Source organism: Acetobacterium malicum subsp. dehalogenans DSM 11527 (assembly GCF_000472665.1).
GTDB lineage: Bacteria > Bacillota > Clostridia > Eubacteriales > Eubacteriaceae > Acetobacterium > Acetobacterium malicum.
The window spans coordinates 1-57,671 of the sequence record NZ_AXAC01000012.1 but is presented as its reverse complement, the minus strand read 5'-3'; the positions used below and the strand labels follow the sequence as shown (position 1 = coordinate 57,671).

Annotated in this window: 47 protein-coding genes, 1 pseudogene, 1 riboswitch and 1 other annotated feature (1 of these 50 running past the window's edge); of the genes and pseudogenes, 38 read left to right on the top strand and 10 right to left on the bottom strand. The window is 45.5% G+C overall.

Annotated elements, in window-relative coordinates:
- The 5 genes in view from A3KS_RS0105775 to lpdD are tightly spaced (at most 13 nt apart) and all read left to right on the top strand, a layout consistent with a single transcriptional unit that may run on beyond the window.
- On the top strand, window positions 1–102 hold the end of the coding sequence (locus tag A3KS_RS0105775; RefSeq protein WP_026394108.1) for a UbiD family decarboxylase. It extends 1,260 nt beyond the left edge of the window; the window shows 102 of its 1,362 coding nt (coding positions 1,261–1,362); its start codon lies off the left edge, out of view; it ends in the stop codon at window positions 100–102.
- Window positions 103–115: 13 nt separating this feature from the next.
- Complete coding sequence (locus A3KS_RS20240) at window positions 116–2,191, top strand: hydantoinase/oxoprolinase family protein (RefSeq protein ID WP_084504909.1); 2,076 nt, start codon at window positions 116–118, stop codon at window positions 2,189–2,191.
- A complete protein-coding gene (locus A3KS_RS0105765; protein WP_026394107.1) occupies window positions 2,175–3,902 on the top strand; it encodes a hydantoinase B/oxoprolinase family protein in 1,728 nt (575 codons plus the stop codon). The genes A3KS_RS20240 and A3KS_RS0105765 overlap by 17 nt, the downstream gene beginning before the upstream one ends.
- Window positions 3,902–4,471 carry a UbiX family flavin prenyltransferase gene (locus tag A3KS_RS0105760; RefSeq protein ID WP_026394106.1) on the top strand — a complete coding sequence of 190 codons (570 nt, stop codon included), beginning with the start codon at window positions 3,902–3,904 and terminating at the stop codon, window positions 4,469–4,471. The genes A3KS_RS0105765 and A3KS_RS0105760 overlap by 1 nt, the downstream gene beginning before the upstream one ends.
- Window positions 4,464–4,826 (top strand): prenylated flavin chaperone LpdD, encoded by a 363-nt coding sequence (lpdD, locus tag A3KS_RS0105755; protein ID WP_051355686.1) that lies wholly within the window; start codon window positions 4,464–4,466, stop codon window positions 4,824–4,826. Before A3KS_RS0105760 ends, lpdD begins: the two co-directional genes overlap by 8 nt.
- Window positions 4,827–5,229: 403 nt before the next feature.
- Here lpdD and A3KS_RS24260 read toward each other — a convergent pair whose 3' ends face one another.
- Window positions 5,230–5,310 carry an MBL fold metallo-hydrolase gene (locus tag A3KS_RS24260; protein ID WP_084504910.1) on the bottom strand — a complete coding sequence of 27 codons (81 nt, stop codon included), beginning with the start codon at window positions 5,308–5,310 and terminating at the stop codon, window positions 5,230–5,232.
- Between the two features lie 415 nt (window positions 5,311–5,725).
- On the bottom strand, window positions 5,726–7,126 hold the full coding sequence (locus A3KS_RS0105740) for a PucR family transcriptional regulator (protein WP_026394103.1): 1,401 nt from the start codon (window positions 7,124–7,126) through the stop codon (window positions 5,726–5,728).
- Between the two features lie 440 nt (window positions 7,127–7,566).
- Here A3KS_RS0105740 and A3KS_RS0105735 point away from each other — a divergent pair, with 440 nt between their 5' ends.
- From A3KS_RS0105735 to A3KS_RS0105695, 9 genes are all read left to right on the top strand, one after another.
- Window positions 7,567–8,541, top strand: coding sequence for a uroporphyrinogen decarboxylase family protein (locus A3KS_RS0105735; RefSeq protein WP_026394102.1), 975 nt, complete (start codon window positions 7,567–7,569; stop codon window positions 8,539–8,541).
- Entirely contained in the window at window positions 8,538–9,707 is a 1,170-nt protein-coding gene (locus tag A3KS_RS0105730; RefSeq protein WP_026394101.1) for an MFS transporter, read from the top strand. The genes A3KS_RS0105735 and A3KS_RS0105730 overlap by 4 nt, the downstream gene beginning before the upstream one ends.
- Window positions 9,708–9,734: 27 nt before the next feature.
- Window positions 9,735–11,093: a uroporphyrinogen decarboxylase family protein gene (locus tag A3KS_RS0105725; RefSeq protein WP_026394100.1), complete on the top strand. Its 1,359-nt coding sequence runs from the start codon at window positions 9,735–9,737 to the stop codon at window positions 11,091–11,093.
- An 87-nt stretch (window positions 11,094–11,180) separates the two neighbouring features.
- Window positions 11,181–12,533, top strand: coding sequence for an aminomethyltransferase family protein (locus A3KS_RS20235; protein WP_035355419.1), 1,353 nt, complete (start codon window positions 11,181–11,183; stop codon window positions 12,531–12,533).
- A 119-nt stretch (window positions 12,534–12,652) separates the two neighbouring features.
- Window positions 12,653–13,450, top strand: coding sequence for a methyltetrahydrofolate cobalamin methyltransferase (locus A3KS_RS0105715; protein WP_026394099.1), 798 nt, complete (start codon window positions 12,653–12,655; stop codon window positions 13,448–13,450).
- Between the two features lie 64 nt (window positions 13,451–13,514).
- Window positions 13,515–14,141, top strand: a complete 627-nt coding sequence (locus A3KS_RS0105710) for a corrinoid protein (RefSeq protein ID WP_026394098.1) — start codon at window positions 13,515–13,517, stop codon at window positions 14,139–14,141.
- Between the two features lie 380 nt (window positions 14,142–14,521).
- A complete protein-coding gene (locus tag A3KS_RS20230) occupies window positions 14,522–16,534 on the top strand; it encodes a methyl-accepting chemotaxis protein (RefSeq protein ID WP_169727696.1) in 2,013 nt (670 codons plus the stop codon).
- A gap of 88 nt (window positions 16,535–16,622) precedes the next feature.
- On the top strand, window positions 16,623–17,252 hold the full coding sequence (locus A3KS_RS0105700) for a cobalamin B12-binding domain-containing protein (RefSeq protein WP_026394097.1): 630 nt from the start codon (window positions 16,623–16,625) through the stop codon (window positions 17,250–17,252).
- A 9-nt stretch (window positions 17,253–17,261) separates the two neighbouring features.
- Complete coding sequence (locus A3KS_RS0105695; RefSeq protein WP_026394096.1) at window positions 17,262–18,068, top strand: methyltetrahydrofolate cobalamin methyltransferase; 807 nt, start codon at window positions 17,262–17,264, stop codon at window positions 18,066–18,068.
- A gap of 684 nt (window positions 18,069–18,752) precedes the next feature.
- Here the strand turns inward: A3KS_RS0105695 and A3KS_RS20225 are convergent.
- Window positions 18,753–19,334, bottom strand: coding sequence for a TetR/AcrR family transcriptional regulator (locus A3KS_RS20225; RefSeq protein ID WP_035355416.1), 582 nt, complete (start codon window positions 19,332–19,334; stop codon window positions 18,753–18,755).
- Between the two features lie 164 nt (window positions 19,335–19,498).
- On the opposite strand from A3KS_RS20225, the gene A3KS_RS0105680 reads away from it, so the two are divergent.
- The 9 genes from A3KS_RS0105680 to A3KS_RS0105640 all read left to right on the top strand — a co-directional run bounded on the left by A3KS_RS0105680 (window position 19,499) and on the right by A3KS_RS0105640 (window position 26,807).
- Window positions 19,499–20,269: an ATP-binding protein gene (locus A3KS_RS0105680; RefSeq protein WP_026394094.1), complete on the top strand. Its 771-nt coding sequence runs from the start codon at window positions 19,499–19,501 to the stop codon at window positions 20,267–20,269.
- 11 nt (window positions 20,270–20,280) lie between these two features.
- Window positions 20,281–20,481, top strand: a complete 201-nt coding sequence (locus A3KS_RS20220) for a hypothetical protein (RefSeq protein ID WP_035355413.1) — start codon at window positions 20,281–20,283, stop codon at window positions 20,479–20,481.
- Complete coding sequence (locus A3KS_RS0105670) at window positions 20,471–20,710, top strand: hypothetical protein (protein WP_026394093.1); 240 nt, start codon at window positions 20,471–20,473, stop codon at window positions 20,708–20,710. The genes A3KS_RS20220 and A3KS_RS0105670 overlap by 11 nt, the downstream gene beginning before the upstream one ends.
- 1 nt (window position 20,711) lies before the next feature.
- On the top strand, window positions 20,712–21,479 hold the full coding sequence (locus A3KS_RS0105665; protein WP_026394092.1) for an ATP-binding protein: 768 nt from the start codon (window positions 20,712–20,714) through the stop codon (window positions 21,477–21,479).
- Between the two features lie 426 nt (window positions 21,480–21,905).
- A complete protein-coding gene (locus A3KS_RS0105660) occupies window positions 21,906–22,829 on the top strand; it encodes an AAA family ATPase (RefSeq protein WP_026394091.1) in 924 nt (307 codons plus the stop codon).
- 33 nt (window positions 22,830–22,862) lie between these two features.
- Window positions 22,863–24,629: a cobaltochelatase CobT-related protein gene (locus tag A3KS_RS0105655; RefSeq protein WP_026394090.1), complete on the top strand. Its 1,767-nt coding sequence runs from the start codon at window positions 22,863–22,865 to the stop codon at window positions 24,627–24,629.
- A 73-nt stretch (window positions 24,630–24,702) separates the two neighbouring features.
- Window positions 24,703–25,605 carry a helix-turn-helix transcriptional regulator gene (locus tag A3KS_RS0105650; protein WP_026394089.1) on the top strand — a complete coding sequence of 301 codons (903 nt, stop codon included), beginning with the start codon at window positions 24,703–24,705 and terminating at the stop codon, window positions 25,603–25,605.
- Between the two features lie 92 nt (window positions 25,606–25,697).
- On the top strand, window positions 25,698–26,156 hold the full coding sequence (locus A3KS_RS0105645) for a GyrI-like domain-containing protein (RefSeq protein ID WP_026394088.1): 459 nt from the start codon (window positions 25,698–25,700) through the stop codon (window positions 26,154–26,156).
- 27 nt (window positions 26,157–26,183) lie between these two features.
- Window positions 26,184–26,807: a GyrI-like domain-containing protein gene (locus A3KS_RS0105640; protein ID WP_026394087.1), complete on the top strand. Its 624-nt coding sequence runs from the start codon at window positions 26,184–26,186 to the stop codon at window positions 26,805–26,807.
- Window positions 26,808–26,944: 137 nt separating this feature from the next.
- Here A3KS_RS0105640 and A3KS_RS0105635 read toward each other — a convergent pair whose 3' ends face one another.
- Entirely contained in the window at window positions 26,945–31,315 is a 4,371-nt protein-coding gene (locus A3KS_RS0105635; protein WP_026394086.1) for a YDG domain-containing protein, read from the bottom strand.
- A 345-nt stretch (window positions 31,316–31,660) separates the two neighbouring features.
- A riboswitch (glycine riboswitch) is annotated at window positions 31,661–31,764 on the top strand.
- A 177-nt stretch (window positions 31,765–31,941) separates the two neighbouring features.
- Here A3KS_RS0105635 and gcvH point away from each other — a divergent pair.
- The 7 genes from gcvH to A3KS_RS0105595 all read left to right on the top strand — a co-directional run bounded on the left by gcvH (window position 31,942) and on the right by A3KS_RS0105595 (window position 41,724).
- Window positions 31,942–32,319 carry a glycine cleavage system protein GcvH gene (gene gcvH, locus A3KS_RS0105630; RefSeq protein WP_026394085.1) on the top strand — a complete coding sequence of 126 codons (378 nt, stop codon included), beginning with the start codon at window positions 31,942–31,944 and terminating at the stop codon, window positions 32,317–32,319.
- Between the two features lie 23 nt (window positions 32,320–32,342).
- Window positions 32,343–34,985 (top strand): glycine cleavage system aminomethyltransferase GcvT, encoded by a 2,643-nt coding sequence (gene gcvT / locus A3KS_RS0105625; protein WP_026394084.1) that lies wholly within the window; start codon window positions 32,343–32,345, stop codon window positions 34,983–34,985.
- A 13-nt stretch (window positions 34,986–34,998) separates the two neighbouring features.
- A complete protein-coding gene (gene gcvPA / locus A3KS_RS0105620) occupies window positions 34,999–36,345 on the top strand; it encodes an aminomethyl-transferring glycine dehydrogenase subunit GcvPA (RefSeq protein WP_026394083.1) in 1,347 nt (448 codons plus the stop codon).
- Complete coding sequence (gene gcvPB / locus A3KS_RS0105615; protein WP_278247300.1) at window positions 36,338–37,798, top strand: aminomethyl-transferring glycine dehydrogenase subunit GcvPB; 1,461 nt, start codon at window positions 36,338–36,340, stop codon at window positions 37,796–37,798. The genes gcvPA and gcvPB overlap by 8 nt, the downstream gene beginning before the upstream one ends.
- Before the next feature lie 112 nt (window positions 37,799–37,910).
- Window positions 37,911–38,573 (top strand): L-serine ammonia-lyase, iron-sulfur-dependent subunit beta, encoded by a 663-nt coding sequence (gene sdaAB, locus A3KS_RS0105610; RefSeq protein WP_026394081.1) that lies wholly within the window; start codon window positions 37,911–37,913, stop codon window positions 38,571–38,573.
- 8 nt (window positions 38,574–38,581) lie between these two features.
- The gene (gene sdaAA / locus A3KS_RS0105605) at window positions 38,582–39,457 is read left to right on the top strand and encodes an L-serine ammonia-lyase, iron-sulfur-dependent, subunit alpha (RefSeq protein WP_026394080.1); all 876 of its coding nucleotides are present in this window, start codon (window positions 38,582–38,584) and stop codon (window positions 39,455–39,457) included.
- Between the two features lie 322 nt (window positions 39,458–39,779).
- Window positions 39,780–40,146, top strand: a binding site (T-box leader).
- Between the two features lie 57 nt (window positions 40,147–40,203).
- Window positions 40,204–41,724 carry a 2-isopropylmalate synthase gene (locus A3KS_RS0105595; RefSeq protein WP_026394079.1) on the top strand — a complete coding sequence of 507 codons (1,521 nt, stop codon included), beginning with the start codon at window positions 40,204–40,206 and terminating at the stop codon, window positions 41,722–41,724.
- Between the two features lie 101 nt (window positions 41,725–41,825).
- Here the strand turns inward: A3KS_RS0105595 and A3KS_RS0105590 are convergent, their stop codons facing one another.
- The gene (locus tag A3KS_RS0105590) at window positions 41,826–42,266 is read right to left on the bottom strand and encodes a winged helix-turn-helix transcriptional regulator (RefSeq protein ID WP_026394078.1); all 441 of its coding nucleotides are present in this window, start codon (window positions 42,264–42,266) and stop codon (window positions 41,826–41,828) included.
- A 266-nt stretch (window positions 42,267–42,532) separates the two neighbouring features.
- Between A3KS_RS0105590 and A3KS_RS0105585 the strand changes: the two genes are divergently transcribed.
- Window positions 42,533–43,792, top strand: a complete 1,260-nt coding sequence (locus tag A3KS_RS0105585; protein WP_026394077.1) for a Glu/Leu/Phe/Val family dehydrogenase — start codon at window positions 42,533–42,535, stop codon at window positions 43,790–43,792.
- 314 nt (window positions 43,793–44,106) lie between these two features.
- Window positions 44,107–44,736, top strand: a complete 630-nt coding sequence (locus A3KS_RS0105580) for a DUF3786 domain-containing protein (RefSeq protein WP_026394076.1) — start codon at window positions 44,107–44,109, stop codon at window positions 44,734–44,736.
- A 208-nt stretch (window positions 44,737–44,944) separates the two neighbouring features.
- Here the strand turns inward: A3KS_RS0105580 and A3KS_RS0105575 are convergent, their stop codons facing one another.
- The 3 genes and pseudogenes from A3KS_RS0105575 to A3KS_RS22390 all read right to left on the bottom strand — a co-directional run bounded on the left by A3KS_RS0105575 (window position 44,945) and on the right by A3KS_RS22390 (window position 48,635).
- Complete coding sequence (locus tag A3KS_RS0105575) at window positions 44,945–45,337, bottom strand: AraC family ligand binding domain-containing protein (protein ID WP_026394075.1); 393 nt, start codon at window positions 45,335–45,337, stop codon at window positions 44,945–44,947.
- Between the two features lie 104 nt (window positions 45,338–45,441).
- Window positions 45,442–46,182, bottom strand: a complete 741-nt coding sequence (locus A3KS_RS22395; RefSeq protein WP_026394074.1) for a helix-turn-helix domain-containing protein — start codon at window positions 46,180–46,182, stop codon at window positions 45,442–45,444.
- Window positions 46,183–46,325: 143 nt separating this feature from the next.
- A pseudogene (locus A3KS_RS22390) lies at window positions 46,326–48,635 on the bottom strand (methyl-accepting chemotaxis protein).
- 278 nt (window positions 48,636–48,913) lie between these two features.
- On the opposite strand from A3KS_RS22390, the gene A3KS_RS0105560 reads away from it, so the two are divergent.
- Together A3KS_RS0105560 and A3KS_RS0105555 are read left to right on the top strand one after the other, a co-directional pair.
- Window positions 48,914–49,366, top strand: coding sequence for a MarR family winged helix-turn-helix transcriptional regulator (locus tag A3KS_RS0105560; RefSeq protein ID WP_423219237.1), 453 nt, complete (start codon window positions 48,914–48,916; stop codon window positions 49,364–49,366).
- Window positions 49,367–50,830, top strand: coding sequence for an MFS transporter (locus tag A3KS_RS0105555; protein WP_026394072.1), 1,464 nt, complete (start codon window positions 49,367–49,369; stop codon window positions 50,828–50,830).
- An 8-nt stretch (window positions 50,831–50,838) separates the two neighbouring features.
- On the opposite strand, the gene A3KS_RS0105550 is transcribed toward A3KS_RS0105555, so the two are convergent.
- A complete protein-coding gene (locus A3KS_RS0105550; protein ID WP_026394071.1) occupies window positions 50,839–51,450 on the bottom strand; it encodes a LysE/ArgO family amino acid transporter in 612 nt (203 codons plus the stop codon).
- A 132-nt stretch (window positions 51,451–51,582) separates the two neighbouring features.
- Here A3KS_RS0105550 and A3KS_RS0105545 point away from each other — a divergent pair, with 132 nt between their 5' ends.
- The 3 genes from A3KS_RS0105545 (at window position 51,583) to A3KS_RS0105535 (ending at window position 55,248) form a co-directional block, all read left to right on the top strand.
- On the top strand, window positions 51,583–53,028 hold the full coding sequence (locus A3KS_RS0105545; RefSeq protein ID WP_026394070.1) for an aminotransferase-like domain-containing protein: 1,446 nt from the start codon (window positions 51,583–51,585) through the stop codon (window positions 53,026–53,028).
- Between the two features lie 225 nt (window positions 53,029–53,253).
- Window positions 53,254–54,798, top strand: a complete 1,545-nt coding sequence (locus A3KS_RS0105540) for a histidine kinase N-terminal 7TM domain-containing diguanylate cyclase (protein WP_026394069.1) — start codon at window positions 53,254–53,256, stop codon at window positions 54,796–54,798.
- A 78-nt stretch (window positions 54,799–54,876) separates the two neighbouring features.
- A complete protein-coding gene (locus A3KS_RS0105535) occupies window positions 54,877–55,248 on the top strand; it encodes a hypothetical protein (RefSeq protein ID WP_026394068.1) in 372 nt (123 codons plus the stop codon).
- 44 nt (window positions 55,249–55,292) lie between these two features.
- Here A3KS_RS0105535 and mutM read toward each other — a convergent pair whose 3' ends face one another.
- Window positions 55,293–56,105 (bottom strand): DNA-formamidopyrimidine glycosylase, encoded by an 813-nt coding sequence (mutM, locus tag A3KS_RS0105530; RefSeq protein ID WP_026394067.1) that lies wholly within the window; start codon window positions 56,103–56,105, stop codon window positions 55,293–55,295.
- Window positions 56,106–56,366: 261 nt separating this feature from the next.
- Here mutM and A3KS_RS0105525 point away from each other — a divergent pair, with 261 nt between their 5' ends.
- Window positions 56,367–57,353, top strand: coding sequence for an MBL fold metallo-hydrolase (locus tag A3KS_RS0105525; RefSeq protein ID WP_026394066.1), 987 nt, complete (start codon window positions 56,367–56,369; stop codon window positions 57,351–57,353).
- Window positions 57,354–57,671 lie beyond the last annotated feature (318 nt).

The following is a 57,671-nucleotide window of genomic DNA, read 5'->3' as shown; positions in this document are numbered from 1 at the left end:
GGCATTGATGCCACCAAACCCCTTAGCGGTTATTCACCCAAAATTGATATCGACGAAAATGTTATTGAAGATATCAAGCGATTATTTAAATACGTCAAATAGAAGAAGGTCAAAGATGATAAAAATTGCGATTGACACCGGTGGTACCTTTACCGATTACACGTCGGTGGGCTGTATTGGAGATCAGGCCGAACAGCGGATTGCCCTGAAAAACCCCACCAATCATGAACACCCAGCCCAGGGCATTCTGGCAGGACTTAAAGAATTGGCGGTGGTTTGGGGAACCGATCTGGAAAAACTATTGGCTGAGACCGAAAAAATATCCCTGGGAACGACCCTGGCCCTGAATGCGCTGCTGGAGAAAAAAGGCGTTAAAACGGCTCTGTTCACCACGGAGGGATTTCGGGATGCTCTGGAAATTCGCCGGGCGCAACTGGCTAATCAGTGGGATCTGGCCATTGAAAACCCGATGGTGCTGGTGCCCCGACGGCTGCGACTGGGGATTGAACAGCGAATGGACTATCAGGGAGCGGTGATCAAACCCCTTAATGAAGCCGCTGTTCGAGCTGCCTGTCAGAAGTGTCGGGAAGCTGACGTAAAAGCCATTGCTGTTTGTTATCTGTTTTCATTTCTCAATCCGGACCATGAAAAGCGGACGGCTGAGATTATCAGAGCGGAACTGCCTGATGTGTTTGTGTCGCTGTCCTCAGAAGTTTCGCCCCGCATCCGGGAATACGAGCGGACCACGACGACGGTGATCAACGCCTATTGCACCCCGGTGCTGGCCGACTATCTGAAGCAGGTCAAAAAAGAACTGGCCGCTTTTGGCTGGGATAAGCCGGTCCATATTATGAAAAACAGTGGCGGTCTCAGCGATTCGGGGGCCCTGGAAAGCTTTGGGGTACAAACCCTGTTATCCGGGCCGGCTGGCGGTGCTGTGGGGAATGAATCCCTGGGTAAAACCCTGGGCCGTACCCATACGGTATTGGCAGATATGGGCGGAACCAGCTTTGACCTCCATGTGGTCAGTGGCGGTGTCAATCAATTGGTACCCCAAACCGAACTGGACGGCTATCCGCTGAGCATTCCGATGATCGATATCCGCTCCATTGGTGCCGGAGGCGGCAGTATTGCCCATGTGGAAGCCGGCGGACGGGTGCTGATTGGTCCGGATTCCGCCGGTTCGATTCCCGGCCCGGCCTGCTATAACCAGGGTGGCGAGAATCCCACCGTTACCGACGCCCTGCTGGTGCTGGGACTGATCAACGGCGACAATTTCCTCGGCGGCAAGCTGCCGCTGTCGCTGGATCAGGCGGTTAAAGCGATTAAAGAAAAGGTGGCCGACCCCTTAAATCTTTCAGTCACGGATGCCGCCCGAATTATTTACAGCATCACCGCCGAAATGATGGCCGATGCCCTGCGGCTGGTGACGACCCAAAAAGGAAACGACCCGCGGATTTATAGCCTCATCAGTGCCGGCGGCGCCTTTGGTCTGTTTGCGGCCCGGATTATGGAATCCCTGCAAATGCCGGAAGCCCTGATACCGGTGCAAGGGCCAGTCTTCTGTTCCTGGGGGATGCTGGGAGCCGCCTGCCGTTATGACATCAACCAGAGTATTTTAATGGAAAAAAGACAATGGGATGCCAGGCGCTTAAACGCCATGGTTGCGGCTATGAAAGCCGAAGGCGCGGCTCAACTGGAACGGTTGGGGGTAGCGAAAAGTCACCAGCGCTTTGATCTGATGCTGGAAATGCGCTACGTCAGTCAGCACCACGAAATCTCAGTACCTTGGACCCGGGGCGAATTTAGTCCTGAAAGTATTGTTGACGTGGAGCAAGCCTTCTACCACACCCATGAAGCCATTTATGAATATGCCGAAGCCAAGGATTGGGAAATTATCGATCTGCATCTGGCCTGTTCCGAATGCGATCAGGAGAATATGCTATTCCCGACAGAACAAGCAATAACCGGTGTGACAACGAAAATGGTTGCCGGGGAAGTCTTTAACAGTCACGGCGAGATAGCTGTCCCGGTTTACCGGGAGGGCGATTTAACGGGACGGATTAACGGTCCGGCGTTGATCGATTTTGTTTATACGACGCTGATTGTTCCCACCGGCTGTTATTGTATTTTGGAGGACGAAGGCATCTTCGCGCTCAGAAAGGAGGCGACCCATGAATCAGCGAACTGACGATATTATTAACCGGACCGTCATTATGAACCGGCTCGACAGCATCACCAGCGAAATGGGGATCGCCCTGGAGCGTTCGGCCCATTCCCCGATTTTTGCCGAAGCCTGTGATTTTGCCTGCTGTATCTGCGACGCGGCCGGGGAACTGGTCTCCCAACTTAGTGGCATTCCGATTCTAGCCACCGCCGGGTCTTTCAGTGTCAAAGCGGTGCTGCGGAAATTCGGCGGAGCCATCGAAGACGGTGATGTTTTTATCATCAACGATCCCTATGACGGCGGCAATCATCTGCCGGATATCGGCATCATTACCCCGGTATTTTATCAGGACGAGCTGTTGTTCTTCTGTGTCAGCCGGGCTCATCACGGCGACATCGGCGGTTCCACCGCCGGCAGTTATAACCCCAAGGCGACGGAGATCTTTCAGGAAGGGCTGCGGATTCCACCGACCCGGCTGATGAAAAACAACGAAATGATTACCGACGTGCTGGAACTGATTCGCCTGAATACCCGAAATCCGGAGATGCTCACCAGCGACTTTCTGGCCCAGATCGGTTCCAACCGGCTGGCGGCTCGACGGATCAAAGAGATGTTAAGCACCTATTCGGTGGCCACCGTTAAGAAAGCGGTGACAGAGTCATTGATTCAGACCGAAACGCTGACCCGTCAGCGGATTGCTGCCACGCCGGACGGCACCTATACCGCCGTCGATTATATAGATGATGACGGTTTTCAAACCGAACCGGTCAAAATCGCCGTGGCGGTGACCATCACCGGTGACCGGATGCTGGTCGATTTTTCCGGCACCGACGCCCAGGTCAAAGGCTTTATCAACACCTCGGTGGTGACGGCTACCTGCGCTTCTGGTATCGCGGCCTTATGGTTTCTGGGCAAAGACATACCCCGGAACAGCGGTGCTTTTCGCTGCATTGAGGTCAATCTGCCCGAGGGTTCGCTGGTCAATCCCAGGCTCCCGGCGCCAATGACGCTGTGTACCCTGACCCCGGCCAGCGAAATCATCGGAACGATTTTTAAAGCCCTGGATCAGGCCCAGTCAGGCCGGGTATCGGCCGGCTACCATCGTTATCTGGGACCATCTTTTTATGGGGTGGATCCCCGGAATGACCGTTACTATGTCGGCTTTTCCTTCTGTTCGCTGGGTAGCGGCGGGGCCATGGCCGGCCATGACGGTAAACCCTATATGGCGACCTTATCGAATTTTGGCGGGGTCAAGGCCCCGAATATTGAGTCTAACGAAGTGCAGTACCCCCATATTACCCTGCATCATGAGATGGATAATGACACCGCCGGCGCCGGCGAATATCGGGGTGGCTGCGGCATGAAATATGCTTTTGAGATCACTGCTGAAAAGGGCGATGTGGTCAATTTTGGCGACGGCATTAAATTTGCCCCCTACGGCCTCCGGGGCGGTCATCCGGGCAGCCTGAACCGCAGCGTTTTTTTTCATGACGGTGAGGAAATCATCATGGAAAGCAAGGAAGCCCCCCGCCATGCAGTGAAAGGTGATCGGATTTATCTGAACACCAGCAGCGGCGGCGGTTGGGGCGAACCCATGAAACGGGCCCCGCAAAAAGTTTATGATGACGTGTTGGATGAGATTATTTCCAAAGAAACCGCCGAAGCAGTTTACGGGGTCATCATCAATGAAACCGGCATCGATTTTGAAAAAACAGAAAAACGGAGAAAATCTTGATGAAAATTGCAGTGGGAATTACCGGGGCATCCGGTGTCGTTTATGGCATCCGGCTGCTCGAAGCCTTAAAGGCGACTGAACACCATGTTTCGCTGATCCTCAGCGAATGGGGCAGCAAAACCATTGGCCTGGAAACCAGTTATACCGAGGATTACGTGTTGTCACTGGCCGACTGTGTCTACGACAGCCGGGATATGGCGGCGGCCGTATCCAGTGGTTCCTATGGCATCGACGCTACCGTGATTGCACCCTGCAGCATGAAAACCCTGGCCGGGATTGCCAACGGCTTCAGCGATAACCTGATCGTCCGGATCGGCGATGTGGCCTTGAAGGAACGCAAACCGCTAATTTTGATGGTCCGGGAAACACCGCTGACCCTGATTCATCTGCGCAATATGACCGCCGTAACCGAGGCCGGTGGCATTATTCTGCCGCCGATGCCGGGCTTTTACCACAAACCCCAATCCATTGATGAAATAATCAACCAGAGTGTCGGCAAAGTCTTCGATATGCTAAAGATTCCCCACAATCTGTTTATCCGCTGGGGTCATGAGGACGGCCATGAGTGAGCGCATCAAACTGATTCAGGGCACCGGAAAAACGGCGCTGACTTATGAGCTTACGCCCGTCGGCAATGATTGGCTGATTCTCTTAACCGGCGGGGACGCCCATATCGGCTGTACCGCCATTGGCGATGATGGCCGGTTGAGCAGCTACACCCCCCAGTCCCATAAAGACGATGCCCTGGCGATTCCGGTGGCAAAAAAAGTGTCGCAAACATTTCATTGTGTCTGCACCGTGGTAGCCGGATTCCATCTGGACGATATTACCCGGGAAGAAATTGCTGAGGTTATTGCTAATGCGGATATAGGGATGGTTCAAGTTTTAAAAATCATTAAAGAAAAGATGAATCAGAAAGAATGATAAAAAACAGGGTCTCGAACCCTGTTTTTTTATTTGGCGGTGCACCCGGCGTGGATCCAATCTAACGGCTAAAAAAAGGGGACTCGATTAGATTCAAAGCCGATATATATATTGAGTCAGATAAACCCTTTCAAGAAAATCTGACAGGCAAACCAATCATCATCAACTACTTTTACCATGAAGAAATCCGACAATCAGTTAAAAAATGACAAAGAGTAACTGATATAATATTTCAATTGCACATACAGGGTAAAAGTAAAGCACTGACCAGACTCATCAGTGCTTTGCTTTTTTGTAAAAAGATTATCGGATGGTTTGATAAATCTAATTAAACATATAGTCTGAACACAGTTGAACTAAAACTGGGGCTTTAAATTCGGGATATTTTCCAAGCATGGACTGACTATAAATTTGTGTTTTGCTGAAAGAATTCATTCCCAAACCAATGATCTGGATGTGAATGGGAGATAATAATTCTTTCAATTCGGTTCTGATCTTGAACGAAAAAATGATCTGTTTATCCATGATTTTCTGGAGCTGCTGAATGTAGAAAGATTACCATCAGATGATAGTACTGAATGAAGGCTTTATCGGTTCTTTTATTCTGAATGGGTATTGGTTGCTTATGAATAGGAAGAATTAAAAACTTATATATGTGCTAGATTTTCATTTCCAGAAGTAGTTAATTTACTAAATATCTTAAGCATAAAAATTGATTAGCAGGAGTGATCGATAGACAATCATTTTATAATTCACGAAAAAAGACAAGCTGATACAATTTGGTTTGACTGAACTCCGACGGATTAATCATCATAAATAGAGTTCTCCTTTGGACGATACATCAAATTCCAGGTCGTTCATTTTTTTATAAATCAAATTTAATAAATGATTGATGGTGATCATTTTGGTTTATTATGTTCTAATATCTCAAACGAAAGCATTAGCTGAATTCGTTGATTCCAGTCATCCAAGTTAATTTTTCCGATTTCCTGAATTTTAACAATACGGTCAATTAGGGTTGTTCGGTGTATATAGAGTTTTTCTGCGGCATGGGTGGAATTGTATTTTTCTGTCATAAAGGTCTTTAAAGTATTGTAATAATCGGTATGCTTTTCTTCATCAAATCGGATCAGGGTCAATAAACCATGATGGCAAAGTGATTCTGAGCTGATCAAATTCACTGAATTGGTAATGATAAAATCAAGAATATAATCATCAAATTGATAATACCAGAACATTTCATTTTTAATGTTTCCGATTTCCAGAGCTGAAACGGCCTGGTGATAGCCAGATTTAAGGTTGAGAATACCATTAAAACAGCGGCTGATACCAGCTTTGAATAGACCATCGCGTAGGAAGACGGCGAGATCTCTAAAGAGTGTGTTTGGCGTTGTTCCTAGAGTCACATTGATGACAACAACTATATTTCCATCCATTTCGTTAGCACAAGAATTTGGCCACATTTGTTCCAGTTGACTGCAAAGATAGGCGGCGTTGGGAAAGTGCTGATTTTGGAAGTAGGGCTTGATATAAATGAACTGATAATCCTGGTCAATTAACCAGTCAACTTTTTCCAGGGATTGTTTAATCACCGACAAATCGAAATGCTGTTCGCCAAGAAGATCGTTAATCACTAAACGGAGATTATTATAAATAGGGACTGGAAGTGAAAAAGTCGACACTTGAGCAAAAATGCGGTTCAGCTTTTTTCCGATATGCTCAAGCAGAAAAAAATGTTCCTGCTGGTAGTCAAAGTTTTCTTTCAATAGCATCAGTCTGGCATAGTATTGCTGATTTTTAAAAATATTGAAACAAAGTGATGTGCCATGATTATAATCGTGATAAATAAAGACCTCAGTTAGGGCTTCGAGTTGCGTCAATTCAGAATCTTCAAGCAAAATTTTGATAATGTTTGGCGGCGCTCGATGGGGTTCTGACGCATCGATATATTCATCGTTGCGAAGAAAATCCTTGGTATATGCGACGATATTAAAAAAGACATCAGCAATCACAAGGGTTCCATTTAAAACGCTGCGACTGGCAATTAAAATATTTTTTATGCCATCATAGTCATAGGAAAGGTCATTCAGCAAGTCATCCCATTCATCATATTCCGTAAAAATATTCTGAACATCATTAAAAAGTGTCCTTAAATCAGTGTTTTCAGGGACACACATTAAATCAATCATTGTTTCATCCAGTTCCAGATCCCCAAGGCAAATAATTGCCAGATTTGCAGGCAGTTTTTTTTGTTTGTTAATATCCGATGCCGTCATCACATAGAGATAATGTTCTTTCAAAAAGCCTCCTGCATATAGCAGCGGGCTTTTTAGGATGGCGTTTTTAAAAGGCCACGACTTTTTAATCGAATAATGATGAGATAATTTATTATAAACTATTTCAGTAATAAGATTCATTTTGCGATTTCACCCCTTTTTTAGAACTGACATATTGATCTATGACAAATTGTAGTACAAATCATGAAAAGAGTCAACTGAGAGTGATAGTTCATTTAGAATAGTTGGACTATTTTAGACTAAAACAGTTTAAAACAATTCGATAACATCACTGTAAACGAATGCAACGACATCATTTTAACTAGAATAAATAAAAATTGATCAGAATTATGACACTACAAATCATCGTGTTTCAAAGAGAAATCACCAACATAATGCGGATTGTAAAGGATCACAGTTAAAGATAGAATAATCGTAAAATAATAAAAAAAAGGAGCGTAATGATGAAACTAACACCCCGTGAAAATTTTCTTAATTTTTACCAAAACAAACCGATGGAACGTTTTCCCGACTTTATGCTGGACATTAATCCGGTCTTTAGCATTACCGGTATGGACGAGCGTTCGCCGAACAATGAAAATGGTAAAGACTGGTACGGATGTGACTGGGTTCTTGACCCGGGAACCCAGGCCTGCGTTTTAGATGTTTCCAAGCCGCCGCTATTTGAGGAAATTGAAGATTGGCGAGAGATCGTCAAATTCCCAGATTTGGATGCCATTGATTGGGCAGCAAATGCTAAAGCCGATGGCGTGGATAACTTTGACCCGGATAAACTGAATTACTTAATGCTGTTGGAGGGTCCTTTTGAACGGCTCCATACCTTAATGGGGTTTGAGAATGCATTATGCGCCATGATTTCCGAGCCCGAAGAAGTGGAAGCGCTGTTTGACAAAATTATGGAAGTAAAGATAAAGTCCATTGAAGTATTGGTCAAGCATTATAAGGTGGAAGTCATTAATTTCCACGATGACTGGGGCACTCAGAAAGACTTATTCTTTTCACCGGATTTGTGGCGACGTTTGTTAAAACCACAGATAAAAAAAGCGGTGGATGCTTGTCATAAAAATGGTATCATTTTCGAACTGCACTGCTGTGGAAAGATTGATTCCATTATCCCGGAGCTGGTGGATATTGGAGTGGATTGTGTTCAATGTATGGGGATTAATCCCATTGCCAAGGTTAAAAAACTAACCGGTGACAAGCTGGCCTACATGGTTTCGCCTCGCTATCAAAGTTATGACACGATTAAAGATTTAACCGAAGAAAAGCTGAGAAAGCTGATTCGTGAAGAAATAACAGAAGAAGCAGTCGGGGGAAGATACATGTCATTCTTCTGGCCTATGGATACCTGGTGGCTGCCAATTGTAATGGACGAAATAAAAAAATGTGGTGAGGAATTATTAGGTGAAAAAAATTGAACGAATCTAAAATGAAATTAACGACAACTCTGGCAGTAATGGCTGTTTTTTCGATAACAATGTGCCTTGGTGCAATCACCCCGGCAATTGCCATACTGATGCAAGTCTATTCCGATGTTCCACCGGCAACGATTACCTTTGTCAGTACGCTACCATCACTTCTGGGGATTCCGGCGTCAATTATTGTTGGGATGCTGGTTGGAAAAAAAATTGGCATCAAAAAAATGGCCATCATTTTAATTATTCTGTTTATTGTAACCGGCTGTGCCCCAACTTTTATCAATGGCTTTCCATTACTACTTGTTTCACGGGCATTATTTGGTCTGGCAATTGGTGGGCTTTCCGTGTTGGGAAACCCGCTGGTAACATCCTTATATGTCGAAGATAAACGAGCCAATATTTTGGGAATTGGAACCTTTATCGCTTTTGGCGGTGCTATGGTAATGCAGTTCGTCGGCGGATTTCTGGCCGATTTACAATGGAACTATGTGTTTTTAACCCACGCATTAGCAATTATTCCTCTGGTTTTGATCCTCTTCTTCTTGCCAGAGCAACCGCTTCAGGTCGATGAACAAACTCAAAAAACCAAGAAACATATTCCCGCTAAAGCCTGGGCAGTATCGCTTTTGTTTGCAGTTATGGGAATCCTGATTATGCCGTTGCTTTTGAACTCCTCGGTAATCAGCGCTACCATGAGTGATAAAGCTACCATCGCAGCAACGGTTGCTGTGGTTTATTCGATAGGATGTATGCTTGGAGGGATTGCTTTTGGTCCCGTGTATAAAATATTCAAACGGTATTGCATGACTTTTTCACTGATTGTCACTGCCATTGGTATGGTAGGCGTATTTTTCTCACCAAATATTACGATTTTATGTGTGAGTATGTTTATCGCTGGGATTGGCTATTGTTCGGCTATGCCAGCAGCCATGATGGCTATTGGGATGGTCACACCACCGGAGTCAGTGGCGTTTGCAACTGCGATTATGATGGCGCTGATGAATGTGGGATCTTTTTTATCTACAGCCTGGCTGTTGGTTATTGGCAACATCACTGGTGATGCTGTATACAGCCCCATTATGATTGGTGCGATTGTCTACGGCGTGATTGGGGTGCTGATTATATTCTTTAACCCCTTTCCGAAACAATCCAACGAAGTTGTTTGAAATTTAAGATAAGAAGGAGAAATAATCATGGTCGATATCAAAAAAATTCAGGCCGAAAGAACGAAACTTTTTGATGATGTGAACGATAGTATTATACCCAAACGGGTTCCGGTTAACATCTTTTTAGGTATTGAGCCAACTGCTCAGTATGCCGGCATTGATCTTGCCGAGGCCCAATGGAATCCCGGTATGCTGGAAGACGCTGGCGATAAAATATGTCAAACCGTGTTCAGCGATTCGATTCCCTTTATGCCCTATATGCGTTCCCCGGCGTTATATACACCGCTTAAAGCGCAATCATTTGTGATGGGGTCCAATGGGTTTATGCAGCATCCGGAAGTTATGGGAATGGAAGCAGATGAGTATGATTATCTGATTGAAAAACCCTATGACTGTCTGATCGAGAAGGTGATTCCCAGACACTATAAAGCCGTTAATTCGCAGGAACCTTTTAATACCATGTTAAGCTTTGCAAAAGGTCTGCTGGGAAAGAATGATTCCCTGATGGCTGGTGCCGGCATTATGATGAAACTGGTAGCTAAATATGGTTATCGTCAGATGGGGTTAAACGGTGGAGGTGCTGAAGCGCCCTTCGATTTTATTGCCGATCAGCTTCGCGGTTTTACAGGAATCAGCATGGACATCCGGCGATGCCCGGAGAAACTCCAGGACGCCTGTGAGGCTGTTTATCCCATCGTTAAAAAAATGGGTACGCCGCTAATCGTTGATGATTATAGCAGTGTTATGTATCCTCTTCATATGCCAACCTTTATGCGCGAAAAGGATTTTGCCAAATACTGGTGGCCTTCATTTTTGAAACTTTGTGAAGATCATGCTTCTGCAGGCATTCGCACATCTGTATTCTGTGAAGACAACTGGATGCGATATCTGGATTATCTGCAGGATTTGCCAAGTAATACGCAATTAACCTTTGAGTATGGAGATCCCAAGATCATTAAAGAAAAGCTGGGGAACAAGCATATCATTTCGGGTCTATATCCCATTTCTTATTTAAAGAATAAGTCCAAACAGGAATGTATCGATCTGGCCAAAGAATATATTGATATTCTGGCACCAGGCGGTAAATATATTTTCGCTTTGGATAAGGTACCCCTGGTACTGGATGATTTCAATATGGAAAATCTCTGCGCCGTCACCGAAACAGTCCGGGATTATGGAGTTTATTCAAACCCTGGCGAGCAGGTCGGAACTGTGTTCAAAAAAGAGGATTATCAGGCCCAGTCATGCAGAAGTATTGACAGCAAATATTACCAGAGTTTTGAACAGCGTCAACTTGAAAACCCAAAAGCATCGGGTACCGAGCTCCAGAAACTACAGCAACTGGAAGAACAGTTATTCGCATTCGTCGCAAATCTGTTGATGTAATTTTGTCTAGTTTAACAGCGGATGATTTTATTAATACATTCGCCGTTAAATCAAAAATTTAAAAATTAAAATATAGAGAGGTTTATTATGAAAGAAATAACAGCATTGCCACTTAATCCCACCGTACCATTTTCGCCATTTGTTAGTGATTATAAAAATTTCGGAGGCGTTGCCGTTGCCACCACCTTTAACGGGTGGGTGCCAGAAACAAATGCCTGGAAAAACAGCTGTTATATCAGCGGCAACCTTTCCGGGCTGATGGCCATGCATACAGTCAAAGGAAAAGATGCAGAAAAACTCATGAATGAGAACTTTGTCAATAATTTTTCCACTATGAAAGTTGGCACCGGCCGACATGGAATTATGGTTACCAAAAATGGGAATATCATTGAGCATGGGATGGTTATCCGTTTGGCAGAAGATGAGTTTGGTACCTATGCATTTCATCCGTTTATCAACTTCATTGCCAATAGTGGAAAATATGACGTTGAGCGGATTGAAGAAAGAGGTTTTATCGATTTTATTTACCAAATAGCCGGTCCTAAAAGTCTGGAAATACTGGAAAATGCTGCCGAAGAAGATTTTCATGATTTGAAATTCATGCGATTTATGACGGCAACCATTGCTGGTCACCCAGTTCGGATCATCCGGATGGGAATGGGCGGAACCATTTCTTATGAAGTTCATGGCATTTTGGATGACAGTCATGATGTCTATAATAAAATCGTTGAAGTGGGCACTGCATATGGTATTGAAAAACTGGGATGGCTGTCATACCAATGTAATCATACCGAAAATGGCTTTCCGCAAATCGGTCAGCATTTTCCATATCCATTTGATGAAGAGCCTGGTTTTGGCGTGTATCAAAAAGAAATCGGCTTTTTGTTTGATCCGTTGTTGTTGCCAACTTTAGGTAGTCTGTCAGATGATATGCATGATTATTACCGTAATCCCATTGAATTGGGTTGGGGCCACATGGTGAAGTTTGATCACGATTTCAACGGTAGAGAAGCACTGGAAAAAATCGCCGCTCGACCTCATCGCCAAGTGGTGACTCTGGTCTGGAACAGCGAAGATATCATTGATTTGTATGCGTCCAACTTTAGAAAGGGCGAGAAGAAATACAAGCAATTCCCACTGCCTTTTGATCAGAATGGCAATGGCTTTGGTAATGCTCAGGACCGCGTCCTTGATCAGGATGGCAAAATGATTGGGGCTTCCATGCAGCCAATCTATACCGCTCATTATCAGGAAGTGATTTCACTCTGTGTTATTGAACCCGAATATGCCCAAATCGGCACTGAAATCACGGTTGTCTGGGGCAATAAAAATGATCCTAAGAAAAATATCCGGGCGATTGTCGGTCGTTATCCATATTTGGATCTGACATCTAATCAGGATTATGACCTGAACAGCATTCCCAGATTTCAGAAGAAATAATTAAAAAAATAAATTGCTATAAAAAGGCCTATTGACAAATCAATGAGTTAAACATCACAAATTTGATTAATGGACCTTTTTAAATGGCTTATTAAAAATAAATAGTATTTGGAGAAGACATGATTATTATTGGAGAAAAAATAAATGGAGCAATTCCATCAACAGGGAAAGCCATAGCGGAAAAAGATAAAGAATTTATTCGAAAACTGGCAATCAAGCAAACTGAAGCGGGCGCAGATTTTATTGATGTCTGTGCATCCGTAGATGATACCATCGAACTGGAAACCATGAAATGGCTCATTGACATCGTTCAAGACGCCACCGATGTACCTATTGCTGTGGATAGTCCTAATATCTATACTTGCATTGAGTCCATGAAGTATTGCAAAAAAGCGGGTTTATTTAACTCCGTATCCTTGGAAGGGGACAAGATTGACCTTGCCTTTAAAGAGATTGCTGACACTAATTGGGAATGCGTCGCCCTATTAAACAGTGACAAGGGCATCCCCAAAACAGCAAAGGATCGGTTGGATGTGTTCACCGATTTAATGGGAAAATGTAAAGAATATAAAATTGATCCATCTCAAATACATATTGATCCCCTGATTGAAATGCTCTGTATCTCTGAAGATGGCATTGCAACGGTCGTCGAAGTGATCCGCGAAATAAAAAAACAATATCCGATCATTCACGTTACCGGTGCCATTAGTAACATCTCGTTCAATCTGCCAGCCCGACGGATCGCTAACCAAGCCTTTGCCGTTTTAGCGATGAGCGCAGGAATGGATAGTTTTATTCTGGATCCCTTAAACAAGGATATGATGGGTATGCTCTTTGCTACTGAAGCTATGATGGGTGAGGATGAATACTGTATAGAATACATTAGCGCGTTTCGTGAAGGGAAGTTCGTAAAATAATGATTACATAATCAGCCCAAATGCCATCAATTACCTACATCAATTAATTTTAAGGAGAAAAGTTATGTTAAAAATTCAGGAAGTAAAAACATTAGTCGAAACCGGTAAAGCAAAAAAAATTCAGGCTATCGTGCAGGAAGCTCTGGATGCAGGTTGTCCCGCTCAGGAAATTCTCAATGCCATGATCGATTCCATGGGTGTAGTGGGCGATAAATTTTCAGCTGGTGAAATCTTTGTACCAGAAATGCTAATTGCTGCGAAATCCATGGCAAAAGGCGTTGAAATTCTAAAACCAGTCATGTCTGGTGATACCTCATCGTCATTAGGTACATGTATCATTGGAACTGTAGCGGGGGATTTACATGATATCGGGAAAAATTTGGTATCGATGATGATTGAAAGTGCCGGATTTGATCTCGTTGATCTTGGGGTGGATGTCCCGGCTCAGCGTTTTGTTGATGCTGTTAATGAGAACAAAAATGTTGTGTTGGTGGCGTGTTCAGGACTATTGACCACAACCATGCCCGCGTTAAAAGAGGCCGTCCAAACCATCAAAGCGGCGTTACCAGAAATGAAAGTGATTGTTGGGGGTGCACCGGTAACACCGGATTATGCTGCGGAAATCGGAGCTGACGGGTATGCGCCGGATGCTGGAAGCGCTGGGGTTAAAGCGAAAGAATTGGTTAATTAATAAAAGTCTATCCGAGATGTAGTGAATAATTAAGTTCCACAATGGTTGTATTTGGAATTTTTGATGGAATTAGGGGAGCGATAATGAAAAATAATAAAGTAATTTTTAAAATGATAATAAGACTCGGCTTGCTGTTGTTTATTATTGTTTGTATTAACACGTGGTTATTGATCAGCATTTCATCTCAGCCAGTTGATTTAATTCTAAAAGTCATGATTATTTCATGCATTATCAGTTGGTTACTAATATCTGGAATGATTTGGATAACGATGTCTCCTCTTTCTAAAAAACTGAATCAGCTATATGTGAACATGAATCGTTTGTTGATTGAAACAGACGGCAATAAATTTGAAAACCAAAGAAATGAATTAGGGGATCAAATGGATTTGCTGATAACTGATAGCCTGAAAATTGAAAAAAACTTTGACCAAATGATGGCAGTTGCAGAAAATCTTGCAAAAGGGACCCTAACGGTTGATGAATATACCCCAATGAATGCGATAAGCCAAAATCTCATAACCGCGGCAAATAATATGAAGCATTTTATCGGGGAAATTGAAACCTATGACAATAAGAAAAACCAAGACTGTGAAAATGAGAAGCGATCAGAATTACCTGGTGCGTATAAAATTGCTTCAGAACACCTTGATGCTCTCGTTAGTTCATTGCAGGATCAGATTGAATTCTACATCCGTATCCTGGATACGATTCCGTTTGCGATTGGAGTGACGGATGTGAATACCAGGACTGTTTTTATCAATAAAAACTTGGAGATGATACTCACGGCAACGGGGATGATTGCTGATCGAGAGTCTTCATATGGTGTTGTACGGACCTGTCAGTTCGGAGTTTTGGATGAGTGCTATACCAAAAACTGCCCGGATGAATGCGACATTAAGAAACTGATGACAACAGGTAACGGCGAAAGTACGCTAGAATCATTCGGAAATTATTTCAAACTTAACCAAGAATTTCTGGAAAATGGGAATGGTGAACGGATTGGTTTTGTCTCAACCTCCATGGATGTGACCCCGATGATGAGTATTAACGCATTTACCAGAACAGAAGTGACCCGACTAGAAGAAAATCTCAAACGATTAGCCCTGGGTGATCTGGGTTTTGATATGAATCGGACGGAATCGGGGACACATACTAAGGAAATCAGCGCTCAGTTTGATGGCATCGATCAAAGTATGATTGAAGTAGAAAATTCGATTGTAACCTTGCTGAGTGATGTATCCGGTCTTACCGCGGCAATCATTGCAGGCAATTTGGACGCAAGGGGCGATGCAACGAAATTTGATGGTGTCTGGAAAAAACTGATTGAAGGTATGAATGACATTCTCCAGGAAATCGATAAACCACTACGCGAGGTTGGGCAAGTGATGAATGCGCTTTCAAAAGGTAACTTGACAGTTCTGGTTCAAGGTTCTTATCAGGGAGCTTTTGATCAGCTAAAACAATTAGTCAATATGACAGTTGGTCAACTAAATGAGGTCATTGACGAAATTACTTTTAAAATTAATGAAATAGCCAGCGGAAACCTAAATCTTGACGATGCAGCGGCATATCAGGGCAAATTCTCAGAAATGTCACAGTCTATCAATACCATCATTCCGTCATTGAATGAAATATTGCAGGATATTCATATTGCCGCCGAACAGGTCAATGCCTGTGCCAGCCAAGTATCCGATGGAAGTCAGGCGTTGGCTCAGGGTGCTACCGAGCAGGCCAGTTCGATTCAGGAACTCACCGCATCGATTGCAGAGATCGCCAATCAGACCAAAAACAATGCTATTGATGCTGATAAAGTCCAAACACTGACCCATGATGTCTTAGAAAATGCTGAAATGGGTAACTCGAAAATGTTCGTTATGCAGGAATCTATGAATGAGATTAACAGATCATCACAAGATATATCAAAAATCATCAAGGTGATTGATGATATTGCTTTTCAGACTAATATTTTAGCTTTGAATGCAGCTGTGGAGGCAGCCCGGGCTGGTCAGCATGGTAAAGGATTTGCCGTCGTTGCCGAAGAGGTGCGAACATTAGCGGCAAGAAGTTCAGATGCGGCCAGAGAAACCACTAAACTGATTGAAGGCTCCATCGATAAGGTGAGAACCGGTACGGAAATCGCAAATGAAACGACATTCGCCTTTAAGGATATTGTCTTGGGAATCGGTAAAGTAACGGAACTGATTAGTAAAATAGCGATAGCCTCAAATGAGCAGGTGACTGGAATCGCCCAGATTAACACTGGCATTGATCAGGTTGCCCAGGTGGTACAACAGAATTCAGCTACGGCTGAAGAAAGTGCGGCGGCCAGCGAGGAATTATCAGGACAGGCAGAATTATTGAAAGATCGGATTGACAGTTTTAAATTGAGATAAGCTTAAAGCCCGACAGTATTGATTAAATATATTTTAGGCAATAGATAAATTGCAGATGTTTGAAAAGAATAGTCAAGGAGAAAATAGAATGATAAATTTAAAGTTATTAACAGAAACTATGGGAGAATTGGAAGAAGATCAAGTTCTGGAAATGCTCAAAGAGTTTGTGGAAAACAACCCGTCCGAAGCGGAAGCACTGGAAGCAGTTGGTGCCTGCCAGGCAGGGATGGCAATTGTTGGTGAGCTTTTTGAAAATGGCGAATATTTTGTGGGCGACTTGATTTTTGCCGGTGAACTTTTAACTGAAGCCATTAATGTTTTAAAACCGGCTTTGGGTTCTGGTGAGTCAACGATTATCGGGACCATTCTTTTAGGAACAGTTCATGGTGATCTCCATGATATTGGCAAAAACATCTTCAAAAGCATGTCTGAAGCGGTCGGATTTGAAGTGGTAGACATTGGCATCGATGTGGCCGTGGAAGAATTTGTTGCCAAAGCCAAGGTTGTGAAGCCCCAGATTATCGGTATGAGCGGCGTGTTGACGCTGGCCATCGACTCCATGAAAGACACCATAGAAGCACTCAAAGCTGCCGGTGTGGGGGCAAAAATTATCATCGGCGGGAATCCGGTGACTAAAGAAGCTTGTGGGTTTGTGGGTGCGGATGCCTTTACTACCAATGCAGCTGAGGGTGTCAAAATCTGCCAGAACTGGGTTTAGGAGACAGATATGATTATTATAGGCGAAAAAATCAACGGTACTATCCCGGCGGTGAAGGAAGCTATTGAAAAAAGAGATGCCGCATTTATTGCGGAGCGGGCCGTCAAACAGGCTGAAGCCGGTGCTTATTTCATTGACATCTGTGCCAGTACTGCCCCGGAATACGAAATTGAAACCCTGAAATGGTTAATGGCAGTGGTTCAGGACTCCACCGATACGCCCCTGTGTATCGACAGTCCCAACCCTCGGGTGATTGAGGCAGTTTTTAAATATGCCAATAAGCCTGGGATGCTTAATTCCATTTCCGAAGAAGGAGACAAGTGTGAGGTCCTGCTACCGTTGATGGCAGGTAATAGCTGGGAAGTGGTGGGACTGACCTGCGACAACAACGGGATTCCCTGTGATTTGGAGACCAAGCTGGCAATTACCAGAAGCATGGTGGAGAAGGCGGCCAAATATGATATCATCCCAGATCGGATTCACATTGATCCCTGTGTAATGGCGTTGTCCACCGAAAACAATTCCTTGTTAAATTTTGCGGCGGAAATTAAAGCCATCAAAGAACTGTATCCTACCATCCATGTGACCGGAGCCATCAGCAATATTTCCTTTGGCTTACCGGTAAGACCGCTACTGAACAAAACGGCCATGGCCTTTGCGATTGAAGCCGGGATGGACTCCGCTGTGATGGATCCGCTTAATCGGGATCTTATGGGTACGATTTTTGCGACTTACGCCCTGATGGGACAGGATAAACACTGCCGCAAATACAGCAAGGCGTTTCGAGCTGGGAACATTGGATCGTTATCGAAATAAAGATAACAAAAAAACCAAGCAAAATTTATGCGTTCGTATTGATCGTTAATTTTTGAAGAAAAATTCCTGTCGGAACAATCATTATCATTGCGTTTGAATTTTCGCATGAAATTTGTTGATATTGCAGGCAAAGCCGAGCCGGTAAAATTCAGTTGCGCCTGATTTTTACCCTTTGTTAAAAAAACGGGTGAAAACATAATTGTTATTCAATACCCAAAAGGCTCCTTCCAACTGGATGTATTCGTCGTGGGTTGTCAAAATCCAAGTTTTTTGGAAGATAAAAAAACAGGAAATTTCGAACATCCGAAATTTGTTTTATATGATTGCTGCGGTATTACAGATACCCTGATGCGATCATTAAAGACCAAATTTGGCTCAGAGATAGGGTTTAAGATGCATTATGTAGTGGAGCATTATAACGAAAATAATTGTATATACGAAGATGGATGGGATAAATTCAAGCTGCTATAGTCAAGAAGACGAATAATTCTCCATTGCATAATGATCCCAATCAGCGGGAGTATTCAAAGTTTTCCGTATCTGCAATTTTTTATACTTATTGTCACCTCAAACCGGTACGGATCGCCTTTGCCAAATAAGAATATAAAGCTCAGAAACGACCTGTTTGAAGGTGTTCAGAGCTTTTTTATTTACCCGGAATTAAGCGTTACCGGCAGAAGCAATTCATGCTCGATCAGTATCAAGAAAAGCCTGTATACCGGCACGAAGAAAGCCATCGATGGTCTGCTGGATTTTTTTCCAGTCAGTGCAATGGTTTTTAAACATCATTTGGTTGATGGTCAGACAGCCATTGATCTGAAAATAAAAAATGGCTTCGGCCTGTTCATAGGTTAGAATACTGCTTTGCATGAGGCGGGTCACAAAATCTTCCTTGGCTAAATCCGACATTTTACCAATGAGTCGCGAGGCTGCGATCTCATCAAAAAAAAGTGGCCGGAATTCCTGGTTGGATTGCATTTTTTCGCAAAAGGGATAGGTGCAGTTCATTTTGTCCGGACACAAGACCTGATCAAGAACATCGGAGGTATCGGCTAACGCATCGTTTAATACGTCATCTAACACATCATCCAAATCATAATAATGGAGGTAAAAAGTTCCCCGATTAATTTCACAGATTTGGCAGATCGCGGTAACGCTGATCTTGCCAAATTTTTTTTTGCTCAGTTCGTCTAAAAAAGCCTCCTTAATTACTTTTTGAGTGTATTGGGTGCGCCGGTCGTTCTTTTTTACTTCTTGATTTCGCATCTTTCCTCCTGAAATAGACAGATTCATCAATCTGTTGATAAACAAAACAAATCGAAAAAACTGATGATTGAACAATTACTCTCCCGTAATTATAATGAATTCAGAAAGAAAACTCAACACAATGTTCATAAAAATACAGTGTGTTGAGTTGAGGAGGAGAGAAAATGGGACATATTATCGCATTAGCCGGTAAAGGTGGGGTTGGTAAAACAACGCTATGTGGTTTACTGATTCAGTATCTATGTGATACCGGAAAGGTGCCGGTGTTGGCAGTGGATGCTGATGCCAATTCAAATTTAAATGAGGTACTTGGTATTGAGGCGGGTCCAACGATGGGTGAACTTCGCGAAATCATCGAGCGGGCTGGCGTCGATCCAAGCTATGAGATTCCAGAAGGAATAACCAAGGCCACTTATATGGAAATGCGGATGAATGATGCAATTACGGAAGAAAAAGATTATGATCTGATGGTAATGGGACGTTCACAGGGGCAAGGATGCTATTGTTTTGTCAATGGGATTGTTCAAACACAGATTCAACGACTTCAGACGAATTACCCTGTTATTGTTGTGGATAATGAAGCCGGGATGGAACATATCAGCCGGGGTTTATTACCAAAAATAGACACGGTGATTCTGGTCAGTGACTGTTCCCGACGGGGCGTACAGGCAGCCGGAAGAATTTCCAGGCTGATTAGCGAATTAAAGGTTCAGCCAACGAAAATTGGTCTGATTATCAATCGGGCACCAGAAGGAAAACTTGATCCCGGGACGCTGGAAGAGGTTCAAATTCAGGAATTACTACTTTTGGGTGTGGTTCCACAAGACCAGCAAGTTTATCAGTATGACTGTGATGGCAAACCAATTGTTAAATTACCTGCTGATTCACGAGTTCGTGTTGCCCTGAAGCAAATTGCCGATAATCTGCAATTGTAAAGGAGTTTAAAATGAGTATCTTAGCAGGATGTCATGAGGCCCGCAATAATTTTGTTTTAAAAGAAATTGCCTGTCCCGAATGCGATGAGTATATTGAATTATTTGTCCGGGATGGAAAAACGATCGGAATAGAAAAATGTGCCAGCTGCCATTATGTGATTGGCGAAGGTTTAAGTTTATCAGAAATTGTCAGAGAACAACATGGCGCTTGATCAAATAAAACAGTTTATTGAATCAAAAGGCTGGCCCTATCACTTCACTGATGTCGAAGAACTGGGGAGTATTGATTTTGAATACCTGGGTGTAAACTACCATGTCTGGGAATTTAGGGATGATCAGTGTGGGGTTGAAAGCAATGTGAAAAGCATTGGTAAACTTGAAGAATTTTTTGGTGATTACCAGAATGATCTGATTGCGATTATGGAAAAATGGGGAGAATAGCATGAAAATAGCCGTAACCGGTAAAGGTGGAGTGGGAAAAACAACGATTGCCGCAACGCTGGCACGTTTGTATGCAAAAGAAGGAAAACGGGTGATTGCGGCCGATGCTGATCCCGATGCAAATTTGGCATTGGCATTAGGATTTACCGAAGCAGAAGCGGATGCCATCGTTCCGATCAGCGCAATGAAAAAAATGATTGCTGAACGAACTGGAGTAACTGCGCAGAACACGTTTTTTAAAATCAATCCCCGGGTTGATGATATTCCGGAAATTTACAGTCGTGAGCACGAGGGCGTTAAATTGCTGGTTTTGGGAACGGTTGAAACAGCCGGTGGTGGATGCATTTGTCCGGAGAATGTCATTTTGAAACAACTGATCAGCAACCTGATTTTATACAGAGACGAGGTAGCTATTTTGGATATGGAAGCCGGTCTCGAGCATTTAGGCAGAGGAACAACCCAGGGCATGGATCAGTTTATTGTGGTCATTGAGCCGGGTGCCCGAAGTATTCAGACCTATCGCAATGTCAAGCGACTGGCTAAAGATTTAGGAGTGCCGCGGGTCGGCGTGATTGCCAATAAAATTCGGGATGAGAAGGATGAAGCGTTTATCCGTTCAAAAATAGCCGAGGAGGAGCTGTTGGGTCTGATTCATTTCAATTCGGAAGTCATTGATGCAGACCGTCATGGTATCTCACCATTTGATTGCAGTCAGCATCTGATTGATGAGATTATCAGCATCAAAGAGCGAATTGAGCACTTACAGTGAAAATTGTGTTATGTGGAAAAGGAGTTTGTGGAAGATGTATGGTCATGAAGAAGACTACTTTAAGGATATAAGAGTTGCACCACTGATCATAAGCGTTATTTACTCTTCCGCTTGTAGGTTTTTTTCATTTTAATGCAATGACAAGTTAATCTGCGATAAGGTTGATTGCCCATATTTATGTCATGTGCACCTTTCTTGTCTGATTTTCATTAATCTCAGATGTTGGGTGCATTTTTCGGTCAAATTTGCGATGAGACTGATATTTTATAGGATTTTGTCATTTAAGACAGAAGTCTAAAAAAGGGATAAATTTTTGTTGTTTTGCATTTTTTCTAACCATTCCGCTGGGTTTTGTGTTATATTCAAATCATTCTAAATAAACAGTTGCAGAATTAGTGCAGAGCATTAGCGAAAGGAAAAGAACTTATGAGATTAACACAGGAATTATTAAAACAGGGAATCAGCGAGAAGCTTCTCGACGATATAAAATATTTTAAACATTTTTATAAATTGGAAGAGAATCTTCAGGATCGGGTTCCCAGCACCGAAACCGTTTTTTATGGCAAGGACATCTGGTCGATGTGTATTACCGCTATTTTAGAGGGTGAGAACATTCTGCTCTCCGGTCCCAAGGCCACCGGGAAAAATGTTTTGGCCGATAATATCTGCGAGCTTTTTAACCGGCCTCAGTGGAACACCTCCTTTCATGTCAACACCGACAGCTCCAGTCTGATTGGCACCGACACCTTTATTGATAATGAGGTCCGGCTGCGTCGGGGCTCGGTTTATGAGTGCGCCATTAATGGTGGCTTTGGGGTTTTTGACGAAATCAATATGGCCAAAAATGATGCCCTGGTGGTACTCCACTCGGCGCTTGATTACCGGAAGGTCATCGATGTTCCGGGCTACGAAAAAATAAAGCTTCATGACGCCACCCGTTTTATCGGCACGATGAACTATGAATATGCCGGCACCAAAGAGCTTAACGAAGCCCTGGTATCCCGTTTTATGACCATTGATATTCCTCAGATCGAAGAAGACACCTTGATGCTTATTTTAAAAGAATATTTTCCCGATGCCAATCCCGAAATTCTTCCACAGTTTGCCGGAATCTTTCTGGATCTCCAGGAAAAATCCAAAAACTCCGAAATTTCGACCAAATCGGTGGATCTGCGGGGGATCATCGGCAGCCTCAAAACCATTCGCCGGGGACTCAAACCGATGCTGGCCGTGGATATGGGTGTCATCGGCAAAACCTTTGACCAGTTTGAAAAGGAAATTGTCCTGGATGTGATCAAAACCCGGATCCGCGAAAGTTGGGAAGCGGCTGATGTTTTTACCAGTCGCTAAAGCACCGCAATCCAGAGAAGGGAGGAAAACGCTTTGAAGGATGCCAAATGGATTTACGAAGACTATGAATTTGACAATCGGGTTGCTAATCTGATGTGGACCATTTCCGGGGATTATGACGAAAATATGGATAGCGGTGAGAAGAGTTTTATTTCTAAAAATGTTGCCCTTTACCACGCTGTCACCGCCGGGGGACGACGCAAATACATCAATTGGCCGGCTGTCAAAAAATACGTGATCAGCCGTCATCGAGCTGGTTTTAATAAAGACATTCTATTGAGTTTAATCGCCATGGGCAGCGATGTGGTGGTGGAAGAAAAAATTATTGCCGAACGCCCCGGGGTTTATGATATCCGCAAAAATGCCTATGACGATATTCTCAGCAATTACTACAAGCTCCATACCGATGATCTGCTGGAAAAGGTGCGCCACACCATGATTCTCCAAAAAATCGGCAAGACGCCAATGGCGGACACCGAGACCCGGAATATTGCCAATGACTTAATGGCCTTACAGAAGCGGGAAGACACCATCGAATTGCTTAAAGGCATTGAAGATGTTTATGTTAAGTATTTCCCGATGTTTGTGGAAGGTGAAGGTGGTGATGCCTATGAATCCGGTCACAATAAAAACCATATCCGGGGTGATTTTTCCGACTTTATGCTGGAAGAAATGTTTGAAGATCCTGAGGACCAGGATATCGAAGCATCCATTGAAGAAATTGCCGAAGCTCTGCTGGGTGAATCTCAAGGTGATCTGGCCAACCTCAACACTGCCAATGATAACCGGATTTTACGGGTCCAGGAAGAAGACATCGAAAAAATCTATGAAAAAGTAGCCTATTATTATGGCAACTCCTTCCTGGAAACCAGCGAAGTCAAAAAACTCCAGAATCGGGTCTGTAAAGGCGAACATGGTAATTGTCGAATTCATATGACCGACGGGGTGATCCGTAGTGACAGCAAAAACGAATTTCAACAGAAATATGTGCAGCGCCATCAGGTGAAAAATATCGATGTTTATCGGGCTAATCAAAAGGTTTTTCGCAGAAACATTAATAAGCTGCGGGAAAGCATGTCCCGCACCCTGGTCCAGGAAGAAATTGTCGATGCCATTCCTTCCGATGCCGGCCAACTGATTCCCAGCAAGCTCTGGCGGATTGGCCGGAGCAGCAATAACAAGGTTTTTGTCAAAAACATTGATAATAACAAGGGCAGCTTTGTCGTGGATATCCTGATCGATTCTAGCGGCTCCCAGCGGCGTAATCAGTCCCGGGTGGCGATCCAGGCTTATATCCTGGCGATGGCCTTAACCCAGCTGGGGTTACCCAACCGGGTTCTGGGTTTTTCCAGTTTTCTCGATTATACCGTGATCAAACGCTTCCGGGATTACGAATCACCGCTTTCCGCCAATGAAAATATCTTTGAGTATTATTGCTCCGGGAACAACCGCGATGGTTTGGCCATCAAGGCCACCTGTGAAGATTTAATTAAGCGCCGGGAAGATAATAAAATTCTGATCGTGCTGAGTGATGGCCGACCCAACGATATCAAGGTAGGTAAGGGCCAGGTCAATGATTTAACTGAAGCTTACCGGGGTCGGGTGGCCATTGCCGATACTGCCCGGGAAGTCCGCTTCGCCCGACAGCAGGGTATTATGGTGCTGGGCGTTTTCACCGGCAAAGAACAGGATCTGATGGCCGAAAAACTGATCTACGGCAAAGACTTTGCCTATATCAAGGACATCAATCGCTTTGCGGATATGGTTATTAAGTATTTAAAACAGATTATTATGAATTAACAGAACCGCTGCCGATGAGAGGGATTATTGGGCAGCGGTTTTTGTTGACGTTAAGAGAAGGGGGAGCGAAAAGATGCAGATCAATCGATTGCTGGAAACGGTCTATCTTCTGATTGAAAAGAAAAAGATCACTGCCCGGGAATTATCCGACTATTTTGAAGTGTCCCAACGGACTATTTACCGGGATGTGGAAGCCTTAAGCGCCGCCGGGATTCCCATTTATGCGGAAAAAGGCAAGGGCGGCGGGATCCGGTTGCTGGATAACTATGTGATCAAAAAATCGCTGTTGTCCGAGCAGGAACAGGTTAATCTGCTGGCATCGCTCCAGGGGATGCAGGCCTTAAACGGACCGGAGCTGGATCCGGTGCTGCGGAAACTGGCCACCCTGTTTGAAAAAAAAGATGCCGACTGGATTGAGGTCGACTTTTCCCACTGGGGTGGTGGTGTCGCTGAACGGGAGAAATTCAACGACTTGAAAAGTGCGATTTTAAGTAAAAACCGCATTGCCTTTGACTACTTCAGTGCCGCCGGCAAAAAGACCGGACGCTGCATTGAACCGCTAAAGCTCTTGTTTAAGGGGCAGTCCTGGTATGTTTATGGGTTTTGTCTAAGTAAAGCGGCACTGCGTTTTTTCAAGGTCAGTCGGATCAGACAGCTCCGGTTACTGTCTGATTCCTTTGACCGCACCCTGTCTATGGGTACTGTTTTTGAAACACCAGAAATAAGTGCTGCCCCAATCAGATTGGTCCTGAAAATTGACGCCGTCATGGCTTATCGGGTTTATGATGAATTTGACCCGGCAGCGATCACCAAAGACAAGGATGGCTCCTTTATGGTTACGAGCCACTTGCCCGGGGATGGCTGGGTGGAAGGCTATATTCTTTCCTATGGGGACGCCGTCGAGGTAATCGAACCCCGGTGGCTGCGGGAGGCCATTAAGCAAAAACTGGCGAATAGTTTAAAAAAGTATCTTTAATATGACATCAGGTGTCAGGTTAACAGGCGTATACTGATCTTATCAAATGCAGAAACAAAATAATAGAAAGATAAGAGAAAAGGGGTATACAAATGGATTATGAAGTAGTACAACTAACAGAAAAGCAAGTGGCAGGTTTGAAAATACGGACCAGCAATGATGATCCCCAGATGGGCGAAAAAATTGGATCAACCTGGCAGCGTTTTTATGGCGATGGGATTGAAGCAGCCCTGGCTGGCCGAAAAAATGATAAGTGTATCGGTCTTTACAGCAATTATGAAAATGGTGTCGATGGCGATTATGATGTGATGGTCGGCTGCGAAGTGGCCGCCGGGGTTTCGCAACCCGAGTCGGTCGAGATGGCAACCATTGCCGCCGGCAGTTATGCAAAATTTGTTGTCCATGGCGATGTCCAGCAGGCCGTCGGCGACTTCTGGATGAAGCTTTGGGAGATGAAGCTTGACCGGAAATTCGGCAGCGATTTTGAGGAATATCAACCGGGAGAGGATATGGCCAACGCCGAGATCCATCTCTATATTTCATTGAATTAAAGGGAAGAATTAAGGGAGACCCAAACCATGGCGAAAGTGGATTATAAAAAGCAGTTTAAGAGCTTATACCTGCCCAAAAAGCAGCCGGAAATTATGGCGGTGCCGCCGCTGCGCTTTGCCATGCTGGATGGTCAGGGCGACCCCAATGGCGAAGCGTTTGCTGAGGTCGTGGCAGCCCTCTACAGCTTCAGCTATGCGGTAAAAATGTCCTATAAGAGTAAGGCGATTCCCGACGGCTATTACGATTATACCGTTTTTCCCCTGGAAGGGGTCTGGGATCTGGTCGACAAGACCAAAACCAGCGCCGATAAAAGCAATTATGCTTATACAATGATGATCCGTCAGCCGGATTTTCTGACCGCTGAACTGGCCGCCCGTTTTATTACTGAAGTCAAAAAGAAAAAGCCAAATGCTTGGCTCGATCAGATTCGGCTTGAGGATTACGACGAAGGAAGCTGCTGTCAGATGTTGCATCTGGGCAGCTATGATGATGAACCGGCCAGTTTTGCGCAGATGGAAGATTTTTGCAGTGAGCATGGCTATGTGCGCAGCGATAAAACCCATCGGGAAATTTATCTGTCTGATCCTCGCCGGACCGAGACGGATAAATTAAAAACGGTGTTGCGGTTTAAGGTAAAAGCCGATCAATAAGGCTGATCGGTGATCTGACAAAGCATCGCGGCAAGCTCCAAATGCGCATAAAGAGACCCCTAATTCATGGTGAATCAGGGGTCTCAGAGTTTTTTGGGCTGTCGGGGCAAGCCACAACAGGGATGGCAGTGGGAGCTTTAGTAAGCGTAGAACATCAGGGTGTTGCCGTCATAGACCAGCAGGGAGTTGGTAAAGCTGCTGGGGATAGACGGGCCCGGGTAAGAGCCGATTGGGGTTTTGTCGAAAGCAGCAAATTTTTGCTTAGTCACATTGTTATTTTCGTCCTGATAAATCAGATAGTCGGTGGTGCCTTCAGTATAATAAGTCGGGTTGATTGGTTGGATGTTTGTTAAGGCACTATAATTGTTCCAGCTGCCGAAAGTTCCGCCAGTCCAGTAATAAACCGAGTGGGATGTGTTGGTGTATTGGTCAGTGTCAGGGGTGGTGGCAATGGCTAAGGGATTGCTGGAACTATCGATACCAATCAGCTTTTTGCTGCCGTCCAATGTCACCTGAGCACCGGTTGTCCAGGCGCTTAAATTGGTAGAGCTGTAGATTTGTCCAGTACTATCGTAGCCGTAAAAGGTCGTAACACCCGCTTGCTTGGCGTAAAAGAGTTTAAAATTGGCAACGCCAGACGGCGGGGTCAGGTTGCCGGAGACACTCCAGTTTGTGCTGTTGTACGGGGTGGAGATGACCGCATTAGCATCAAGAATCTTGCCAGGGACAGTATTATCGCGCATGACGTAATTGCCGGCATCGGCACCGGCCAGGGTGCCGGTGATCACAATGGGGTGTTGGCCAGTTGCACTGGTTGTGTTACTTAAATCACTTTCGTAATAATCAGCGCGGTAGGATCCGAGATGCACATTTTCCAGTTCGCTAGTACCACTCTTATGGACGACACCATCTCCGCTTGCTGTAGTAGAATCAATTTCTGCACTCGTGATCTTCGCGCTGCTGGTGCCGTCATTTTTCTTCATGGTTTCCAGAGCGACATTGGTATAACCTAAGATTCTGGCTGTAATCGCCGCCGTTTTTGAGGTATCCGGAGCCGGGGCCAGGTAGTTTTTAGCGGCCTCTTCGCTTAGGCTGTAGGTGATGGTAATCGGTTTGTTTTCACCGACATCTTTATTGTCATAGTTGGCGGTGGCGTTGACCGTTACTGTCTCGTTATTGATTAAGCCGCTGACGGCACCAGCATTGACGGTATAGTACGATAATTTGGTTGTGTTATCGGCCAGATAAACATCGGTAGTGGCGTCATATTTTCGTGTCGCCGCGATGGCGGGGAGCTTGGTGTTGTCGACTTCCAGTTGAATCGGCTTGATCTTCCCGCTGCTGGTCAGGGGATCAATACAGTAATTGCCGCTGTCATCGCCGCTAAGCAGAAAGCTGGTGGTGATATTACGGTCGCCGGCATCTACGCTGTCATAGTTGCTTGATACCATCGCGGTGACCTTCTCCGTGCCGACGATCCCCATCAGACCAGTGCCGCCCGTGATGGTTTTGCCGTTCACATTGGTGGTGATATTGCCATCATAGGTTTTCTCAGTTTGCAGCCCCAGAGTATCAGCGGTAACCGTCAGTTTCTTCTGAGTAATGTTGCTACCGGGATGGCTGCCAGTAATAACGTTGTTGGCGTCGGAGCCTGTTAACTTAAAGTTACCAGCATCCGGTCCGCTTAGTTTAAAGCTATAGGCAATGGTATAATTGCTGCCGACAGCGCTGGTTTTGTTACCGCTGCCATCAGTATAGTCAGCCGAAATATCAAAGGTGATGCGCTTGTTTTGGAGTGCAGGGCCAACAATTGCCAAGACATTTTGATCTGTTATAAAAAGCCCAACATTGACAGTAGCTGTGCTGGTACCATCATACTCTTTGGAAGGGCTGTCAATCACACGGGTGGTATCAAATTCCAGTAGGCTAATGGTAGCGGTAGCGGTGCCATTAACCGGCGGCAAGTAGTTTTCAGATCCGCTTCCGCCGGTGATCTGATAAGTGATGGTGACTTGTTTGGTTACTCCGACGTTGGCGTCAGCAAAGCTGGCCGTGGCAGTCAGGTTCACCGTGTCGCCTGAGCAAATCCCGGAAATATCACCGGTGTTAACCGCGGTCTTGGTAATATTGGTCGTGGCGTTGCCATCATAGGTTTTGTTTGCAACAGACGGGGCTTGCTTGTTGGTTAGCTGAACCTTATTAATCACACCATTGTCGATCAGTTTGATAAATGAAAGGCCCGAATGAGTTGCCAGGGTCTGGGGATCAGTATAGGTGACCTGATAGTTGGCGGCTTCACTGCCATTTAGCGTATAGGTCACATAAATCGGCTGGTTGGTGCTGGCGCTGCTGGTTGCATAATAGGCGGTGGCTTCTATGATTACCGTATCGCCACTGATAATATTGCTGCTGGCACCGGGATTTATCACTACGGCTCCATCGTTGCGGTTATAGGTCTTGCTGATTTCCACCGTGGTTCCAGTGATTGTGATCGGTTTCGCGATAATTTCACCGTCATCAAAGCTTTGATCAGCAGGAACATTGTAATTAACGGCATCGGTGTCGGTTAAGGCATAGCTGCAGGTGACGCTTTTGTCTTTACCAGCACTGGCAGTATCAAAGGTGATGGTTTCGGTCACCGTCAGGATATCACCATTGATTTTCCCGGCAGTTGGGGTGATGTTCTGGGTTGCCGTGGCGGTTTGATCATAGGTTTTGGTTGTGGTTGGGGCTGGTACCGTCAGATTGGCTTTAGCGATCTCGCCGCTGATGGTAGCTTTGGCCGGAGCGGTATACTTGGCGGCATCCGTGCCGGAAAGACTGTAGGTGATGGTAATGTCTTTGTTGCCGGCGTTTTTATTGTCATAGGTAGCCGTAGCACTGACGGTCACGTCATCGCCGGCCACTATCCCGGTGATCGCGGTTGGATCAAGAATCTGATTTGTCACATCGGTAACGGTGCTGCCATCATAGGTTTTTGACAGGGTGACGGTTGGGGCCGTGGTCACACTCAGACTGATTTTACCCGGTTGTGGTGTTGGCGGTTGTGGTGTTGGCGGTTGTGGTGTCGGCGGTTGTGGTGTCGGCGGTTCAGGTGTTGGTGTTGGGATCACGGGTGGCACGATCACACCGGTATCGACGGTATAGTCCTCAGGCGCTTTTTCAAAGCTGACATTATCTGAAGCAATCTCAGCTTTGTTGACGGTTCCAGTACCCGTCACCTTAGTTGGCGATGACAGCGCCAAATTTGTCACGGTGGTGGTGCTGCCAAGATCAATAGCCGTGTTTTGGGCTGCTGCGGCGACGTCAAAGGTTTTAATGCTGGTCTGGCCCTGGGTTTTAATCACGGCATCCGGCGCATTGACGGTTACTGAACCAAAGCTGCCTTCCAGAATCAGGGTTTCTCCAGCAGCGTTTTCACTTAAAACAATAGGAAACCCGTCAAGTCCGGTAGCGACAATGCGCACTGCCCCGGTGGCGGTTTTTTCCACCAGGATATTCTGATAATCGCCACCATTGATATGAATACTATTTTTGCCGCCACCACGAATCCGGAGCTCGCCGGTGACAGTGACATTGTTCAGGGTGACCTCGCCGTCACCAACGGCTTTATCAATAATCAGGTTACCACCAATGGTCAGGTTTTGAAGCGTTACCCCGGTTGAGGTGATGATCACATCCTGACTGATCGTTTCCGAGCCGCTGGAGGGACCATAGATGCCGGGCTTGTCGTAGGCTGTGGTGGTACTCAACTTTTCAAGCTGGTGGATAGCTGCTTCGATGGCTTTAACAGCATCAGCCACTTCTGCTGTCGTGTTTTTGTCGGTAACAACATGATTATTTAGAACCGTCTGCAGGTTGGTCCAGGAGCTTTTGCTGTAGTCGGATTCGTTTAGACTGTCAATTTGTTTTATCAGGGCAGTGTAGTCACTTAAATCGGTGCCAGTCGAGGCATCCTTGACAATTTCCAGCTTCAACGCTTCCAGGCGCAGGGAGCTGCCCACGGTTCCAAGCTGTTCACCATCGCTAAACCATTGTTCTGAATCAGCAGGCAGATCGCCAATGTTCTGAACATGACCCTGGTAGCGGATATGGTAGTCGGAGGCTTTATGGCCGGAAGCATCGAGCAGGACGACTTTAACCGCTTCAATCCGCAGGCTGTTCCCCCGGGTGCCGGCATACTCCCCATTTTTAGCCCAGCTTGAGGGATCATCCTCGTCATAGAGCCAGCCGATGTTCTGGACATGGACATTGTAGCGTAGCTCAATGTTTGCTGGCAGGCTGTCACTGGCTTTTAATTCAAAGCCTTCAATCCGTTTGCTCTGGCCAACGGTACCAATAAGCTTGGGGCTTTCTACCCAGGAACCATCTGCCGGGTAATCGCCGAGATCCTGAATATGACCCCGGGAAAGAACCGGTAAATCAGTGGTATCTGCCGATGCCGCCAAAACCGAATGGATGGGAAATAGCGCCCAGCAGATCAGTAAGATCGATAAGATTTTTTTCATTTTTTACTCCTCGTATGCTTAAGTGATGAATCAGATTTTTTGAATTTAGTCAGATCCATAGCAGAAAAATGCTACTAAAGATATAACGCTCATAATTATAACAAAACGGTGGCATGTCGTTTTAAAAATTCGCGAAGAAAAAGCACGATTTACGAACTCGGATGCGATTTTCAAGTCGGTATTTAGTGGGTATTCACGTACGCTTATCACGATGTTTTAATTCATAAATTAAGAAAATACTAAAGGTGGTTGACAAGCCCACCTGAAAAGGGTTATACTCACATAAACTTAAGAAATACCGAAACGAAACAGATCGACGAAACACAATTAAATAGATGCGAATGGATGATGGATACGGGAGAGTCTGCATAAGTGCAGCACCGAAGGATAAAGCCGATATTTAGCTAATATCAGTGATGATCTCAGGTAAAGGGGACCGTAACCGGACATAACTCTGGAAAGCGTAGCACCGAAGGGGCAACTTCCCAAAAGGAAAGAATCTCTCAGGTCAATAACAGAGCAGAAGGCGTAAGCCTTCTGTTTTTTTGTTTATTAAAAATCGGAATGGGTAAATTTCGGTATGGGTATTGAATTTACAGAAACTAAAAATATGGAGGATAAGAAAGATGAAAATTGTTGAAGGTTTGAAGTATTCAAAGGATCATGAGTGGGTAAAAGTTGAGGGCAATCTGGCGACTATCGGGATAACCGATTTTGCCCAGCATTCATTGGGGGATATTGTCTATATTGAATTGCCGGAGATTGGCGATACAATTGGGAAAGATGAAACCTTTGGTGTGGTCGAATCGGTAAAGGCGGCCTCAGACGTTTATTTGCCGGTATCTGGGACAATTGTCAAAATAAATGAAGCGCTGGTGGATGAACCGGAGCTGGTCAATGCCGATGCCTTTGAAAACTGGATGGTCTGTGTCGAAATGGACAATCTGGCGGAACTGGATGAGCTGATGGATGCCACAGCATACGAAACAATCTGTAACGACTAAGGGCAGAAAATGGAGATGAAAATATGGGAGCACTAAAACGAACACTGTTTTATGATAATCATGTCCAGGCCGGGGCAACCCTGGTGGATTTTGGGGGCTGGGAAATGCCGATCCAGTATCCCGCGGGAATCGTCGACGAGCATATCCATACCCGCATCAAATCCGGTATCTTTGATGTCTCACACATGGGCCGCTTTATTGTTTCCGGCCGGGAAGCCACGGCTTTTTTGCAATATGTGTTAACCAACAATGTCTTGGCTCTTGATCTGCTACAGGCTCAATACACAATGATCCAGAATTGTCACGGCGGGGCATTGGATGATGCTTATCTGTATCGCTTTTATGAAGATGAGTTTCTGCTGGTGGTCAATGCGGCCAACGCCGAAAAAGACTGGAATCACCTGAACACGGAAATAAAATTTTTTGATGCCAAAATCGTTGATCGATCGGCTGAAATTGCGATGATTTCGCTTCAGGGTCCCGATTCAAAAACGGTGCTTAAAAAACTCACCGGCAGCGAGAATCTGACCGAACCGCTTAAAAATGCCCTGGGCATTCTTGATTATCAAGGTGCGCCCTTGCTGATTGCCCGAACCGGCTACACTGGTGAACCACTGGGTTTTGAACTGTTTGCCAAGGCATCCCAAGCCCCCGAAATTTGGGAAAAGCTGCTGGAACTGGGAGCGATGGCTATCGGCCTGGGAGCCCGGGACACCTTGAGACTGGAAGGCGGTCTGCCGCTTTATGGCCATGAGCTGGGACTTGATAATGACGGTAACGAGATCCCCATTTTTTCTTGTCCACTGGCCAAATTTGCGGTCAGTTTTGCCGAGGTCAAAGGCGATTATATCGGCCGAGCAGCCCTGGCTAAACAATATCTTGGTTTTAAAAAAATTATGGAACGGAATCTTTCCGATTTATCGGAATTACCCCGGATTGTCAGACCAATTGCGATTACTGGCCGGGGTATTGCCCGAGCTGGTTGTAAAGTCTTTAAAGCTGGGAAGGAAGTTGGAGTGATTACCAGCGCCACCATGGTGCCTTATTTAAAGGCCGAGGGCTACGGGCTGGACAGCAAAATAACCGATGAAAAAGCGATGCGGGCCATTGGCCTGGCCCTGATTGATGGGGATGTTGAGCTAAATGATCAGGTTGATGTGGAAATCCGCGGCAAGATGGTAGCGGCGGTAATCGCCCCCTACCATATGAAAAGTGATGCCCCGCCTTTTGCCCGACCAATTATTTATGGCGTCGAAATTGAGCGTCAGTTTGACAGTGCGCCGGACTATCAAACCAAAGCTCTGAATCTGTTGGAAAGAAGCTATGACAACACCATTCTGCGACAACACCAAACCATTAACCTGATTCCCTCGGAACAGTCGCATTCAGCGGCGGTGCGGTTATTGTCGGTGATGGACCCATCTTTCCGTTATGCCGAGCACAAAAAAACAAAATCCTTCTATGATTATGATGTGTTTTATTATCAGGGGACGGCCTTTATTGATGAGATTGAATATTTGATGATGGAAGAAATGAAAAAATACTTCAATTGTGCCGAGGTGGAAACCCGGGTGATCAGCGGTCAAATGGCCAATGTGGCGGTCTTCAGTGCGCTGATGGATTATAAAAACCGGGTTAACCGGAAGGTCGATGCCAAACGGCTGGGCTATGTCATGAATAATCATATCATCAAAGGCGGCCATTTAAGTGCTCAGCCGATGGGGGCCCTCCACGACTATATTGCCATTGATCCAATTACGGAAAAAACGGCGGTGGTCAATTTCCCGGTGGAAAAGGATAACCCCTTCAAGATCGATGTGGCCGAAACCAAAAAGGTGATCGCCCAATACCAGCCGGAGCTGATTATCTTTGGCAAGAGCATGGTCCTGCATAAGGAACCAGTCCGCGAGATCAGAAGCTTCGTCGATGATCAGAAACTGGGTTCGATCATCATGTATGATATGGCTCATGTGCTGGGGCTGGTGGGCGACCATTTCCAGGATCCCTTTGCCGAAGGGGCGGAACTGGTAACCGGTTCCACCCACAAAACTTTCTTTGGGACGCAGCGGGGCATCATTGCCGGGAACTATGACAAGGACGATTATAAATATGGTCTTTGGGAAACCATTGAAACCCGGGCTTTCCCCGGTAGTGTCAGCAATCACCATCTGGGCACGATGCTGGGTCTGCTGATGGCCACCTACGAAATGAACTATTTTAAAGACGAATACCAGAAAAATGTTATCCATAATGCCAAATATTTTGCCAAATGTCTGGCTGATGCCGGCCTGGATGTGGCGGGCGATCCGGCGATCTCTTACACCGAGACCCATCAGGTGGTGGTGCGGGTTGGTTATGGCAGTGGTCCCGAAGTAGCCAATCGGCTGGAAGCTAACAATATTATCATCAACTATCAGGCCACCCCGGAAGAAGAGGGCTTTACCGCTTCGGGGGCCATCCGGATCGGCGTCGCGGAAATGACCCGGTTCGGTTTTGGTGACAAAGAGTTTGCTGAAACCGCGGGCTTGATGGCCGATGTGATCTTAAGAAATAAAGATGCTAAAGAAGAGGTGACGAAGCTGAGAGGTAACTTCACCAAGCTTAACTATTGTTTTGACGACGAAGCGATTGCCGCCCAGTTGGAAAAACTAAAATCAACGTTATAAAGGGGGAATAAGAGTGGCATCCTACATATCCAATACCACAGCGCAACAACAAGCCATGCTTTCAGAGATGGGAAACGATTCGATTCAGGAACTTTTTGCCGACATCCCGGAAGCGGTGCGTCTGAGCCGGGATCTGGAATTACCACCGGCTTTATCAGAACTGGAGCTGACCAGCTACATGCGGAAGCTGTCCCAGAAAAACATAAATCTTGATGACACCAGCTGTTTTCTTGGCGCCGGGGCTTATGATCACTTCATCCCCAGCGCGGTGGGTAATCTGATCTCGCGGCAGGAGTTTTATACTGCCTATACCCCCTATCAGCCGGAAATCAGCCAGGGCACCCTGCAGGCAATCTTCGAGTTTCAGTCGATGATCTGTGAGCTGACTGGCATGGACATTGCTAACGCCTCGATGTATGATGGCGCCACCGCGCTGGCCGAGGCAGTCGCCATGGCCTGTAGCCATACCGGAAAAAATGAGGTGCTGATTGCCAACACCGTTCATCCCGAGAGCCGGGAAGTGTTAAAAACCTATGCCCGTTATAAGGGCATCGTGGTGAAAGAGATTGGCTACCACAATGGCAGTATCGATCTGGACGCGCTGGCGGCAGCGTGTTCCGAGCAAACCGCGGCGGTGATCGTCCAGAGTCCCAACTTTTTTGGGATCATTGAAGATCTCGGCCAGGCCGCCGCACTGGCGCACCAGCATAAAGCGCTTCTGATTGCCAGTGTCGATCCGATTTCGCTGGCAATCCTTAAATCCCCCGGCGAACTGGGGGCCGATATTGTCGTTGGCGATGGCCAGTGTCTGGGTAATCCGATCAGTTTTGGCGGTCCGGGTCTGGGTTTCATGGCCACCTCCAAGGCATTGATGCGGAAGCTGCCGGGTCGGGTCGTTGGACAGACCACCGATCTCGATGGCAAGCGCGCCTTTGTGCTGACCCTGCAGACCAGAGAGCAGCATATCCGCCGGGATAAGGCCACTTCTAACATTTGCTCCAACCAGGCCTTAAATGCTTTGGCGGCGACCATTTACATGACCGTGCTCGGCAAGGAGGGGTTAAAAGAAGTGGCTACCCTCTGCCTCAACAAAGCCCATTACCTTTATGATCAGTTGATCAAGTCGGGAAAATTTGCGCCCGTTTTTTCAGCGCCCTTTTTCAAGGAGTTTACCGTGACCAGCAGTTGTGACACCGAAGTACTAAACGAGGCTTTGCTCGCGGATCATGTTATCGGCGGTTATGCTGTGGAGCAGTCGTATCCGGAGTTAAAAAACGGCTGGTTGCTGGCGGTGACCGAAAAACGGACCCGACCAGAAATGGACAGTTTAGTAGAAAAGGCGGTGAACCATTGTGATTAAGAACGAAGCACTGATTTTTGAAAAGTCGGTTCCGGGCCGCAGAACCAGCCTGTTACCGGCCTGCGATGTCCCGGAAAGGGACCTTGGCAGCGTGATTCCGACCGAATTTTTACGGGCGCAGTCCGTGGAACTGCCGGAGGTCAGCGAGGTGGATGCGGTTCGTCACTTTACCGCCTTGTCGAAAATGAATCACGGCGTGGATTCCGGCTTTTACCCGCTGGGTTCCTGTACGATGAAATATAATCCCAAGATCAATGAAGACGTGGCCAGATACAGCGGATTTTCGCGAATCCATCCTTATCAATCAGAAAAAACCGTTCAGGGCGCGCTGGAACTCCTTTATCAAACCGACCGGATGCTGGCGGAGATCACCGGAATGGCCCGGGTATCGCTGCAACCGGCGGCTGGCGCCCATGGCGAAATGGCCGGACTGATGATTATCAAAGCCTATCATCAGCACCGCAGTGACACGAAGCGACAAAAAATCGTCGTGCCGGATTCATCCCATGGCACCAATCCGGCTTCGGCATCAGTAGTTGGTTTCGATGTGATCGAAGTGAAATCCAACGAATCTGGCGGCGTCGACATCCCGTCATTAAAGGCTGTGATGAGTGATGAGATTGCCGGGCTGATGCTCACCAATCCCAGCACCCTGGGCTTGTTTGAAGAAAACATTGTCGAAATAGCCGAGATTGTCCATCAGGCCGGCGGACTGCTCTATTATGACGGGGCCAATATGAATGCCATCATGGGCAAGACCCGCCCCGGTGACATGGGCTTTGATGTGGTGCACCTTAATCTGCACAAAACCTTCAGCACCCCTCATGGTGGCGGCGGCCCGGGTTCCGGTCCGGTGGGGGTCAAAAAAGAGTTGGTGCCCTTCCTGCCGGGGCCGGTGGTGGAACGGGCTGAGGATGCGTATTATTTAGATCATCATCGCCCCTTATCGATTGGCCGGGTTAAATCTTTCTATGGCAATTTTGCGGTAGTGGTCAAAGCCTTTGCCTACATCCGCTCTTTGGGGGCGGTGGGTCTTCGGGAAGCCTCGGAAACAGCGGTGCTCAATGCCAATTATATCCGCGCCAGACTTCAGGATGATTATGAATTGCCCTTCGGCAAGACCTGTATGCATGAGGTCGTCTTCTCGGCCCAGAAGCAGATGAAATTTGGGGTTTCGGCCCTTGACATTGCCAAACGGCTGATTGATTTTGGTTATCATCCACCGACGATTTATTTCCCCTTGATTGTCAAAGAAGCGTTGATGATTGAACCGACGGAGACTGAAAGCAAGGAAACCCTGGACGAGTTTATTGAAGCGATGCGGCAAATTGCCAGAGAAGCCGAAACCAGTCCGGAGCTGCTAAAGAGCGCCCCCCACGATACTATCGTGAAACGGTTGGATGAGGTCAAGGCGGTGCGAAAACCGGTCTTGCGATATGCCAAAGAGGTATAAAGAGGAGTAATCGCTTAAAAAGTAATTTCCGGGGTAAAAAGATAAGACAAATGGATCGCGACAGCACCGATTGGTGTTTAAAACTGGCTGACGCCTGAAGATTGAGGTTGGCATGAATGTATTTGATATTATCGGACCGATTATGGTGGGCCCGTCCTCTTCCCATACGGCCGGTGCGGTGCGGATCGGAAAAATAGCCCGGGCGGTGGCCGGCGGGCAGCCGGCAGCGGTGACCATTGAGCTTTATGGCTCCTTTGCCCAAACCTATAAGGGCCACGGTACCGACAAGGCGATTATTGCCGGGCTGCTCGGGATGGCGCCTGATGACGAGCGGATTAAAGACAGTCTTGAGCTGGCCCGGGAGCTGGGCATGGCATTTAAATTCAAGAAGTCTCACAATAAAGAAGTTCATCCCAACACGGCCCTGATTTCAGCGGTTGATCAAACCGGCAAAAAAACCATCGTCCAGGGATCGTCAGTCGGCGGTGGCCGAATTGTGGTCAACCGGATCAACGAGATCAATGTCAAATTTAACGGCGAATACTATACTTTGCTGGTGCCTCATAACGATACCCCGGGCATGATTGCGGCGGTGACCAATCTGTTGGCGGATCAGGGAATTAACATTGCCGAGATGAATGTGTACCGGTCCCATCGTGGCGGGGAGGCGATGATGGTGATCGAAACCGATCAGGCGGTTAAGGGTGAGCTGGTCAGTTTAATCGAAGCGGTGAACAAGGTGAAAAAGGCTGTCTTAATTAAGCCGATCTATTAGGAGCAAAGATGATAAGTTATGATTCGATACAGGAACTGGTAGACAAGGCGAAAAAAAAGGGGAAAATGATTTCTGAGCTGGTGTTAGAGGATCAGGCCCGGCAAATGGAACAGCCTCAGGAAGAACTCTTTGAGCAGATGCGGGCCAGCCTTCAGGTGATGGCGGATGCGGCTGCTAAAGGCCTTACCGCAGTGAGTAAATCGGCCAGTGGACTCAGCGGCGGCGATGCCAATAAAATGAGACAGTCGGTTGATGCAGGCCGATCCCTTAGTGGTAAGGTGCTCAGTGAAACTCTGGCCAAGGCGCTGGCGATTGCCGAAGTGAACGCCTGTATGGGCAGAATTGTGGCCGCGCCGACAGCCGGTTCCTGCGGGATTATTCCGGCCGTCTTGCTGACCTTGCAAGAAGAAAACGATTTGTCTGAGGAGCGGGTGGTGATGAGTCTTTTTACCGCCGCCGGACTCGGCATGGTAATTGCCAGAAAGGCTAGCATTTCTGGAGCGGAAGGCGGCTGTCAGGCAGAATGCGGCAGTGCCGCAGCAATGGCAGCGGCAGCGGCGGTTGAATTAATGGGCGGCTCCCCCCAAATGTGTGCCCATGCCTGTGCGATGGCCCTGAAAAGTGTACTGGGACTGGTCTGTGATCCGGTGGCCGGGCTGGTGGAGGTGCCCTGTGTCAAACGCAATGCCAGTGGTGCCGCCAATGCTCTGATTGCTGCGGAGATGGCCTTAGCCGGCATTGAGAGCACCATCCCGGTGGATGAGGTGATTGGCGCCATGAAAGCGATTGGTGATGCCATGCCAAAATCATTAAAAGAAACGGCGGAAGGTGGTCTGGCCGATACCCCCACGGCGAAGAAAATCGCCAGGGATATTCTGCGCTGACGCAGGATCGGATAATCAGGGGTCGCAAACAAGCGGGCAATTAGCTTATAATCAAAGATTGACGGGCTTATGCTTGTCGTGAAAAAGTTTGGGAATCCCGGGAAATTAATTACACTAGTTTTCATCTTTCATTAACATATGCTTAAGTAACTGTAAGTTTACAGAGAAAGTTAAGCTTAACAATTTATAATTTGTGAAGTGGAAAAAGTTTCGACATCTTTTTTCACTTCACTATCTTGGCAGCTGTTCATGAAACGGCTGCTTTTTCTTTTTTTGTAGGGTTGACAAACGGGTTTGATTCGTTTATGATAAACAAAATATCAAAAAGATGTTGATGAGGAATAGTAGTTATTGGATGATTTTCAGAGATCTGCTGGGTGGTGTGAAGCAGAAATCAGAAGACGATGAACTCACCTCGGAGTTGCTTGCTGAAATAATGCTGATGAAGTCAGCAAAACTAGGTTAAGACGGAAGCCTACCGTTATAGGGGATGGATATCGGTTTTATTAAACCCGTATTGAAGACACGTATAAAATAGAGTGGTATAGCAGATTTTTCGTCTGTCTCGTTTGAGACAGGCGTTTTTTTATACAAAAATCTTCAGGGTAGTAAAGGGTATCGATAAAGTGCATACAGATCTCTGTATGAATAAGAGTGGTACCGCGGAAAGCTCCCTTTTCGTCTCTGATTGAGATGATAAGGGAGCTTTTTGCATCAACTACTAAATTAATAAAAGGAGAAAGAGTATGTCACGAAAAATTTATGTTTTTGACACCACCTTAAGGGATGGGGAACAGGTACCGGGCGCCAAATTGAATCTGGCTGAGAAGTTGGAGGTCGCTGAGCAGATTGCCGAAATGAAGGTCGATATGATGGAGGTGGGCTTCCCTTCGTCATCCCAAGGCGATTTTGAGGCGGTTCGGGCGATCAGTCGGAAAATCGGGAAAGATGTCTGGATCGCCGCCCTGGGTCGGGCGGTCCAAGCGGATATTGACTGCATTTATGAGAGCATCCGGGCGGCTGAGAATCCGTTGATTCATATTGTCCTGGGCTCATCGGATGTGCACGTCGCCAAGAAATTCAGAAAAACACCGGAGCAGGTTATTCAAATGGGGGTCGGCGCAGTTAAATATGCCCGCAGCCTGCTGCCCCAGGTTCAGTATTCGCTGGAAGATGCCAGTCGCTCAGAGTTTGAGTATCTCTGGCAAACCATTGAAGCGGTGGTCAAGGCGGGGGCCACCATCATTAATGTGCCGGACACAGTGGGGTTTGCCATTCCCGAAGAATTTGGCAAGCTGATCTACCGCATCAATGACCGGCTAAAAAATCTGGACCCCCAGGTGATGCTCAGTGTTCACTGTCATAATGACACCGGTCTGGCCACCGCCAATACCCTGGCAGCCGTTAAAAACGGGGCGGATAAGGTGGAGTGCACCATCAACGGGATCGGAGAGCGAGCTGGGAATACCTCACTGGAAGAAGTAGTCATGGGGATTCAACTGCACGAAGCTTATTATGGCGGACATACCACGGTGGATACCCGGAAAATCTATGAAACCTCGCGGATGGTCAGCGCCACCATGGGGCTGGATCTTCAGGTGAACAAGGCCATCACCGGAGAAAATGCCTTTGCTCATTCCTCGGGAATCCATCAGGATGGGTTGCTTAAATCCAAAGATGTCTATGAAATTATGGATCCGCAAACCATCGGAGCGCCGGCAATGGAAATTGTCCTTACCGCCAGATCCGGTCGGCATGCTTTTATCCACGTTACTCAGCGCCTGGGCTTTGATATCCCCGCGGAATCGGTGGCAGAAATCTACCAGCAGTTTTTGACCATGGCCGATGCCAAAAAAGAAATCTACGATAATGATGTGCTGACCCTGCTGAAAAACAGTGGCGTCCCCAGCCGCGGTAATAGCCGGGAATTATGGCAGCTGGTCGATTATCAGCTGAAGGTGAGCGACGGCTTGCCCTCGGCGACAGTAAAGCTGGCCCGCGGTGACAAAGCTGTGGAAATGAGTCAGAGTGGCGCCGGTGTCATCGATGCCCTTTATGGAGCCATTATGGAAGCCGTTGGGGCGCCGGTTGAACTCATCGATTATCGGATCAACAGCTTAAGCCGGGGCAAGGGGAGTTTGGGTAAGGTCACGGCCCAGATTCGCTGTGATGACCAATTATTCTCGGGAAAAGCCATTGAACAGGATGTGATGCGGGCCAGTGCTCTGGCGCTGATTAATGCGGTCAATAAGATGCTGCTTAAATAAGTTCGGTAGAATGAACCCCAAAAGTCTTCTTACAACCCCTTTTAAAGAGTCACGGGGTATGTAAGAAGACGAGGTAATGCGGCCTAAAGCTCGCTAAGTGCTCACTCCAGCGAAAATTCAATGCCCCGGTGTTCTACCGAAGTCGAAAAGACAATCAGTGTTTTGGTCCGGCCGAATCGTTGCAGTTCGCCGATGAAGCTATCCAATTCGCTGGTGCTGGGGAAAAGAACTTCCAGCAGCATCGAATAATCACCGGTGACACAATTGCATTCAATCACGTTGTTGCAGGTCTGAATGTAGGGATAAAATTCTTTTTTGCAGACCGGCTCCACTTCGAGATTCACAAAAGCTTTAATATGATAACCCATTTTGATGGGGTTTACCACTGCCTGGTAACCACAAATATAGTCGTTTTTTTCCAACTGTTCAATCCGGGAAGAAACTGCCGGGGAGGAAAGATAGACCTGGGCGGCCAGTTCCTTAATTGAGATCCGGCCGTTTTTCTGCAGCAGATTTAATATCTGCAGATCGATGGCATCCAGTAACTTGTTTTTCATAGTTTTAATCTCCTGATATCTTTGAAAATAAATGAAAACAATTATTAATGCAAAAGAGTAGATATTCGTTACAATATTGTAGCATAATTAAATTAAGTTCAAAAGCGAAAAAACTTTTTGAATTAGGTGGATATACTTAAAATAATTAGGTATCATCGATTTACATTGCGTGATTGACAATGTAAAGGCTTTAAGTTTATGATTGTTTTCAGTTGATGTGCCGCAACAATTCATAAACAGGAGATATTTGTATGAGAGAATGTTATGATCCATATTTGAACGTGGTCGATGTAATGACAGAGGCAATGGAAATTGGTGGGATGAATAAATATATGTTTGATATTATTAAAAATCCTCAGCGGGAAACAAAGGTATATTTGCCGGTAGAAATGGATGATGGAACGGTGCAGGTGTTTGAAGGGTATCGGGTGCAGCACTCCAATATCCGGGGACCTTTTAAAGGTGGGATCCGCTTTCATCAGGATTGTAACCTCAATGAAGTAAAGGCCCTGGCAACCTGGATGTCGCTAAAATGTGCGGTGGTCAATATTCCCTACGGCGGCGCCAAAGGTGGGGTGCGGGTCGATCCCAATAACCTGTCCCAACGGGAACTGCGCAAATTGACGAGGCGCTACGCCTTTGCCATCGAACCGCTGATCGGTGCCGATACCGACATCCCGGCCCCCGACGTCAACACCAACTCCCAAACAATGGCCTGGATTCTGGATACCTACAGTATGTTAAAAGGCAAGCCCTGTCCCGGCGTGGTCACCGGCAAACCATTGGAGCTGGGCGGCTCGAAAGGACGGAATTCGGCCACCGGCCGGGGCGTGGCCATCAGTACCAAACTGATTCTGGAACGGGATGGCAAGAAGCTTGAGGATGTTACCGTGGCGATTTCGGGGATGGGTAATGTTGGCGGCAATGCGGCCCGGATCCTCGGACACCGCGGTAGTAAAATAGTCGCCTTAAGCGATGTTTCCGGGGGCATCTACTGTGAAAACGGCCTCGATGCCGATGAAATATCGGAATTCCTGGAGATTAAAGGCAAGCAGTTAAAAGATTATCAGAAAGAGGGGGTCAGCCATATTTCTCATGAAGAAGTACTGACCTGCAAATGTGATGTGCTGATCCCGGCGGCACTGGAGAATCAGATCAATGCTGAAAATGCTGAAAAACTGCAATGCTCCTATATTATTGAAGGCGCCAACGGACCAACCAGCGTGGAAGCCGATGCGCTATTAGAAGAACGGGGCATCATATTGGTACCGGATATCTTTGCCAACAGCGGTGGTGTCATCGTCTCATATTTTGAGTGGGTTCAGAATATTCAGATTTTAACCTGGAATCGGGATCAGGTTAATAAAACGCTGGAAAAGATCATGTCAGCTGCTTTTATCGAGATCCTCGAAGAAAGTCAGCAATCCCAATGTTCCTTGCGGATGGCCGCCTATATCATTGCCTTAAAACGATTGATCTACGCCGAAGAAATCAAAGGAATTTTCCCCTGATCGCTGCTATTTGATCAAGTTTTAAAAGACAGCTTTCTTTTTCAACCTTATTTCAAGGTTCATGGACTAAATTATTAAGGTAATAACATCCACCTCACCCAAAGAAAAAACAGCGGACTTTATATCAGTCGGCTGTTTTTTTGCGGCTTTCAATTTTGTATTGTTTTAGATTGAGGCGGCTATGGTCATTGTTATTGACAAAAGAGAAATAAAAAACTAATATAATTGTTAATACGTTTATATAATGAAGATATTTAGTAGGTGAATGTCAGTTCATCTATTTGCTAAGAGAAAGATAAGAAAGCGAGCATGATATGGAACTAGATAATTACAAAAAAGTATGTGAATATTGGCGACTAAAGGCGCTGGAGTTTGATTATGAAGAACGTTATGCGGCCCTGGGGCTGCCTGGGTACAATCAGAATAATCTACCAATCACTTACTTTGGGGTGGACTACGAAATTAACCGTACCGATGCTAGCATTAGCCGCGTTGATAAACCGGAAGAAGCGTTGGATTTTTATACCCAATCGGCCATTTACCACTTATTTTATTTTTCAAAAGAAGAACCGAAAAATTCCGGCAATTTCATTCCCCTCCACGAACTCCGGGGCGCAGCGCCGTTTAGCCCGGCATTTAAAAAGTCAACGCTGACTCCTTTTGCCAAAACATTTGAAGGCAAAACCCAGCAATTGATTGCGGCTGCAGAAAACCTGGGGTTTGAACGGTTACCAAATTCAGACGCCGGCTTTCAGGCCATGGCGTTTGTCTGCGTGCCAATCCGGTTTTTATTTTGGGATGGCGACGATGAACTGCCCGCCCAGGCAACCATCCTGTTTGACGAAAAAATCACCGATTTTACCCATGAGGAAACCGTCATCGGGATGGGTAGCGATCTGGTAAATCGTCTTTGTGATGCGGCTGGGTTAAAACGGCTTGTATAATGGATAAAAAAGGAAATAAATAAAAAAAACCGGTGAGAAAAATAAATAGCCGATTTGACTTTTCAAGTAAACGACGGAAAACTTATGAATGAATGTGAAAAATGCCCCCAGCGCATGAATCTGCAGGGGCATTTTTTAGAGTGCAAAGCAATTGGTGCGATATCTTTTCTGAAAACTGAAAAATAAATCAGCTAATAGCAAGAACAGGTTAGGATAATGCGGGAAAGAATTTTGCGAATAAATAAAGGCCATCATCACCAGCAACTACTTCGTGTTCGATGCCGGCAGGCATAATGGAGAGGGTACCCGGCAGATAGGGGATGGTTTGTCCCGCATTAACACAGGTTCCGGAACCGCCAATCACTTCATGGGTCTCTAATTGTTTATCGTGAATATGATTCAGGATGCTTTTATTTGCTGCAATTTTCACAAGATGATAACTAAACTGGCCATCCGTATCCTGGGCGGTGACAATGTGTTTTAATTCCACACCTTCAAATGCGGGATGCTGTGTCCACGGAATATCACTGAATTCTTTTGTGTAATTTGGAACCGCCAATACGCCGTTGTTAAAGGTTAAGAAAGTTTCTGATTGGTTCATTTGAAATACCTCGCCTTATTTTAGAATGCACCTATTAATGAGTAAGTGCTTGCTAAAATGAATATATCAAAGTCAGCTCCTGGATGATTGTAAAAAATTGCCCATTAATCCAGAACTTCTAATGAATATATATATTCTGTCGGTGTGATGCCCACTATTTTTTTGAAATATTTTATAAAATGGCTCTGATCATAGAATCCCATTGCCAATGCGGTTTGGGTAACTGTTGATCCGTTTTGGAGAAGTCGCTGGGCTTTTCTGATCCGATTCTGGATCTGAAAACGATGGGGTGATAGACCAATAATTTTTTTAAATTCACGGATCAGATAGTACTTGCTGACAAATATCTTTTGAGACAAGGCATCCAGGGTTATCGTGTCTTCGGGCTGGGCTTCAATAAAATCTTTCGTTTCGGAAATGATTCCGGAGTAGTCATAATCAGGTTGGCGATACATACCATACACCAGTTCCAGCGCAGCTGAAAAAGCGTCAACATGGAGATGATCGAGAACACCATCGCAAATCAAGCGGTCAGCAAGACCGCTGAAAAGAGCGTTGCCATCTTGTAAAGTGTTAGTGGCCAAAAATTCAGTTCCGATACATAAGGTTACAATTGAATATTGATCAGAACAGGGGACGAGTGAATGAACCATATAGGGCGGGATAATGAACAAATCATCGCGGGTGAGTGCATACTTGACGTTTTTTTTCTTCAAAACAACGCTACCAGCAAGGATTAAACCGACCGCGTAAATTGAAATGTGATTATGGTTATCAAAAGAAAGGCAGGAATTATCTAAAAAAGCAAATTCAATTTTATGTTTATCACACTTGTAATATTTCATTAGAATCCACCAAATTGTTCAAACATTTTATTATCCCGTAGTTGATTGAATAATATTGTTAAACATTATATCATGGTATTTCTTTTTTTATACTTATTTATTGCGGTTTAAGGCACTGCTGAATATCGACAAATTACCGTGGATTAGCGTAGCTGAAACTGTTCAATCAGTTGTTTTAATAAAACTGATTGGCCAGATAATTCTTCACTGGCGGCCGCACTTTGTTCGGCAGTGGCCGAATTTTGCTGAACAACCTGGGCAACTTGTTCGACACCCATGTTGATCTGGGCAATTCCGGTGGCTTGTTAGTTGGATGAGGTGGCAATATTACCAATCAGGCTGGTAACTTGGCTAATACCGGTGACAATTTCATCCAGTGCGGCAGCGGTTTCATCGGCAATTTTGGTGCCTTCCTGAACCTTGCTGATGGAACCTTCGATCAGTCCGGTTGTCTCTTTGGCGGCATCGGCACTGCGGGCAGCCAAGGTTCTGACTTCTTCAGCGGCGACGGCAAAGCCCTTGCCATGCTGTCCGGCCCGGGCAGCTTCAACCGCAGCATTTAGAGCGAGAATGTTAGTTTGGAAGGCAATATCATCAATGACTTTAATTATCTTTGAAATATCGTCAGAAGACTTGTTAATGTCGACCATTGAGCGCTGCATTTCAGTCATCTGATGATTGCCCTTATCGGCGTTCTCCATAACTTCCGAGGCCAGTTCTCTCGCCTTGTTTGCGTTGACAGCATTGTTTTTTGTCTGGTCGGCGATTTCTGTGATGGATGCGGTTAATTCCTGAATTGAGCTGGCTTGCTCGGTGGAGCCTTGAGCTAGCGATTGGCTACTGTCAGATATTTGGTCGGCGCCAGCATTAACTTGGTCAGCCGCATTGTTGATGTCACCCAGAAGCGAGTTTAATTTTTTAATAATCGTATTAAGTGAAATGGAAATGGCATTGAAATCGCCTCGGTAAACTCTCATATCATTAATGCTTAAGTTCCCGTTGCCAATTTCTTCAGTCACGGCCGAAATTTCAGTCACGACGGTTTTAAATCGACTTCCCATGGTGTTAACCGACGTTTTTAAGGCGTCAAAACTTCCTTTATAGGTGCCAATTACGGTAGCATTTAGATTTCCTTCGGACATTTCATCCATCGTAGCTGCGACTTCATTGATAGGTTTTGAAATTTTCTCCAGGATACCATTCATGCCCTTAATCAGTTTTTGCCAGGAACCGGCAAGGCGTGTTTCGTCAGCCCGGATCTCCAACTCACCTCTGATTGCTGCCCGGGTAAGCTGAGTTGCATCTTCGATGAGATCACTAATTGAATTCTTTACGCAGATTAAGTTCTTCTCGATGGTCATAAACTGTTCATAAGTAGCATGGGTATATTCATTTGGTTTCTGAATATCCATATTAAAATCCAGATTTCCGACTGACAGGCGTTCTAAGTTTTCTTCTAAACGGAGAACTTCTTTTTTGGTGAAATGGGCCACACTTTCGTTTGGTGTAGTATCGTGAGAGACTTCCAGATAGCCAATCGTTGTGCCTTCTTTATTTAGAATTGCGGTTGTATCCATACGATAGTAGCGGTCGTTGAATTCAAACGGATACTCGATTCGGCCACTTTTTTTGAAGGCCGTGATGCCGCAATTTTCGGTCTGACAGATTTGCAAATTGCAATCGGAGCAAGCTCTGCCATACATGTCTTCTCGTCGTTCGGCAGTTCCGGTTTTTTTCATTAAATCACCCAGTGCTTTATTGAGAAAAGTTATCTGAGAATCAATGTTAACGACTGTAACACGGTATGGCATGGCATCAAGAACCGCCACAAAGAAATCCTTTTCATTCGAAAGCGTTTCCATGGTTAGATTGACCTGAGTGAGAGCATTTTTATAAGCGCCACTCAAATTTTCAGTCAGACTCTTATCAAAATAAGATTCAGATGTCACGCTTTCTGGTAGCGTCATCAGAGAATCAAGTACATTTCGCACTGATTTCTGGATGTGCAGTAAACTATTTCCCATTAGATCTTTTGTTGAGGTTGGGTTTATTGCTACCGATAGGTCACCAGCACCGATGCGATTAGCAATATCTACCTGTGCTTTAATCCGCTCCGCGATTTCAATCAAGGTATAATCTAATTGATCTAACTGATCTCGTGGCTGTTCGGCTTCGTGCACAAGTTCAATATCACCAGCACCGATGCGGTTGGCAATATCGATAAGATGAGAAATCTTTTTAGAGGGCTTTTTTAAACCAAGGACAATCACACCAACGATAACAACTAATCCGAGGGCGTAGATTAAGATCATGCTGTTTTGAATATTTGAAAACTGATCGATGTTTTGGTTTAAAAAATACAAAGAAAAGCCAACAGTTGCAAAAAAAATCAAAGCAACAGGTAAAACAACCGTCAACAGGATCGTTGACAGCAAACTCTTTTCATGATTCATTCTTAACTCCTTTTGATAGCGTATTAAATTAATTTAAACAGTAATTCTGTATTCGCTTCACCACTTTCCTATGAATGATTATACCGCTGATCTATACTTGTATAGTTGCTGTTACTCTTCACAGCATGGGTATTCAATCGAATCTGTTTACTAACATTCAACATTATAGCTGATCATTTTAGTAAATTCAATCTAAATTTTTGTTAATTTTCGAATAACAAGTTGACAACTCAACAAAAAGAATTTATAATAACGTTGACTAGTCAATGATAGAAGGAGTGAGTGAATTGGAAATTGAAAACATGCATTTTATTATGCTCAATAATAAAATATTCAGAAACAACCAGATTCAATTGGATAAGGTGATGAAAAAATATGGCTTAAGCAGTGGTTCAATGCCCTATCTTTTCATTTTAGAAAAAAGCGAGGGTGTCAGTCTCCATCAGCTTAGCCGAAAAATCGGTAATGACAAGGCCATGACCACCCGCACCATTAAACGGCTGATCGAGCTGGAATATGTTTATAAAGTAGGAAAAGATGGGGATTGTCGGGCCTATCAATTATTTCTGACCGAAAAAGCCAAAGCGGTGTTACCTAAGATGCACGAGGAAATTCAGGAGATCGTGGACTTAATCTCAATGGATTTATCGCCGGAAGAGAAGGCCGTGACCCTGGCAGCGATGAAAAAAATTTTTATGCGAACCCAGCAGCTAAGAGTCGAGGAGGAATAAATGGAAAAAACGTATGAGAAAAATAAATGGCCAATTCTGCTAATTGTGGTGATGTCCACCTTTATGGCCACTCTGGACAGTAGTATTGTCAATGTCGCTCTGCCCCAGATGGCCCGGGCGATGGATGTTGATACATCTCAGATTCAGCTGGTGGTGACCAGTTATCTGATTGTTATTGTGGGGATCATTCTGATCTTTGGAAAACTGGGGGATATGCTGGGTAAGACCAGGATCTTTATCTTCGGTATTGCACTGTTTACGCTGGGATCGCTGCTTTGTGGGATCACCAGTTCCTTTCCGGTGCTGATTGGCGCCCGGATTATTCAGGCGGTTGGTGCCGCGGCAACGATGGCCAATAATCAGGGCATCATTACCCAGGTTTTTCCGGCCACTGAGCGAGGCAAGGCTCTGGGTTTAACCGGCACATCCGTGGCATTGGGATCGCTGGTTGGTCCCGGTTTGGGCGGAATCATTGTGGGTGCCTCCAGCTGGGAGTATATCTTTCTGATCAATGTTCCGGTGGGCGTAGTAGTTTTATTTTTTGCCGTCAAGTTACTGCCGCGAAGCAACAAAAAGGCCACAGATCGGCTGGATGTTCTGGGTGCGGCATTGTTTATGTTCAGTATCGTACCATTATTTGTGGCCCTGGGGCAGGTACCCAGTCTGGGCTTTGCCAATCCGCTGATATTAACCGGTTTTGTTGTGTCAATCGTATCATTTATCGCGTTTATCGTGGTTGAACAAAAACGTCAGAACCCTCTGATCCCATTGGATATATTTAAAAATAAATTATTTTCACTGAGCATATTTTGCGCCTTTATTACCTTTGTGGGGCTTTTCTGCAACAGCATTATCCAACCATTCTATCTTCAGGATGTGATGGTATATAGCCCGGAACAGGCGGGGCTGATCATGATGATTTTTCCGTTGATTCTAACCGTGCTGGCACCTGTCAGCGGTCATGTATCCGACAAAATCGGATCGGAATTGTTAACCTTCATCGGACTGCTGCTGATCAGTATGGGTTTATTTTTGATGTCCACCCTGACGGAACAGTCTACCCTGATGACCATGGTTAGCTTTATTGTCGTCCTATCAGTAGGGATGGGCTTGTTTCAATCGCCTAATAATTCCCTGATCATGTCCACCGTGGGCCGGCATCAGCTGGGAATTGCCGGGAGTATCAATGCCTTGGTCCGAAATATGGGCATGGTCTGTGGGATTGCCCTGGCCACCACCCTGCTTTACGGCAGTATGAGTGGGGAGCTGGGTTATCGTGTGACCGATTATGTAGCAGGCCAGAATGGCGCCTTTATTAACGGGATGAGAATCGTTTATATGACGGCGGCAGTGATCTGTCTGTTTGGCGCCATTTTGACGCTGTTGCGATTGATCGGAAAAAAGTCCCGGACCCTGGACAAGGCTATGATACCGAAAAATGACATAAAGACTGGCCCGGAATGAAGTAAACCTTAAAAAACCATCTGGATCAGTTTCACCATCAGTCCCAGGCCATAAATTATAATAATGCCGCCGCAAGCCAGATTAATATAACGCAAAACCCGACCTTGGATCAAATTTCCAGAATAGGAGACGACCAGGGCGAGACCGGTGAACCAGATCAACGAGGCAGAAGCCACGCCGATGATAAAATGCAGAGCCTCATTTACCGGCAGGGAGACACGGAAAGCGCCAAGCATCATGGTTCCGTCAATCAGCGCCTGGGGATTGAACCAGGTCACCACAAAGGCCGAAACAACCATCTTAGGAAAGGATAAGGCTGCAGCTTCTTCCGTTTTTTTTTCAGCTTTGGCGAGGAGCAGCGAAATACCAATATAAGTGACGATCAAACTGCCGAAAAACAGCACCAGCTCCCTCAACCAGCGATAGTAGTCCATTATCGCCCCGATGCCGTAGAAACAGGAAAAGGCCAAAGCCACATCAAAGAGTGTCACCGTCAGCCCAACTATAAGAGCTTGCCGCCGGCTGTGGGCCAGGGCGCCATTTATCACAAACATATTCTGCATCCCGATGGGGGCGACATAAGCCAATCCCATGATGATGCCCTGTAAAAAGTATTGCATAAAAACTCCTTATCATTTTCTGAGAATTATTTTTTCTGTTATAATAAGACCATGTTTATCATAAATAAAAATTGGCGTTTTGTCACCGGCCATATGATATCTTTAGACCAACCAAAAGGAGCCGCACAGAGTATGAATAAAAAGCAGACCTGCACCTTTGAGTGGTTGCCTGACCGTAGTTCCAGGATACCGATCTACCGGCAGATCATTCTCTTTATTAGTGCCCAAATTCAATCCGGGGCCTGGGAAGTCGGTTCTCAGTTGCCTTCCCAGCGGGATTTGGCCGCGAAAATGGGGGTCAATCGGAGCACCATAACCACGGTCATGGATGAGCTGACCGCCGATGGAATAATCGAAAGCAATTTTAAGGGCGGTACCCGGATTATCAGTAACACCTGGGCACTACTGCTATCCGAAAACAGCATCTGGAATCGCTATGTGAATCTGGGCAGCTTCAAGTCCAACCACGCGATGATTCAGGCCATTAATCGACTTGAATTTACCCCCGGAATCCTCCGCCTGGGAACCGGCGAACTGGATCCGGCCCTTTTTCCTGGAGAACTATGGAAAAAAGCAGTAAAGTCATTGGAAAACATCCAATCCCTGAATTATCTGGAAGCCTCTGGTTTGTATCAGTTACGCTGCGCGATTGTCCAGCATGTCAAAAAATTTGGTATCCTGGCAACGCCTGACCAGGTGCTGATTACCTCGGGATCCTTACAGGCACTGCAACTCATCTCAGTCTGTATTCTTTCCGCAGCTTCAGTGGTCTACACCGAAGCGCCAACCTATCTGAAATCCTTGCAGATTTTTCAGTCAGCGGGAATTAGCTTGGAAAGTATTCCGATGGATGAGGAAGGAATCTTGCATCACCGGATTCCTGGTAAGGATAGCCGAACCCGAATCCTCTACACCATTCCAACCAACCATAATCCCACTGGAATCACGATGTCGCAGCGACGCAGACAGGCGCTCTTTGAATACTGTGCCGGCAATCGCATTCCGATTATTGAAGATGGGGCTTATGAAGAATTATATTTTGATAATCAGTCCCCACGGCCCATTAAACAAATGGATCAGAATGGTAATGTGATTTATCTGGGTACGGTTTCAAAAACCCTTTCACCGGGTTTGCGAATCGGTTGGGTGATTGCTTCGGAGCCGATTATCAATCGTCTGGGGGATGTCAAGATGCAAATGGATTATGGTGCCAGTTCGGCTTCACAATGGATTATGACCGAGTTTCTGAATACCGGCATGTATGAACAGCATTTGGATCAAATCAGAGCCGCTATGAAAAACCGCTGTGACCACGCGGTCCGGATGCTCAGGCAATATCTGGGCGATCAGGTATCCTTCAGAACGCCGACCGGCGGTTTTTATATCTGGCTACGCTTCAATAAAAAAATACCCATGCAAAAATTATTTGAAGAAGCCGTGAAAGTCGGGGTTTTGCTCAATCCCGGAGACATCTATGATTACGCCCCGACAAATGCCCTGCGGATCTCCTATTCATACCTGAGCTGTGAAGAATTTGAGGAAGCCGTGAAACGATTAGCTGGTATTATCAAAAGGTAGTTTGAACTTGAGTACAATTACCAGTTGTCATCGCGTTCGACCCTGGGCAATTGGCTGCGCAAAGACTTTTCATTTCTTGTGCTTTGTTGTTTTTTAAAGTATAATTCATCTTGATTAGAAGGCCAATTAGGGGCTTTATGAGTACGATTAAAAAAAACAATATTACGATAGGCAAAGGGATTATCAAATAAGTGCTGTTTGATATAGCGGTCTAAGAGGTGAAGAATGATCATTAAGTTTGTCAGTATCTATCTATTCATTGGAGTTTTGCTTCTTTCGTTTATGTTTGTTAATTCCTTTATGCGAGGTAAATCCAGTTATGCCAAGGCTTTTGGGGCACTCAGTTTAACACTGCAAGTCTACCTGCTGGGATATTTGCTGGAGATTAACGCCAGTTCACTCCCGGAAATGTATTTCTGGAATCAGATCCAGTACTTAGGAATTCCTTTTTTTCCGGCGCTATGGTTGGTTGTGAGTATGTTGTATACCGGCAAGGGAAAATATCTGCAGGGGTTTAGAGGGCTCGTTGTCTTTGCCATCCCATTGATCACTTTTTTTCTGCGGCTAACCAACGATTGGCATCATTGGTATTACAGTCAAATTGAACTACAGCAATTTATGGGGGTCACCTATATGCTCTTGACCAAAGGCCCCTGGTATTTTGTTCAGACCGCCTACGTGCTGATTGCACTGGTTTTATGCACATTGTTTTATTTTCAACGCTATCGAAACAGTACCGGCGATGAAAAAATTCAGTTTAGATTACTGCTTTTAGCGTCAGTGTTACCATACCTGGCATTAGTGTTGGTTACTGTGAATGTTGGCGGCATCGGTATTGACTATACGGCGTTAATCCTTCCGCCGTGTATTTTATTGCTTTATTTGTCGTTGACACGATACAATTTTCTGGAAATTAAAGACCTGGCCCGGGAACGGGTTTTTGAAGATAGCAGGGCTGGCCTGATCCTCGCAAATCGTTTTTATCGGGTTGTTGATTTTAATGACGCCAGCATAAACTTCTTTCGGTGGTTTAATGCTTCAATCAAAGAAGCGCAATTGGAATTCCTGTTAAAGGAGCATCAGGATCTATGGGCGTGCATCAGAAATTCAGAAGATCGGGTTTTTCACTTTCTGGTTGAAGGTGAAGACCGGTATGTTAATATCGATACGCGCATCGTTCAAAATATAAAAGAAACGGTTGGATATCTGATTACCTTTGAAGATGTGACCGAGCGCGAATGTTTGAAGCAGCGATTGACTGAAATCGCCAATACCGATGAACTTACCGGTCTCAATAACCGTCGTCGTTTCAGGGAGGGCGCGGAAGAAACTTATCAGCAGGCCCGGCTCTGCCACGAGGACTTAGCCGTGTTGATGATGGATATTGATTTCTTTAAAAAAGTAAATGACTCTTATGGGCATCACGGCGGTGATGCGGTTCTGCGTGATTTCGCAGCGATGCTTCGGGAGACCTTTGGCGGAACAGATGTTGTCGGTCGGATCGGCGGCGAAGAATTTGCTGTGGTGATGTTAAAAACTGATGCTGAGAGAGCTTTTGATAAAGCAGAAGATTTCAGAAAAGCGGTAGCAGAAAAGACCATTATTTTTGGGGAGAAGCGTATCTGTGTCACCGTCAGTATTGGCGTTGCCGAGCTCAATGATGCAATAACTGATTTTGACGCATTGATAAACCGGGCTGACCACGCCTTATATCAGGCTAAGCATTCGGGAAGAAATCGAACGGTTGTCGAGAATCAGAAGCAACCTTGAATAAGTCAAGGTGGGGCAGCTTTTTTGTGTGAATAGCCTAAAAAGCAAAGAACGATTTGAACTAATTGAGGTAAGGTTATGAAAATAAAAATAAATATGTTATTTCTTTCCATTGGGATCGTGCTGTCAGTGATTTCGAAACTGCTGCAGTTTGCATATCAAGCGAAAATTGGTGACTTAATTGTTTTGCCGGCAGCGGTATTTTTTGTTCTGGCGATCTTGCACTCATTAAATGACTTTAAAGCCCTTTATCTTACACCTCAAGGGGCCAGCCAGGCCAATATAATGGCGACCCTGGCTTGTGGGGCGGTGGTATCCTTTCAGATTATGATGATCCTGATTATTGGGAATAACAATCAGCTGGGATTTTTCTTTGTGGTGCCTTTCATTGCAATGGGGGCCTTCTTTGTATACCTGTGGTTCCAAATTATCGTGAAGCCAAAAGGCTGATAGCAGGAATAGAGTGATCCCTGCGGCGATCTTTCCGATGGCGTTTAACCCTTCTTTTTTTGGCACGTCGAACAATAATAGGTACCTCGGCCGCGAACCATTTCCTTGGTGATGGGGCCATTGCATATCTGACAAATTTTTTGGGTATGAACCTGTAACTGCATCTGAAACAAGCCGGTAATGCCATTGGCATCAAAAGAGTGAATCGTTGTTCCGCCCTGAGCAATGGCCTGCGCCAGAATTTCTTTCGATACGGCGATTAATTCGACAACTCGCTTTTTACTGAGGCGTTTCCCGGGGGTGGTAGGATCGATTTTCATTGTAAAACAGATTTCATTGGCGTAAATATTACCGATTCCAGTCATAATGGTTTGATCAAGCAGCAAGGTTTTAATCGGCAGATTGCTCTTATGTATTTTGGCATAGATCGCATTAGGATCGGCGTTCCATGGTTCGGGTCCAAGCTTGCAAAGCGGTAAATCGTGGCGATAGGTTACTTTATTCACCAGTTCTAAGCGACCAAATTTACGGGTGTCCTGATAGCGTAATTCGGTACCATCACTAAAGACAAAGGTAAGATGTTCATGTTTGTTTAGCGGTTTGGAAGCGTCGACAATATTATATTTGCCTTCCATCCGTAAATGAGAAATAAAGGCATCCTGATCCAAAATAAAGACTAAATATTTCCCCACCCGATCGATATCCCGGATGGTTTGGCCGGTTAACGCGGTCACAAACGTATCCGTATTCCCGGAGACGATCTTATCGTAATGAACCCGGATTTCCGTAATTTTTTTGCCAATAATAAAATTCTTTAACGTTCTTCGAACGGTTTCGACTTCTGGTAGTTCTGGCATAACTTTTCACCTGCTTTAATGAATATTATTTTTGAGTATCTTCCTTGAGTATACACCAACTGAAACCATCGCGGCAAATAGAAAAAGAAACATAACAAACGAAAGGTCCTCAAATTATTGAGAACGCAATTTTCAATGTCATAGTCTTAAGCGAATAGCCTATCTGGCGATTTTATATTATAATAAGAAGCAAATGAATAATTTGCAAACAGAAAACGGTATGACTAAAATAATACCTGATTAATAGTTTTGAGGAGCCTTATGATCGAAAGAATCTGTGAAAAACCTGAAATTTATAACATCCATATCCCATTGCCGAATAATCCGCTGAAAAACCTGAACTGCTATGTGATGAAAACCACTGCCGGTAGTCTGGTGGTGGACACCGGTTTTGCTAAACAAGAATGCCTTGATGCGTTGACCGCCGGCCTGCGGGAGCTCAATGTTGATATGGATCATGCCACCTTGTACATTACCCATTTGCACGCCGACCATACCGGTCTGGTGGACTGTATCCGGACGGATCAGACCCGGGTCATCATGGGTGCCGAAGATTATAGCTATATGGGGAAAATCTTTAACGATGAGATCTGGCCGGAATATAATCGTCGTCTGATTGAAGAGGGCTTCCCGAAAGCCGATATTCTGACCCAGAAAAAAGAAAACCCGGTGGTCATCTACGCACCGAAAGAGATATTTGCTGCCGAGCCAATCAAAGCTGGCGAAAGCTTTTTTATCGGCGATTACGAATTTGAATCAGTGTCAACACCCGGGCACACACCGGGAAATACCTGTCTATATCTGAAAAAAGAAAAAATTATGTTTACCGGTGATCATGTTCTGTTTGATATCAGTCCCAATATTACCTGCTGGCCATTTGTCAGAAATTCGCTGGAAGATTATTTGATCAGTCTTGATAAAATAGCCGGCTATGATATTGACCTGGCCCTGCCGGCCCATCGAAAGCATGAGATGGATGTGTATGAACGGATTGCCCAACTGAAAAATCATCATGTTAAGCGGCTCCAAAACATCTTTGAAATTGTTAAAAAGAAGGATTATCAAAATGCCTATGAAATAGCCGGGCAGCTTAGATGGTCGCTGCGGGAAAATACCTGGCAAACCTGTCCGATTCGGCAAAGATGGTTTGCAACCGGTGAAACCTTGTCCCATCTGGACTATCTGGTTCAGATGAACCGGATTATCAAAGTAAAAGATGGCGATTTGTTTGTGTATCGCGCAAAATAAAGATAGTTTTATGATTTTTTACCCCGGCTTGGTCCGGGGTTTTTTATGGTTTGCGAGGCATGTTGCCGAGCTAATGGTCTGAAAGAAGACCTGTCACCTGGCTAATTGGGAAGACAAGCTGTAAGCAAGGGCGTTTCCGGCGACGGAAGGGTCTGAAGGAAGCTGATGGCGGTTGTTGGAACGGAACGCAAGTGAACCAGTGATGGTATATATGAAGGATAACCTTTCCAAAAGTGGGGACGTCCGAAAATTAGCTGAGTCATATATATTGAGATGGTCGTTTTAACAACAAGCGGAGCAACTTAACCTCGGAAGTAC

Bases quoted from the DNA above. Each gene is read 5' to 3' on its own strand.
- A3KS_RS20240 (WP_084504909.1), top strand. From the start codon at position 116: ATGATAAAAATTGCGATTGACACCGGTGGTACCTTTACCGATTACACG.
- A3KS_RS0105765 (WP_026394107.1), top strand. From the start codon at position 2,175: ATGAATCAGCGAACTGACGATATTATTAACCGGACCGTCATTATGAAC.
- A3KS_RS0105760 (WP_026394106.1), top strand. From the start codon at position 3,902: ATGAAAATTGCAGTGGGAATTACCGGGGCATCCGGTGTCGTTTATGGC.
- lpdD (WP_051355686.1), top strand. From the start codon at position 4,464: ATGAGTGAGCGCATCAAACTGATTCAGGGCACCGGAAAAACGGCGCTG.
- A3KS_RS0105735 (WP_026394102.1), top strand. From the start codon at position 7,567: ATGAAACTAACACCCCGTGAAAATTTTCTTAATTTTTACCAAAACAAA.
- A3KS_RS0105725 (WP_026394100.1), top strand. From the start codon at position 9,735: ATGGTCGATATCAAAAAAATTCAGGCCGAAAGAACGAAACTTTTTGAT.
- A3KS_RS20235 (WP_035355419.1), top strand. From the start codon at position 11,181: ATGAAAGAAATAACAGCATTGCCACTTAATCCCACCGTACCATTTTCG.
- A3KS_RS0105715 (WP_026394099.1), top strand. From the start codon at position 12,653: ATGATTATTATTGGAGAAAAAATAAATGGAGCAATTCCATCAACAGGG.
- A3KS_RS0105710 (WP_026394098.1), top strand. From the start codon at position 13,515: ATGTTAAAAATTCAGGAAGTAAAAACATTAGTCGAAACCGGTAAAGCA.
- A3KS_RS20230 (WP_169727696.1), top strand. From the start codon at position 14,522: ATGGATTTGCTGATAACTGATAGCCTGAAAATTGAAAAAAACTTTGAC.
- A3KS_RS0105700 (WP_026394097.1), top strand. From the start codon at position 16,623: ATGATAAATTTAAAGTTATTAACAGAAACTATGGGAGAATTGGAAGAA.
- A3KS_RS0105695 (WP_026394096.1), top strand. From the start codon at position 17,262: ATGATTATTATAGGCGAAAAAATCAACGGTACTATCCCGGCGGTGAAG.
- A3KS_RS20225 (WP_035355416.1), bottom strand. From the start codon at position 19,334: ATGCGAAATCAAGAAGTAAAAAAGAACGACCGGCGCACCCAATACACT.
- A3KS_RS0105680 (WP_026394094.1), top strand. From the start codon at position 19,499: ATGGGACATATTATCGCATTAGCCGGTAAAGGTGGGGTTGGTAAAACA.
- A3KS_RS20220 (WP_035355413.1), top strand. From the start codon at position 20,281: ATGAGTATCTTAGCAGGATGTCATGAGGCCCGCAATAATTTTGTTTTA.
- A3KS_RS0105670 (WP_026394093.1), top strand. From the start codon at position 20,471: ATGGCGCTTGATCAAATAAAACAGTTTATTGAATCAAAAGGCTGGCCC.
- A3KS_RS0105665 (WP_026394092.1), top strand. From the start codon at position 20,712: ATGAAAATAGCCGTAACCGGTAAAGGTGGAGTGGGAAAAACAACGATT.
- A3KS_RS0105660 (WP_026394091.1), top strand. From the start codon at position 21,906: ATGAGATTAACACAGGAATTATTAAAACAGGGAATCAGCGAGAAGCTT.
- A3KS_RS0105650 (WP_026394089.1), top strand. From the start codon at position 24,703: ATGCAGATCAATCGATTGCTGGAAACGGTCTATCTTCTGATTGAAAAG.
- A3KS_RS0105645 (WP_026394088.1), top strand. From the start codon at position 25,698: ATGGATTATGAAGTAGTACAACTAACAGAAAAGCAAGTGGCAGGTTTG.
- A3KS_RS0105640 (WP_026394087.1), top strand. From the start codon at position 26,184: ATGGCGAAAGTGGATTATAAAAAGCAGTTTAAGAGCTTATACCTGCCC.
- A3KS_RS0105635 (WP_026394086.1), bottom strand. From the start codon at position 31,315: ATGAAAAAAATCTTATCGATCTTACTGATCTGCTGGGCGCTATTTCCC.
- gcvH (WP_026394085.1), top strand. From the start codon at position 31,942: ATGAAAATTGTTGAAGGTTTGAAGTATTCAAAGGATCATGAGTGGGTA.
- gcvT (WP_026394084.1), top strand. From the start codon at position 32,343: ATGGGAGCACTAAAACGAACACTGTTTTATGATAATCATGTCCAGGCC.
- sdaAB (WP_026394081.1), top strand. From the start codon at position 37,911: ATGAATGTATTTGATATTATCGGACCGATTATGGTGGGCCCGTCCTCT.
- sdaAA (WP_026394080.1), top strand. From the start codon at position 38,582: ATGATAAGTTATGATTCGATACAGGAACTGGTAGACAAGGCGAAAAAA.
- A3KS_RS0105595 (WP_026394079.1), top strand. From the start codon at position 40,204: ATGTCACGAAAAATTTATGTTTTTGACACCACCTTAAGGGATGGGGAA.
- A3KS_RS0105585 (WP_026394077.1), top strand. From the start codon at position 42,533: ATGAGAGAATGTTATGATCCATATTTGAACGTGGTCGATGTAATGACA.
- A3KS_RS0105580 (WP_026394076.1), top strand. From the start codon at position 44,107: ATGGAACTAGATAATTACAAAAAAGTATGTGAATATTGGCGACTAAAG.
- A3KS_RS0105575 (WP_026394075.1), bottom strand. From the start codon at position 45,337: ATGAACCAATCAGAAACTTTCTTAACCTTTAACAACGGCGTATTGGCG.
- A3KS_RS22395 (WP_026394074.1), bottom strand. From the start codon at position 46,182: ATGAAATATTACAAGTGTGATAAACATAAAATTGAATTTGCTTTTTTA.
- A3KS_RS0105555 (WP_026394072.1), top strand. From the start codon at position 49,367: ATGGAAAAAACGTATGAGAAAAATAAATGGCCAATTCTGCTAATTGTG.
- A3KS_RS0105550 (WP_026394071.1), bottom strand. From the start codon at position 51,450: ATGCAATACTTTTTACAGGGCATCATCATGGGATTGGCTTATGTCGCC.
- A3KS_RS0105545 (WP_026394070.1), top strand. From the start codon at position 51,583: ATGAATAAAAAGCAGACCTGCACCTTTGAGTGGTTGCCTGACCGTAGT.
- A3KS_RS0105540 (WP_026394069.1), top strand. From the start codon at position 53,254: ATGATCATTAAGTTTGTCAGTATCTATCTATTCATTGGAGTTTTGCTT.
- A3KS_RS0105535 (WP_026394068.1), top strand. From the start codon at position 54,877: ATGAAAATAAAAATAAATATGTTATTTCTTTCCATTGGGATCGTGCTG.
- mutM (WP_026394067.1), bottom strand. From the start codon at position 56,105: ATGCCAGAACTACCAGAAGTCGAAACCGTTCGAAGAACGTTAAAGAAT.
- A3KS_RS0105525 (WP_026394066.1), top strand. From the start codon at position 56,367: ATGATCGAAAGAATCTGTGAAAAACCTGAAATTTATAACATCCATATC.